The 57,411-nt window shown below is 59.9% G+C and carries 49 protein-coding genes and 3 pseudogenes (1 of these 52 only partly in view); 21 read left to right on the forward strand and 31 right to left on the reverse strand.

Annotated elements, in window-relative coordinates:
• Nucleotides 1-44: 44 nt before the first annotated feature.
• Genes BSK43_RS26150 through BSK43_RS26160 form a run of 3 tightly spaced genes read left to right on the forward strand, consistent with a single transcriptional unit; the run spans nt 45 to nt 3,244 of the window.
• On the forward strand, nt 45-1,199 hold the full coding sequence (locus BSK43_RS26150; RefSeq protein ID WP_077467709.1) for a Gfo/Idh/MocA family oxidoreductase: 1,155 nt from the start codon (nt 45-47) through the stop codon (nt 1,197-1,199).
• A gap of 15 nt (nt 1,200-1,214) precedes the next feature.
• A complete protein-coding gene (locus BSK43_RS26155; RefSeq protein ID WP_077467710.1) occupies nt 1,215-2,390 on the forward strand; it encodes a dihydrodipicolinate synthase family protein in 1,176 nt (391 codons plus the stop codon).
• A gap of 29 nt (nt 2,391-2,419) precedes the next feature.
• Nucleotides 2,420-3,244 (forward strand): sugar phosphate isomerase/epimerase family protein, encoded by an 825-nt coding sequence (locus BSK43_RS26160; RefSeq protein ID WP_077467711.1) that lies wholly within the window; start codon nt 2,420-2,422, stop codon nt 3,242-3,244.
• An 89-nt stretch (nt 3,245-3,333) separates the two neighbouring features.
• On the opposite strand, the gene BSK43_RS26165 is transcribed toward BSK43_RS26160, so the two are convergent.
• The 8 genes and pseudogenes from BSK43_RS26165 to BSK43_RS26200 form a co-directional block, all read right to left on the reverse strand.
• Complete coding sequence (locus BSK43_RS26165) at nt 3,334-4,440, reverse strand: branched-chain amino acid ABC transporter substrate-binding protein (protein WP_068393895.1); 1,107 nt, start codon at nt 4,438-4,440, stop codon at nt 3,334-3,336.
• 337 nt (nt 4,441-4,777) lie between these two features.
• Nucleotides 4,778-6,157 (reverse strand): FGGY-family carbohydrate kinase, encoded by a 1,380-nt coding sequence (locus BSK43_RS26170; protein ID WP_077467712.1) that lies wholly within the window; start codon nt 6,155-6,157, stop codon nt 4,778-4,780.
• A complete protein-coding gene (rhaM, locus tag BSK43_RS26175) occupies nt 6,154-6,480 on the reverse strand; it encodes an L-rhamnose mutarotase (protein WP_077467713.1) in 327 nt (108 codons plus the stop codon). The genes BSK43_RS26170 and rhaM overlap by 4 nt, the downstream gene beginning before the upstream one ends.
• Entirely contained in the window at nt 6,477-7,490 is a 1,014-nt protein-coding gene (locus BSK43_RS26180) for an ABC transporter permease (protein ID WP_077467714.1), read from the reverse strand. Before BSK43_RS26180 ends, rhaM begins: the two co-directional genes overlap by 4 nt.
• Nucleotides 7,487-8,490: pseudogene (locus tag BSK43_RS26185) on the reverse strand (ABC transporter permease). The gene BSK43_RS26180 and the pseudogene BSK43_RS26185 overlap by 4 nt, the downstream one beginning before the upstream one ends.
• Nucleotides 8,491-8,500: 10 nt before the next feature.
• On the reverse strand, nt 8,501-10,036 hold the full coding sequence (locus tag BSK43_RS26190) for a sugar ABC transporter ATP-binding protein (protein WP_077468250.1): 1,536 nt from the start codon (nt 10,034-10,036) through the stop codon (nt 8,501-8,503).
• Nucleotides 10,037-10,109: 73 nt separating this feature from the next.
• Nucleotides 10,110-11,105 carry a rhamnose ABC transporter substrate-binding protein gene (gene rhaS / locus BSK43_RS26195; protein WP_068393885.1) on the reverse strand — a complete coding sequence of 332 codons (996 nt, stop codon included), beginning with the start codon at nt 11,103-11,105 and terminating at the stop codon, nt 10,110-10,112.
• A 53-nt stretch (nt 11,106-11,158) separates the two neighbouring features.
• Nucleotides 11,159-11,971, reverse strand: a complete 813-nt coding sequence (locus BSK43_RS26200) for a DeoR/GlpR family DNA-binding transcription regulator (protein ID WP_077467715.1) — start codon at nt 11,969-11,971, stop codon at nt 11,159-11,161.
• A 209-nt stretch (nt 11,972-12,180) separates the two neighbouring features.
• Between BSK43_RS26200 and BSK43_RS26205 the strand changes: the two genes are divergently transcribed.
• Both BSK43_RS26205 and rhaI read left to right on the forward strand, forming a co-directional pair.
• Nucleotides 12,181-14,277 (forward strand): bifunctional rhamnulose-1-phosphate aldolase/short-chain dehydrogenase, encoded by a 2,097-nt coding sequence (locus BSK43_RS26205; protein ID WP_077467716.1) that lies wholly within the window; start codon nt 12,181-12,183, stop codon nt 14,275-14,277.
• Between the two features lie 234 nt (nt 14,278-14,511).
• Nucleotides 14,512-15,804, forward strand: a complete 1,293-nt coding sequence (rhaI, locus tag BSK43_RS26210; RefSeq protein ID WP_077467717.1) for an L-rhamnose catabolism isomerase — start codon at nt 14,512-14,514, stop codon at nt 15,802-15,804.
• A gap of 5 nt (nt 15,805-15,809) precedes the next feature.
• Here rhaI and BSK43_RS26215 read toward each other — a convergent pair whose 3' ends face one another.
• The 3 genes from BSK43_RS26215 to ggt form a co-directional block, all read right to left on the reverse strand.
• Nucleotides 15,810-16,256, reverse strand: a complete 447-nt coding sequence (locus BSK43_RS26215; protein ID WP_077467718.1) for a PIN domain-containing protein — start codon at nt 16,254-16,256, stop codon at nt 15,810-15,812.
• Entirely contained in the window at nt 16,256-16,501 is a 246-nt protein-coding gene (locus tag BSK43_RS26220) for a type II toxin-antitoxin system Phd/YefM family antitoxin (RefSeq protein WP_077467719.1), read from the reverse strand. Before BSK43_RS26220 ends, BSK43_RS26215 begins: the two co-directional genes overlap by 1 nt.
• Nucleotides 16,502-16,567: 66 nt before the next feature.
• The gene (ggt, locus tag BSK43_RS26225; protein ID WP_077468251.1) at nt 16,568-18,157 is read right to left on the reverse strand and encodes a gamma-glutamyltransferase; all 1,590 of its coding nucleotides are present in this window, start codon (nt 18,155-18,157) and stop codon (nt 16,568-16,570) included.
• Nucleotides 18,158-18,552: 395 nt separating this feature from the next.
• On the opposite strand from ggt, the gene BSK43_RS26230 reads away from it, so the two are divergent.
• Nucleotides 18,553-19,341 carry an aldolase/citrate lyase family protein gene (locus BSK43_RS26230; RefSeq protein ID WP_077467720.1) on the forward strand — a complete coding sequence of 263 codons (789 nt, stop codon included), beginning with the start codon at nt 18,553-18,555 and terminating at the stop codon, nt 19,339-19,341.
• 59 nt (nt 19,342-19,400) lie between these two features.
• Here BSK43_RS26230 and BSK43_RS26235 read toward each other — a convergent pair whose 3' ends face one another.
• Nucleotides 19,401-19,733 carry a hypothetical protein gene (locus BSK43_RS26235; RefSeq protein WP_136687282.1) on the reverse strand — a complete coding sequence of 111 codons (333 nt, stop codon included), beginning with the start codon at nt 19,731-19,733 and terminating at the stop codon, nt 19,401-19,403.
• A 66-nt stretch (nt 19,734-19,799) separates the two neighbouring features.
• On the opposite strand from BSK43_RS26235, the gene BSK43_RS26240 reads away from it, so the two are divergent.
• The 7 genes from BSK43_RS26240 (at nt 19,800) to BSK43_RS26270 (ending at nt 27,597) form a co-directional block, all read left to right on the forward strand.
• Nucleotides 19,800-20,834, forward strand: a complete 1,035-nt coding sequence (locus BSK43_RS26240) for a LacI family transcriptional regulator (protein ID WP_205910666.1) — start codon at nt 19,800-19,802, stop codon at nt 20,832-20,834.
• A gap of 235 nt (nt 20,835-21,069) precedes the next feature.
• Nucleotides 21,070-21,999 carry a sugar phosphate isomerase/epimerase family protein gene (locus tag BSK43_RS26245; RefSeq protein ID WP_169055464.1) on the forward strand — a complete coding sequence of 310 codons (930 nt, stop codon included), beginning with the start codon at nt 21,070-21,072 and terminating at the stop codon, nt 21,997-21,999.
• 11 nt (nt 22,000-22,010) lie between these two features.
• Nucleotides 22,011-23,132 carry a Gfo/Idh/MocA family oxidoreductase gene (locus BSK43_RS26250; RefSeq protein ID WP_077467724.1) on the forward strand — a complete coding sequence of 374 codons (1,122 nt, stop codon included), beginning with the start codon at nt 22,011-22,013 and terminating at the stop codon, nt 23,130-23,132.
• A 210-nt stretch (nt 23,133-23,342) separates the two neighbouring features.
• Complete coding sequence (locus BSK43_RS26255; protein ID WP_077467725.1) at nt 23,343-24,590, forward strand: ABC transporter substrate-binding protein; 1,248 nt, start codon at nt 23,343-23,345, stop codon at nt 24,588-24,590.
• Nucleotides 24,591-24,661: 71 nt separating this feature from the next.
• Nucleotides 24,662-25,600, forward strand: a complete 939-nt coding sequence (locus BSK43_RS26260; RefSeq protein WP_077467726.1) for a sugar ABC transporter permease — start codon at nt 24,662-24,664, stop codon at nt 25,598-25,600.
• On the forward strand, nt 25,600-26,508 hold the full coding sequence (locus BSK43_RS26265; protein ID WP_077467727.1) for a carbohydrate ABC transporter permease: 909 nt from the start codon (nt 25,600-25,602) through the stop codon (nt 26,506-26,508). Before BSK43_RS26260 ends, BSK43_RS26265 begins: the two co-directional genes overlap by 1 nt.
• A 3-nt stretch (nt 26,509-26,511) precedes the next feature.
• Nucleotides 26,512-27,597 (forward strand): ATP-binding cassette domain-containing protein, encoded by a 1,086-nt coding sequence (locus BSK43_RS26270; RefSeq protein ID WP_068393868.1) that lies wholly within the window; start codon nt 26,512-26,514, stop codon nt 27,595-27,597.
• 34 nt (nt 27,598-27,631) lie between these two features.
• Here the strand turns inward: BSK43_RS26270 and BSK43_RS26275 are convergent, their stop codons facing one another.
• The 10 genes and pseudogenes from BSK43_RS26275 to BSK43_RS26320 all read right to left on the reverse strand — a co-directional run bounded on the left by BSK43_RS26275 (nt 27,632) and on the right by BSK43_RS26320 (nt 39,723).
• On the reverse strand, nt 27,632-28,180 hold the full coding sequence (locus tag BSK43_RS26275; RefSeq protein ID WP_077467728.1) for a hypothetical protein: 549 nt from the start codon (nt 28,178-28,180) through the stop codon (nt 27,632-27,634).
• Nucleotides 28,181-28,259: 79 nt separating this feature from the next.
• Nucleotides 28,260-30,110, reverse strand: a complete 1,851-nt coding sequence (locus tag BSK43_RS26280; RefSeq protein WP_077467729.1) for an ABC transporter ATP-binding protein — start codon at nt 30,108-30,110, stop codon at nt 28,260-28,262.
• A 52-nt stretch (nt 30,111-30,162) separates the two neighbouring features.
• Nucleotides 30,163-30,909, reverse strand: a complete 747-nt coding sequence (locus BSK43_RS26285) for a DUF1028 domain-containing protein (protein ID WP_077467730.1) — start codon at nt 30,907-30,909, stop codon at nt 30,163-30,165.
• Nucleotides 30,910-30,914: 5 nt separating this feature from the next.
• Nucleotides 30,915-32,701 (reverse strand): annotated as a pseudogene (locus tag BSK43_RS26290) (gamma-glutamyltransferase family protein).
• Nucleotides 32,702-32,724: 23 nt separating this feature from the next.
• A complete protein-coding gene (locus tag BSK43_RS26295; RefSeq protein ID WP_077467732.1) occupies nt 32,725-33,603 on the reverse strand; it encodes an ABC transporter permease in 879 nt (292 codons plus the stop codon).
• Entirely contained in the window at nt 33,600-34,547 is a 948-nt protein-coding gene (locus BSK43_RS26300) for an ABC transporter permease (protein ID WP_077467733.1), read from the reverse strand. Before BSK43_RS26300 ends, BSK43_RS26295 begins: the two co-directional genes overlap by 4 nt.
• Nucleotides 34,548-34,617: 70 nt before the next feature.
• Nucleotides 34,618-36,125: pseudogene (locus tag BSK43_RS26305) on the reverse strand (ABC transporter substrate-binding protein).
• An 84-nt stretch (nt 36,126-36,209) separates the two neighbouring features.
• Entirely contained in the window at nt 36,210-36,947 is a 738-nt protein-coding gene (locus BSK43_RS26310) for a FadR/GntR family transcriptional regulator (RefSeq protein ID WP_077467735.1), read from the reverse strand.
• 192 nt (nt 36,948-37,139) lie between these two features.
• Complete coding sequence (locus BSK43_RS26315) at nt 37,140-38,582, reverse strand: M81 family metallopeptidase (RefSeq protein WP_077467736.1); 1,443 nt, start codon at nt 38,580-38,582, stop codon at nt 37,140-37,142.
• A 7-nt stretch (nt 38,583-38,589) separates the two neighbouring features.
• The gene (locus BSK43_RS26320) at nt 38,590-39,723 is read right to left on the reverse strand and encodes an ROK family transcriptional regulator (protein ID WP_077467737.1); all 1,134 of its coding nucleotides are present in this window, start codon (nt 39,721-39,723) and stop codon (nt 38,590-38,592) included.
• A 322-nt stretch (nt 39,724-40,045) separates the two neighbouring features.
• Between BSK43_RS26320 and BSK43_RS26325 the strand changes: the two genes are divergently transcribed.
• Nucleotides 40,046-41,542, forward strand: a complete 1,497-nt coding sequence (locus tag BSK43_RS26325) for an MDR family MFS transporter (RefSeq protein ID WP_077467738.1) — start codon at nt 40,046-40,048, stop codon at nt 41,540-41,542.
• Between the two features lie 60 nt (nt 41,543-41,602).
• On the opposite strand, the gene BSK43_RS26330 is transcribed toward BSK43_RS26325, so the two are convergent.
• On the reverse strand, nt 41,603-42,397 hold the full coding sequence (locus BSK43_RS26330) for a FadR/GntR family transcriptional regulator (protein ID WP_077467739.1): 795 nt from the start codon (nt 42,395-42,397) through the stop codon (nt 41,603-41,605).
• A gap of 416 nt (nt 42,398-42,813) precedes the next feature.
• Here BSK43_RS26330 and BSK43_RS26335 point away from each other — a divergent pair, with 416 nt between their 5' ends.
• The gene (locus BSK43_RS26335; protein ID WP_077467740.1) at nt 42,814-44,280 is read left to right on the forward strand and encodes a DHA2 family efflux MFS transporter permease subunit; all 1,467 of its coding nucleotides are present in this window, start codon (nt 42,814-42,816) and stop codon (nt 44,278-44,280) included.
• 21 nt (nt 44,281-44,301) lie between these two features.
• Here BSK43_RS26335 and BSK43_RS35215 read toward each other — a convergent pair whose 3' ends face one another.
• Nucleotides 44,302-44,442, reverse strand: coding sequence for a hypothetical protein (locus BSK43_RS35215; protein ID WP_158008762.1), 141 nt, complete (start codon nt 44,440-44,442; stop codon nt 44,302-44,304).
• 257 nt (nt 44,443-44,699) lie between these two features.
• Between BSK43_RS35215 and BSK43_RS26340 the strand changes: the two genes are divergently transcribed.
• Together BSK43_RS26340 and BSK43_RS26345 are read left to right on the forward strand one after the other, a co-directional pair.
• Nucleotides 44,700-45,746 (forward strand): NAD(P)-dependent alcohol dehydrogenase, encoded by a 1,047-nt coding sequence (locus tag BSK43_RS26340; protein WP_077467741.1) that lies wholly within the window; start codon nt 44,700-44,702, stop codon nt 45,744-45,746.
• Between the two features lie 145 nt (nt 45,747-45,891).
• On the forward strand, nt 45,892-47,634 hold the full coding sequence (locus BSK43_RS26345; protein ID WP_077467742.1) for a cation:proton antiporter: 1,743 nt from the start codon (nt 45,892-45,894) through the stop codon (nt 47,632-47,634).
• Between the two features lie 3 nt (nt 47,635-47,637).
• On the opposite strand, the gene BSK43_RS26350 is transcribed toward BSK43_RS26345, so the two are convergent.
• The 3 genes from BSK43_RS26350 to BSK43_RS26360 form a co-directional block, all read right to left on the reverse strand.
• Nucleotides 47,638-48,549 (reverse strand): acetamidase/formamidase family protein, encoded by a 912-nt coding sequence (locus BSK43_RS26350; RefSeq protein ID WP_077467743.1) that lies wholly within the window; start codon nt 48,547-48,549, stop codon nt 47,638-47,640.
• A 101-nt stretch (nt 48,550-48,650) separates the two neighbouring features.
• Entirely contained in the window at nt 48,651-49,706 is a 1,056-nt protein-coding gene (locus BSK43_RS26355) for an alginate lyase family protein (protein ID WP_077467744.1), read from the reverse strand.
• A gap of 97 nt (nt 49,707-49,803) precedes the next feature.
• Entirely contained in the window at nt 49,804-50,754 is a 951-nt protein-coding gene (locus tag BSK43_RS26360) for a helix-turn-helix domain-containing protein (protein WP_077468252.1), read from the reverse strand.
• Between the two features lie 85 nt (nt 50,755-50,839).
• Here BSK43_RS26360 and BSK43_RS26365 point away from each other — a divergent pair, with 85 nt between their 5' ends.
• The 4 genes from BSK43_RS26365 to BSK43_RS26380 all read left to right on the forward strand — a co-directional run bounded on the left by BSK43_RS26365 (nt 50,840) and on the right by BSK43_RS26380 (nt 54,418).
• Nucleotides 50,840-51,526, forward strand: coding sequence for a DJ-1/PfpI family protein (locus tag BSK43_RS26365; RefSeq protein ID WP_077467745.1), 687 nt, complete (start codon nt 50,840-50,842; stop codon nt 51,524-51,526).
• A 104-nt stretch (nt 51,527-51,630) separates the two neighbouring features.
• Nucleotides 51,631-52,047 (forward strand): hypothetical protein, encoded by a 417-nt coding sequence (locus tag BSK43_RS26370; protein ID WP_077467746.1) that lies wholly within the window; start codon nt 51,631-51,633, stop codon nt 52,045-52,047.
• Between the two features lie 177 nt (nt 52,048-52,224).
• A complete protein-coding gene (locus tag BSK43_RS26375; protein WP_077468253.1) occupies nt 52,225-53,229 on the forward strand; it encodes an alpha/beta hydrolase in 1,005 nt (334 codons plus the stop codon).
• 355 nt (nt 53,230-53,584) lie between these two features.
• The gene (locus BSK43_RS26380; protein WP_136687288.1) at nt 53,585-54,418 is read left to right on the forward strand and encodes an alpha/beta hydrolase; all 834 of its coding nucleotides are present in this window, start codon (nt 53,585-53,587) and stop codon (nt 54,416-54,418) included.
• Between the two features lie 77 nt (nt 54,419-54,495).
• Here the strand turns inward: BSK43_RS26380 and BSK43_RS35220 are convergent, their stop codons facing one another.
• From BSK43_RS35220 to BSK43_RS26395, 4 genes are all read right to left on the reverse strand, one after another.
• Complete coding sequence (locus BSK43_RS35220; protein ID WP_169055465.1) at nt 54,496-54,669, reverse strand: hypothetical protein; 174 nt, start codon at nt 54,667-54,669, stop codon at nt 54,496-54,498.
• A 915-nt stretch (nt 54,670-55,584) separates the two neighbouring features.
• Nucleotides 55,585-55,815, reverse strand: coding sequence for a hypothetical protein (locus BSK43_RS26385; protein WP_077467748.1), 231 nt, complete (start codon nt 55,813-55,815; stop codon nt 55,585-55,587).
• Between the two features lie 729 nt (nt 55,816-56,544).
• The gene (locus BSK43_RS26390; RefSeq protein WP_068393822.1) at nt 56,545-56,754 is read right to left on the reverse strand and encodes a cold-shock protein; all 210 of its coding nucleotides are present in this window, start codon (nt 56,752-56,754) and stop codon (nt 56,545-56,547) included.
• Nucleotides 56,755-57,032: 278 nt separating this feature from the next.
• On the reverse strand, nt 57,033-57,411 hold the 3' portion of the coding sequence (locus BSK43_RS26395) for a hypothetical protein (protein ID WP_077468254.1). It continues 128 nt past the right edge of the window; the window shows 379 of its 507 coding nt (coding positions 129-507); its start codon lies off the right edge, out of view; it ends in the stop codon at nt 57,033-57,035.

Consider the following 57,411-nt stretch of genomic DNA (forward strand, 5'->3'; position numbering starts at 1 on the left):
TGTCAGTTATGTAACTATATGGTTATTTACGGGAGGAATGGCTTATGGCGACAAGGCCAATCGGGATCATCATGCACGGCATCACCGGACGCATGGGCTACAATCAGCACCTGCTGCGCTCCATCCTGGCGATCCGCGAGCAGGGCGGGGTGCTTTTGTCGAATGGCGACAGGCTGATGCCAGAGCCGGTGCTTGTCGGCCGCAATGCCGAGAAGATCGAGGCGATTGCCCGCAAGCACGGCCTGGCGAAGACGACGACCGATCTCGATGCCGCTCTGGCCGATCCCTCCAATGCGATCTTCTTCGATGCCGGCTCGACGCAGATGCGTGTCGAGTTGCTGGAGAAGGCGATTGCCGCCGGCAAGCATGTCTATTGTGAAAAGCCGATCTCAGAGACGCTGGAAGAAGCGCTGTCAGTGGCAGCGTCCGCCGAACGACGCGGCGTCAAGAATGGCGTCGTGCAGGACAAGCTGTTCCTGCCGGGCCTGCGCAAGATCGCCATGCTGCGCGACAGCGGCTTCTTCGGAAAAATCCTGTCGGTGCGCGGCGAGTTCGGCTACTGGGTGTTCGAGGGTGATTGGGGCGTGCAGGCGCAGCGTCCGTCGTGGAACTACCGCAAGGCCGACGGTGGCGGCATGATCCTCGATATGCTGCCGCATTGGCGCTATGTGCTCGACAATCTGTTCGGCGAGGTCAGGTCGGTGAGCTGCCTTGGCGCCACCCATATTCCAAGCCGTGTCGATGAGAGCGGCAAGACCTATGCCGCCGATGCCGACGATGCGGCCTATGCCACGTTCGAGCTCGAGGGCGGCATCATCGCCCATATCAATTCCTCCTGGGCGGTTCGCGTCCGTCGTGACGATCTCGTCACCTTCCAGGTCGACGGCACGCACGGGTCGGCGGTCTGCGGGCTGATGCGCTGCTGGACGCAGCATCGGGTGAACACGCCGAAGCCGGTATGGAACCCGGACCAGCCGCAGCCGATCAACTTCTTCGAGACGTGGGACGAGGTTCCGGACACGCAGGCGTTCGACAATGGCTTCAAGGTGCAGTGGGAGGGCTTCCTGCGCCATGTCGCCGAGGATGCACCATGGAAGTTCAGCCTGCGCGAGGGCGCCAAGGGCGTGCAGCTTGCAGAACTTGCCCAACAGAGCTGGCAAGAACGCCGCTGGGTCGATGTGCCGAAGCTGAGCCAGTGATAGGGAGATAGGATCATGACAAGAAGCCTTCGCCTGCCAACCGTCGGTGGCACGCTTGCCGACTTCACGATCAGCAATGCGCCTCTGAGCGCTCCGGAAAAGCCGGCCGGCGGCCACAAGTTCAATCGCGTGGCGTATGCCGCCGCTCATATTGTCGTCGACCCGCTGGCAGATAACGATCCCTGGCTCGATCGCAATATCGACTGGGAGCGCACCATCGCCTTCCGCGAATATCTCTGGGATCTCGGTCTCGGCGTGGCGGAGGCCATGGACACAGCGCAGCGCGGCATGGGGCTGGACTGGGCCGGCGCGAAGGAATTGATCGCCCATGCGCAATCGGCTGCCCGCAACAGGTCGGATTCGCTGATCGCCTATGGCGCCGGCACCGATCATCTGCAACCCGGGCCAGATGTGACCATCGATGATGTCATCCGTGCCTATGAAGAGCAGATTGCTTATGTGGAAGGGCAGGGCGGCCGGATCATCCTGATGGCGAGCCGTGCGCTTGCCGCAGCAGCCAAGAGCCCGGACGATTATATCCGCGTCTATGACCGTATCCTCGGACAGGTGAAGGAGCCTGTCATGATCCACTGGCTCGGCTCGATGTTCGATCCGGCTTTGGCGGGGTATTGGGGATCGGCTGACGATCAGCGGGCGATGGACACAGCCGTCGCGATCATCAACCAGAACGCTGCCAAGGTCGATGGCGTGAAGATTTCGCTGCTCTCGGCCGAGAAGGAAATTATCATGCGCCGCCGGCTCGATCCGGCCGTGAAGATGTATACGGGCGATGACTTCAACTATGCAGAACTGATCGCCGGCGATGAGCAGGGTTATTCGCACGCACTGCTCGGCATCTTCGATGCCATTGCACCGGCAGCAAGCGCCGCCCTGGCGAAGCTTGCCCAGAACGATCTCGATGCCTTCCATCAGATCCTGGCGCCAACCGTTCCGCTGTCACGCCATATCTTCAAGGCGCCGACGCGCTTCTACAAGACCGGCGTCGTTTTCCTAGCCTATCTCAACGGCTTTCAGGATCACTTCCAGATGCTTGGCGGCCAGCAGAGCACGCGTTCGATCCAGCATCTCTCGGAGCTCTTCCGGCTTTCCGATGCAGCCCGCGTCCTGCGTGACCCGGACCTGGCGGTGCGCCGGATGAAGACGATCCTTGCCACGGTCGGCATCGATTAACGGACGAGGGATCGGGGAGGATCATCATAATGGCCGTAGAAGGTCTATCCATCAATCTGGCGACGGTGCGCCAGCAATTTGACATGCGCCAGGCGGTGGAAGCCTGCTTGAAGCAGGATATCGTCGCGATCGCGCCATGGCGCGATCAGGTGCACAAGATCGGGCTTTCGGAAGCCGCAAAAATCGTCGCCGATAACAAGCTCAAGGTCACCGGCCTTTGCCGCGGCGGCATGTTTCCTGCCGCAAGCGTTGAAGGCACGGCGACCGCGATCGACGACAATAAGCGCGCGATCGATGAGGCGGCGGCGCTCAATGCGGATTGCCTCGTGCTCGTCGTTGGTGGTTTGCCTGAAGGATCGAGAGATATCCTGCATGCCCGCGAGATGGTGGCCGACGGTATCGCGGCGATATTGCCGTATGCCCGCAGCGCCGGCATTCCGCTGGCGATCGAGCCGCTGCACCCGATGTATGCTGCCGACCGCGCCTGCGTGAACACGCTGGAACAGGCGCTCGACATCTGTGACCTGCTTGGTGACGGCATCGGCGTTGCCATCGACGTCTATCATGTCTGGTGGGACCCGAAGCTCTATGAGCAGATCGCGCGCGCCGGCGCCGGCGGTCGAATTCTCGCGCATCACATCTGCGACTGGCTGGTCCCGACCACCGATCTGCTGCTTGATCGCGGCATGATGGGCGATGGCGTCATCGATTTGAAAGCCATCCGTGCCGAGATCGAGAAGGCAGGCTTCTTCGGTCTGCAGGAAGTGGAAATCTTCTCTCAGAATAATTGGTGGAAGCGGCCGGGCGAGGAGGTTTTGTCCACCTGCGTCGAGCGGTTCCATACCGTTTGCTAGGCGAAAGCAATTGACACCGATCAGGCACAAAAAAGCCGGGCCATTATCTGGCCCGGCTGAATTTTCTAAAGCGCGTTAGACGCTGCGGCTTATTCGGCCGAAACGATCTTGCCGCCTTCCCACTTGTAGAGCGAGAAGCTTTGCGAGGTGAGGTCGCCGGTTTCGCCGTAGGTGACCTTGCCGATTGCGGTATCGACAGGCTCGCCCTTCTTCAGCGCAGCGCCGACGGCTTCGGCGTCATCCGCCTTGCCAGCCTTTTCGATGCCGGCCTTGAGGACCTGAACGGCGGCATAGGCGTTGAGCGTGAAGGCTTCGGCCGGAATGTTGCGGGCCTTCAGGGCTGCAACGGCGCTCTGCGAAGCCGGGTTCTTCAGTGCGTCTGCGGCATTGGTGAAGATCGTGCCGGCAGCGGCGTCGTTGGCGATTGCCCAGTATTCGGTGTTGGACAGGCCGTCGCCGCCGATGATCTGAGCCTTGACGGAGATGTCATGCAGCTGGCGAGCCAGCAGACCTGCTTCCGGGTGGTAGCCACCGAAATAAATCACTTCGGCTCCGGCCTGCTTCAGCTTTGCCGTCAGCGAGCTGTAGTCCTTTTCGCCCGGGGTCAGGGAGTCGTTGAGGACTTCGGTCACGCCGCCCTTGTTGAGGGCTGCCTTGAAGGCGTCCGCCAGGCCCTTGCCGTAGGCGCCCTTGTCGTTGAGGATGGCGATCTTCTTGTCCTTGAAGTTCTTCACCACGTATTCGCCGGCAACGACAGCCTGCTGGTCGTCACGGCCGCAGGTGCGGAAGACATTCGTCAGGCCGCGATTGGTCAGGTCCGGAGCGGTCGCCGTTGGCGTGACCATCAGGATGCCGTTTTCGGCAAGCGCGTCGGAAACCGGAATGGCAACGCCCGAGGTGACCGGGCCGACGACGTAGCGGATGCTGTCACCAACGAAGCCGTTGGCTACCGATACGCCCTGCTTCGGATCGCCGGCATCGTCGCCGAGCTTCAGAACCAGCTTCTGGCCGAGAACGCCGCCGCTCTTGTTGATTTCCTCGATGGCGGTCTGCGCGCCGTTCTTGACCTGCTCGCCATAGGCGGCGACCGGACCGGTCAGCGGTGCGATAAGGCCGATCGTGATGTCGGCATGCGCGAGAGGTGCAAAGGCCAGCGAAGCGACGAAGGTCGCGGCCGTCAATGTCTTCAGACTCATATTATCTCTCCTTGGATGGGCGCGGCAGCGCCCTTTGAACCCGCCCAATCGCCTGTCTCGACGCGCAAACTGCCGTAAGGCGCTTCTCCTAAAGAAGACAGAACTGACATCGAAGCCGATGACCCGCTTTCGGACATTTTTGACCTCGAAAGCGTTCATAAGGGTATTTTCTGTAGGAATATTGCGACGATTCCGCAAGAAAATAACCGTCGCGAAGACAATTTTGACGATTTTTCGCGATTTTTCGTCGAGGGATGGTTGCTATAATATTACAGGCATGGGTTGCGAACCGGGCTTGCTACTCGCAAAATCTCGAAACGGCAGCCGAAGCTCACCCCTACACTCCATCGCGCCATGCCTGCCGATAGCGAATCAATCCGGCCAGCTCGGAACGGACCGGCTTATTCCCTGCAGCAATCGGCGGGCGGATGCCGGTCAGCAGGGCGGCGCCCTGGCTGGTTCCCGTCGAGCCCGCCAGAGCGATGACGTCGGTATTCATCAATGCGGACAATACCACGAGATAGGGGCGATTGAGCGCAAAGGGCCCTTCGACGAAGATCGGTCCCTTGGCGCCGATCAGGCCGAGGCAGGCTTCCGTCATCAAGGCAAGATAGAGGTTCACGGCGGCGAGACGCTCGGCACCCGTCGCCGAGGCATCGCCGATCCAGCGCATTTTTTTGCCTGGGAAGGGGCCGGAGCCCTCTACGACGTTGGGCAACAGCATGATGCCCTTCTCGATCGTGGCTTGAAGCGCGGCCTCGATTGCCTCCGGAGTTGCGGTGCTGATTTGGGCGGCCAGGATCTCGAATTCGCGGCCACCCATGAAGCGGGAGGAAGGCACGGCGCGGCCGTAGGCATCGACATTGGCAAGGGCATCGCGTTGCGGATCTAGATGCAAGAGATCGCCGCCGACAGCGAAGTTGATCACCCATGTTCCCGTCGACACAACGGCGAAGGGCGCTTCATTCTCGACCAGATGCGGCAGCAGCGAGGCATTGGAATCATGGATGCCGCAATAGACCGGGACCGGCGCCGCAAGCCCGATATTGGCGGAAAGCGCCGGCAGCACCGGCCCGAGCGTATCGAAAGCGGAGCGAACCGGCGCCATCAGAGTGCGAATGCCTAGAGTGTCCACGAGAGAGGAATAGGTTCCGGTGGTCGGATTCCAGAGATCCGTGTGGCAGCCGAGCGAAGTCACCTCGTTGGCGGCGACGCCGGTCAGGCGCAAGGCCCAATATTGCGGATAGGTCAGGATCGCCGCGACGCGGGTGAATTCTTCGGGAAAGGTGCTCTTCTGATAGTGGATCTGCGCGCCGACATTCAGCCCGCCGGATAGCCGTGGTGAAAAGGTTTCGGCAAAGGCCGGGCGCAACTGCCTATAGGCATCCTGTATGGCTTGCGGATAGAGATGCTCGTAATCGAGCACCGGCAGGGCAAGGTGCCCGTCTGCATCGAGCAGCACCGCCGAAGCGCCATGCGTGGTGATCGATATGGCGTCGAAGCCGGGTGCTGTTGCAAAGCCCTTCAGAGCGCCGAGGATGAAATCCCAAAGCCTGTCGACATCGTAGTGTGGATAGGGGCTGGTCTTCAGCACGCCATTGCTCGTCTTGACGACGGCGATTTCGCCACCGGTTTCGGCATCGAGTACCACGACCTTGGCGTTGGTCTTGCCGATGTCAATGACGGCAATGCGGCGATAGGCTGATACGGCGGTCATGGCAGATGGAAGACCGTGACGAGATCGCTCTGCACCGGCGAATTGTCGGGATTGGTGGCCATGATGTCTGACATGTGCGCCCACCATCTCTTCATGACGGGATGGTCTGGCAGGCTCGCCAGTCTATGATCCCTCGGGCGCGTCAGAACGCCGAAGAGCGTATTCGTCTCGCGGTCGAGATGGATGGAATAGTCGCTGGCGCCGGCCTCATGCAGCAGGTCCACCAGATCGGGCCAGATCTCGTCGTGGCGTTTCCGGTATTCCGCCTCCATGCCGGGATTGAGCTTCATCTTGAAGGCGTGGCGCTCGAGGGTTGGGGTCATTTGGAACTCATGGTCCTGATGCGCCTTGCGACGATCGGCAGGGCGATGGTGATGATGAGGAGGAGGCCGATGAAGATCGACATGACGATGCCGGGAACATTGAGCAGGCCGAGGCCGAAGGTGACGAGGCCCATGACGAAGGCGGCGATGACCACGCCGCCGATCGTGCCTGAACCACCGAGGATCGAGACGCCGCCAAGCACCACCATGGTCACCACTTCGAGTTCCCAGCCGAGTGCGATCGACGGACGGGTGGAGCCGAGCCGCGAGGTCAGGCAGACGGCGGCAATGCCGCTCATCAGGCCGGTCAGGAGAAACAGGATGAATTTGACCCGCTCCACAGGAATGCCGGAGAAGCGCGCGGCGAAGTCATTATTGCCGATCGTATAGACCTGCCGGCCGAAATTCGTCGCATGCAGCAGGATCGCGAAGACGATCGCCAGCACGATGAAGAGAACGAATTCGAAGGAGAAGACCCAGAAGACATAGCCCTGGCCGAAATAGGCAAAACTATCCGGATAATTGCCGTAGGCCTGATCGCCGAGCACGATGTAGGAGATGCCGCGAAAGAGGCTCATCGTGCCGATGGTGACGACGATCGACGGCAGCTTCATGCCGGAGACGAGGAAGCCGTTGAAGAGGCCGCAGAGCAGCCCGACCCCAAGGCCGATCGCAACGAGGCCGACGATGTCGACGCCGACCTGCGCCGCAGCGCCCATCGCTGTCGAGGCGAGCGCGATGATGGCTGCGACCGAGAGGTCGATTTCACCAGCGATGACCAGCAGCGCCATGGCAAAGGCGATCATCGCCTTTTCGGTGAAATTGAAGGTGGCATCGGAGAGATTGAAGGGATCGAGGAAATAGGGCGAGGCCAGCGAATTGAAGATGAAGATCGCGACTGCGACGCCAAGCAGCAGCGTCTCCCAGCTTGCGAGGATGCGCTTGAAAGGTGTTCCCAAACGGTCGGGAATGGCGCGCTTTTCCGTCGGTGCTTGCGAAACGGTGCTCATGCGCTTGCTCCATGGCTGGCGGTGTCCTTCGCCGCCTGATCCCTGAGAATGATGCGGCCGCGGTTGCGCTCGCGCCGGGCATTGAAGACGACGGCAAGGATGATGACGGTGCCCGAGATCGCCATCTGCGTGAACGGTGAGATGCCGATGACCGGAAGGGCGTTCTTGATAACGCCGAGGAAGAGTGCCCCGAGCACGGCGCCCGCCACCGAGCCGACGCCGCCGGCAATCGAAATGCCGCCGATGACGCAGGCCGCAACACTATCCAGTTCGAAGCCGTTGGCGATATCGACATAGGCGACGGCATAGCGCGATACCCAGAGATAGCCGCTGAGGCCGGCAAGCGCGCCCGAGAGGACGAAGGCGAGGAAGCGCGTCCAGCCGACATCGATGCCGGCATAGACGGCCGCGACCGGATTGCCGCCGCTGGCATAGGTGGAGCGGCGAACCGCGTGTAGCGCAGCACGAAATACATGATCAGCACGATGGCGATGCCGATCCAGGCGAGCACCGGCAGGCCAAGCAGCGGCGTGCGGGGCACGCTGAGGAAATTCGGGGTGAACTGATGCGCATTGACCCAGGCGCCGCCGGAGAGCACGAAAGCCATGCCGCGGTAAATGGTGAGCGTGCCGAGAGTGACGACAATCGGCGGGATTTCCAACGCCCAGACGAGATAGCCGTTGATGGCGCCGAGCACCGCGCCCATGGCGATCGCCGTCAAGACGAGAACGATCAGCGGCAGGTCGGGATAGGCGGCGTTCAGCATAGCCACGGCCATGCCGGTGAAGGCGAGATTGGCTGCGACCGAAAGATCGATTGACTTTGTCAGGATCACGGTCATCTGCGCCAAGGCGAGGATGATGAGGATCGAGGTGTCGTTGAAGATATTGGCGAGATTGCCGGGCTCGGCAAAGCCGGCGGCACGCGTTGCAAAGCCCGCGATCATCACGACGATGATGACGAAGAGCAATGTTTCTCGTCTTTTGAGGATGCGTGGCATCCGGCTCTCCCTATGCATTTCCTGTGGCGGCACGCACCAGCGTTTCCGGTGTCAGTTCCTCACGGTCGAACAGACCGGCCGAAAGCCCCTCTTTCATCACAAGCACGCGGTCCGCCATGCCGATGATCTCCGGCAGCTCTGAGGAGATCATGATGATGCTGAGGCCTTCCGCCGCCAGCTCGCTGATGAAGCCGTGGACGGCAGCTTTCGAGCCGATGTCGATGCCCTTGGTGGGCTCGTCGAGGATGATGATCTTCGGCTGCGTTGCCAGCCATTTGCCGATGACCACCTTCTGCTGGTTGCCGCCCGAGAGCGTGCCGACCGGTACGGAAAGGGCGGCGGCGCGAAGATCGAGACGTTCGGCATATTTGCGTGCCAGCGCGAATTCATTGGCCGCCTTCAGGAAACCCTTGCGCGAGGTGCGGCCGAGCGAGGGCAGCGACATGTTCTGATAGATCGGCATCGGCAGTGCCAGGCCATGACGGCCGCGCTCTTCCGGCACGTAGACTATGCCGGCGCGAATGGCGTCCTGCGGCGAGCGTACCTGGATTTCACGACCATCAAGCATCAGGCGCCCGGAAATTGGACTAGTGATGCCGAAGAGTGATTGGCAAAGCTCCGAACGCCCAGCCCCGATCAGGCCGTAAACACCGAGAATCTCGCCGCGCCTGAGCTTGAAGGAGATATCGCGGAACTCCGTGCGATGACAGTATTTGTCGACTTCGAGAACAGTTTCTCCGAGCACTACGGCAACCTTGGGAAATGCGTTGCCGACATCGCGACCGACCATCATGCGGACGATCTCGTCCTGCGGCGTTTCCTTGAGCTTGCCCTGGCCGACGGCGCGGCCGTCACGGAAGACGGCGAAATTGTCGGCGATCTCATAAAGCTCGTCGAACTTATGGCTGATGAACAGGATAGCTTTGCCCTTGGCCTTCAAGCCCTCGACGATGCGGAAGAGATCGTCGATCTCCTTGCGTGAGAGGGCGGCGGTGGGCTCGTCCATGATGACGATGCGGGCATCGATCGACAGCGCACGGGCGATCGCGACGAGATGGCGCTGCGCGATGGAAAGGTCTTTCAGCCGGGTCGAGGGATCGATGGCGCTTTCCAGCGATTCCAGCAGCTCCCTCGAGCGGCTGTTCATCGTCTTCCAGTCGATAGTGCGCCAGGACGTGCGCGGCGCGTGCCCGAGGAAGATGTTCTCGGCAACCGTCAACTCGTCGAAGAGCACGGTCTCCTGATGAATGGCGGTAACGCCAGCATCGATGGCGGCCTGCGCATTGGCAAAGGTCGTCGGCTTGCCGTCGATCAGGATCTCGCCTTCGTTCGGGCGGTAGATGCCTGTGAGAATCTTGACCAGCGTCGATTTGCCGGCGCCATTTTCACCGATGAGAGCGGTGACCTTGCCAGGGTAGAGAGAAATGCTGACGCCATCCAGCGCCTTGACGCCGGGAAAGATCTGCGAAATGCCGCGCATTTCCAGAATGGCCGTGTCACTTGCGGCTGCTGCGTTCGTGACGGGTCGTTGAAGGACAGTGGTCATCAGCAATATACCGGATCAATGAAACCAGGTCCGGCGGCTGACGCCGCCGGAGAGCTGTGGATACGATTTTCGATCAGAAAACCTTGGAGAACTGATCGATATTCGTGGCGTTGTAGACGAAGGGATCGGCCATGGCGGCTTCGCCGTTTTCGCCAACCTTGATCTTGCCCATGCGGCCGGCATTGATCTCGCTGCCCGGCTTGCCGTCGGTCTCACCCTTCACGAGGCGATAGGCGATCTGCGTTGCGGAATAGCCGAGGTCGATCGGGTTCCAGATCGCGAATTCCTTCGTCGCGCCGGACTTGATGGCGCCGGCCATTTCAGACGGCAGTCCGAGGCCTGTCACGTAGACCTTGCCGATCTTGCCGGCATCCTTGACGGCCTGCGAAGCGGCGAGCACGCCGACGGTGGTCGGAGCGACGATGACCTTGACTTCCGGATGTGAGGTCAGGAGGCCCTGTGCCTCGCGATAGCTCTTGTCCGAAAGGTCGTCGCCATAGACTGTCGTGACCAGATTGAGGCCTGGGAAGTCCTTAAGCTGCTTCTTCATCTCGCCGATCCAGATGTTCTGGTTGGTCGAGGTGGTGGTGGCCGACAGGATGGCGAAATCGCCCTTGCCGCCGTCGAGATGATCCTTGGCGAGCGTCAGGCACATCTTGCCGATCAGCTCGTTGGAGGAGGGGTTCAGCTGCAGGATGCGGCCAGCCTTTGCAACGCCGGAATCCCAGGAGATGACCTTGATGCCGCGCTGGGTCGCCTTCTTGAGTGCGGGGACGACTGCATCGGGATCGTTGGCGGAAATGGCGATGGCATCGACACCCTGCGCGATCAGCGAGTTGATCACTTCGATCTGGCCTTCGGCCGTCGTCGAGGTCGGGCCGGTGTAGATCACCTGCACGCCGCCGAGATCCTTGGCGGCTTCCTGCGCGCCCTTGTTGGCGGCTTCGAAGAAGCCGTTGCCCAGTGACTTCACCACGAGGCCAATCTTGATGTCTTTGGCACTGGCGGTCCCGGCCATCAGTGTCGCGGCGAGCGCGACGCCGATCGCCAATTTCTTTGCTATATTCATGTCTCTTCCTCCCAAGTTGATAGGCTCTGCTCACCCCATCTGAGCCGCGTCCCTTATGCGACCGACGGGGAATCTTCCTCCTCGGCCTCAGCCGAAACATTTGCGATAATCAGCGACACGCCGGCTCCCTCGATCATCCGCACCGTGTCTGCCGAAATGCCGTCATCTGTGATGATCGTCGTCACCTGTTCGAGCGGGCAAAGGATCAGGCTCGAGCGCTGACGGAACTTGCTGGAGTCGACCATCAGGACGAGTTCGTCCGCCTGCCGCATCAGCTTCTGCTCGCTCTGGATCAGCAGTCCATCCGCTTCCATGATGCCGAGCGGGCCGACACCCTGCGCGCCGAGGAACATGCGGCGCGCATAGAAATTGCGGGTCGTATCGTTGTCGAAGGGCGAAAGGATCAGGCTCTGCTCGCGATAGATCGCGCCGCCCGGCACCGTCACCGTATTTTTCGAATGCTTGACCAGATGCTCGGCGATCGCGAAGGAATTGGTCATGACCTGCAGCCGGAAGGCCGAGATGTAATGGACGAGCTGGAACGTCGTCGTGCCGCCATTGATGATGATGGCATCGCCGGGGCTGCAGAGTTCCGCCGCCTTGCGCGCAATTGCGCGTTTCTTGTTGATATTGACGGATTCTGAGACGCGGAACGGTCGGCCGACGAGATTGCCGAGCTGTGGGGGGTGGATCGACTCCGCCCCACCGCGCACGCGCCGGATCTTTCCCTGCACATGTAGGGCTGCGATGTCACGGCGTATCGTCGCCTCCGAAGCCTCCGTCAGCTCGGAAATATCCTGAATCGTCACGACAGGCTTTTCCTGTACGGCGCTCAGAATAATGCGGTGGCGTTCACGTTCGTGCATCGGTTCCTCCTTGGTGGCGGTTATTTCGTAAATATGACAAGGTGTCAATCATAAACGATCATAAACTTTCATATTGCATCGCAACATTGTCAAATATGATCGTTTTCGATTGACAAGGTGAGTATACGTGAGCGATACCCTGCTCACAAAGGGCGGTTCCACTCATGATCCGATCCGTCCGCAAGACTTGATTTTCAAGGGAGGATGACATGGCGGCTGACGTTCAGCTTCTGAAGAACCGTTGGGATGATGCATATGCTGCTGGCCTCGATGAGCCGGGCAAACTGCTTTACCGGTCGAATCTGCTGGGTGCCGACAAGCGTATCACCAACTACGGTGGCGGCAATACGTCGGCCAAGGTCATGGAAACCGATCCGCTGACCGGAGGGAAGGTCAAGATTTTGTGGGTCAAGGGTTCCGGCGGCGATGTCGGCACCATCAAGCTCGACGGCTTCGCCACGCTCTACCAGGATAAGCTCGACAGCCTGAAGAGCATCTACCAGGGCGTCGCCGACGAAGACCGCATGGTTGGCTTCCTGCCGCATTGTACCTTCAATCTGAATGCCCGCGCTGCCTCGATCGACACGCCGCTGCATGGCTTCGTGCCGTTCACCCATGTCGACCACATGCACCCTGATGCCATCATCGCCATTGCCGCCTCGAAGAATTCGCGCGAACTGACGCGGGAGATCTTCGGCGACGACATCGGCTGGCTGCCCTGGCGCCGCCCCGGCTTCCAGCTCGGCCTCGATCTCGAAGCCTTCGTCAAGGCGCATCCGAATGCCAAGGGCGTCGTGCTCGAAAGCCATGGCCTGTTCACCTGGGACAATGATGCCAAGGCCTGCTACGAGCTGACGCTTGCCATCATCAACAAGGCGATTGAATGGTTTGCCGCCAAGACCGAAGGCAAGACCATCTTCGGTGGTGCCGCCGTTCAGAGCCTGTCACAGGCGGAGCGCCGTGCGATCGCAGCGCGGCTGATGCCCGAGATCCGCGGCCGCATCGGCAAGGCAGAGCGCAAACTCGGCGATTTCGACGATCAGGATGCAGTTCTGGAGTTCGTAAATTCGAACAATCTTCGTCCGCTCGGCGCACTCGGCACCAGCTGCCCGGACCATTTTCTGCGCACCAAGATCCGCCCGCTGATTGTCGATTTCGATCCGGCAAAGCCCGATGTCGATGGCGTTATCGCTGGCCTCGACAAAGCGTTGGAAGACTATCGCGCCGACTACGCGCGTTACTATAATGATTGCAAGCACGACAATTCGCCTGCCATGCGCGACCCGAACCCGGTGATCTTCTTGGTGCCGGGCGTTGGCCTGCTGTCCTTTGCCCGTGACAAGGCGACCGCCCGCATCGCCGGCGAATTCTACGTCAATGCCATCAATGTCATGCGCGGCGCGTCCACCGTGTCCGAATATCAGGGCCTGCCGGAGCAGGAAGCCTTCGATATCGAATATTGGCTGCTGGAAGAGGCAAAGCTGCAGCGTATGCCGAAGCCGAAGAGCCTTGCAGGCAAGGTCGCCTTCGTCACCGGCGGCGCCGGCGGTATCGGTCGCGCCACGGCGGCGCGCCTGGTGGGCGAGGGTGCCTGCGTAGTGCTGGCGGATATCGACGAAACGGCGCTCAAGGGCACGCATGAGGATTTCAGTAAGAAATTCGGTGCCGATGCGGTGCGCAGCGTCAAGCTTGACGTCACCAAGGAAGACGCCGTCATCTCCACCTTCGCCGAGGCCTGTGTCGAATTCGGCGGCATCGATATTCTGGTGTCCAACGCCGGCATCGCCTCGTCGGCGCCGATCGAGACCACCGAACTTTCGATGTGGAACCGCAATATCGACATTCTTGCGACCGGCTATTTCCTCGTCTCGCGCGAAGCCTTCCGCCTGTTCCGTCGTCAGAACCTCGGCGGCAACGTTGTCTTCGTCGCCTCGAAGAACGGCCTTGCTTCATCGCCGAATGCTGCGGCCTATTGCACGGCCAAGGCCGCCGAAATCCATCTCGCCCGCTGCCTGGCGCTGGAAGGCGCTGAAGCCGGCATCCGCGTGAATACGGTCAATCCGGATGCCGTCCTGCGTGGCTCGAAGATCTGGAACGGCGAGTGGCGCGAGCAGAGGGCCGCCTCCTCGAAGATCGAGGTGGACGAGCTGGAAGAGCATTACCGCAAGCGCTCGATGCTGAAGCTCAACGTCTTCCCCGAGGACATTGCCGAGGCGATCTATTTCCTGGCTTCGGACCTCTCCGCCAAGTCGACGGGCAATATCATCAACGTCGATGCCGGCAACGCGCAAAGCTTTACGCGGTAACGGATGGGGAAGTGGCAGCCTCAGGGCCACCCTCGTGGTTCGAGGCTTTGCCGCCATCGCTCCGCTCTCGCGGCAGCGCACCTCACCATGAGGGTGGGGTAGCGATTGCGCCAACTGATGGGAAGGTCAGCCCTCACCCTGAGGCGGCCCGCAGGCCTTCGAAGGGCGAGGGCGGGTCATGGCTTGCAGGTGATCGTACTATAAGATTTCGAATGACGTATTTGGGAGGAAAGAATGGCCGAGTTTAGAATTGCGACCGATCTGGTCGCCGCCGAAAACGACAAGCGCGCCGCCGCGCTGAAATCCGACTATGAGGCGCTTGGCGCCACGCTTTCCCGCCGTGGCGTCGATATCGAAGCCATCACGAAGAAGGTCTCCGAATTTTTTGTTGCCGTCCCGTCCTGGGGTGTCGGCACCGGTGGCACGCGCTTTGCCCGCTTCCCCGGCACCGGCGAGCCGCGCGGCATTTTCGACAAGCTCGACGATTGCGCCGTCATTCAGCAGTTGACGCGAGCGACGCCGAAAGTCTCGCTGCATATCCCTTGGGACAAGGCAGACGTGAAGGAGTTGAAGGCCAAGGGGGAGGCGCTTGGCCTCGGCTTCGATGCCATGAATTCCAACACGTTTTCCGATGCGGCCGGCCAGGCGCATTCCTACAAATTCGGTTCGCTGAGCCACGTCGACGCGGCAACCCGCGCACAGGCCGTGGAGCACAATATCGAGTGTATCGAGATCGGTAAGGCGCTCGGCTCCAAGGCGCTGACGGTGTGGATCGGCGACGGCTCCAACTTCCCCGGCCAAAGCAATTTCACCAAGGCGTTCGAGCGCTACCTCGCCGCCATGGCTGATATCTACAAGGCGCTGCCTGACGACTGGCGGCTGTTTTCCGAGCACAAGATGTACGAGCCGGCATTCTATTCGACGATCGTGCAGGATTGGGGCACCAATTACCTGATCGCGCAGACACTAGGCCCGAAAGCTCACTGCCTCGTCGATCTCGGCCATCACGCGCCGAACACCAATATCGAAATGATTGTCGCCCGCCTCATCCAGTTCGGCAAGCTCGGCGGCTTCCACTTCAACGATTCCAAATATGGCGACGACGATCTCGACGCCGGCGCCATCGAGCCCTACCGCCTGTTTCTCGTCTTCAACGAGTTGGTCGATGCCGAACGGCGCGGCGTCAACGATTTCAATCCGGCGCATATGATCGACCAGTCGCACAATGTTACCGACCCGATCGAAAGCCTGATTTCCAGCGCCAACGAGATCCGGCGTGCCTATGCTCAGGCGCTCATCGTCGACCGCAAGGCGCTGGCCGAATATCAGGACGCCAATGATGCGCTGATGGCCTCGGAAACGCTGAAGCGCGCCTATCGCGCCGATGTCGAGCCGATCCTGGCCGAAGCCCGCCGCCGCGCCGGTGGTGCCATCGATCCGGTCGCGACTTATCGGGCAAGCGGCTATCGCCAGAAGGTTGCCGGCGAACGCCCGGCCTCAGTTGGCGGCAGCGGGGGGATTATCTGAGAGCCTTATAGTTCCGGCGGATTGGCAAACGGATCGAGTGATCGGACGTCCATTAGCTGGAAGTGCCTCAGGTTCCGGGTGAGAACCGTGTAGTCGTGCCGCAGCGCCGCTGCGGCAATGGCTGCATCTTCGAACCCAGGGTCTCCACCGCGCCCGACTGCTTGATCGAACAGGCGGCCGGCAATGCGCGCGGTCGCCGTATCGAGCGTCAGGATACGTTCACCATAGAGATGAAGAGTAAGTTCGAGCCATTCACCAAGCAGACTGGCTTTCTTGCTGGCGCCTGTGCGTTGGGCCTTCGCGATGCCGGCTTCTATTTCAGCAACGGTGACGGCGGACAGAAAAAATTGATCGGCGTGCGCCGAGATCCACGCCCGAACCGCCTGTGACAATAGATCTTGCGCCCGCAACGGCGATGTTGCCGAAATGATATTCGTATCAAGGAGATACATCAGATGTCGGCGTCGCGCAGCGATCGGCCCGGCTTGCGTGCGGGCAGATCGTCGTCTTCCAATGGGGCGTTGGTGAGCAACCAGCCAAAGGACGGAACCTGCTTCAGCTTTTGATACTCGTCATAGGAAATGATGACAGCTGCGCGCTGTCCATGGCGAGTGATGACAGCGCCATTGCCATCGAGAGCATCATCGACAACGGCGGAAAGTGTTGCCTTCACGTCCTTCAACTGAATTTCTCTCACGGGTCACCTATATGACTAGTATGGTCATAATGTAGGCGCCTAGTGAAATCCCGTCAATCTCTGCTCTCAATAACCCAGCGCAATCCCATCCTTGCGGTGGTCGGAACCGCCGAGCAGGATGCCGCGTTCGTGGTCGATCATGATCGCCTGCGCGCCACCGATCGGCTCATCCGCCCATTCGACGATATGGCCGCGGCGTTCGAGATTTCGCTTCGTTTCTTTCGATATCGTCGGCTCGAGCGACAGCTTGCCGCCGAAAGAGAAGCTTCGCGGCTGGTCGCTTGCCTGTTGCGGATCGAGATCGCGGTCGAGGATTTGCGTCAGCATATGGGCATGGCCGGCTGCCTGATATTGCCCGCCCATGACGCCGAAGCTCATGCGCACCTTGCCGTTCTCCATCAGCATGGCCGGGATGATCGTATGGAAGGGAAGCTTGCCGGGGCCGATGGCGTTGGGATGACCCTGCTTGACAACGAAGCCGGCGCCGCGGTTCTGCAGGAGCACGCCCGAGCGCGGCGCATAGATGCCGCTGCCGAAGGCCATAAAGACGGAGTTGATCAGCGAAATGGCATTGCCGTCGCGATCGACGACCGAGACATAGACCGTGTCGCGATGCTCCGGCCCATCCCAGATACTTATGTCAGCGGCGCGCTCAAGACTGATCTTTGCCCGCATGGCCTCGATCGAGCGATCCGACAGCAGGGCGTCGATGTCGAAGGTCACATGGTCCGGATCGCAGATCAGCTGATCGCGCATGGCATAGCCGGCCTTGGTCGCTTCGGCATGCAGGTGGATGCGATCGGCTTCAGACAATTTGGGGTCGCGAAGATCGAAGCCGTCGAGGATGCGGGTGATCAGCAGAGCCGCCAGACCCTGGCCGTTTGGTGGGCATTCCACAAGATTATGGCCGCGAAATTTGCCCGAGATCGGCTTGGTCTCGAATGCCCTGAAGTCGGCGAAATCGCTTTCCTCATGCAGGCCGCCCAGTGATTTGAGCAGCATGGTGATCTCTTCGGCCACCGGACCGCGATAAAAGGCGTCACGGCCGTTTTTGGCCACGGCTTTCAGCGTCGCGGCGAGAGCGGGATTGGTGATGCGTTCGCCGGTTCTTGGTGCTCGGCCATTCGGCAGGAAATAAGCGGCCGCCCCCGGGTATTTGGCAACGCGGTCGCTATAGCGGTGCCAGTCGAGCTCGACGCGGGGCGTGATGCAATAACCCTCCTCGGCGGCAGCGATGGCCGGAGCCAGGACGCGGTCCATGCCGAGCCGGCCATAGGAGCCGATCAGTCGGCACCAGGCATCGATCGCGCCGGGAATAGTGACGGCGTGCGCGCTGTCGTCGGGGATGGCAGTGAAGCCCTGTTCGAGGAAATAATCGAGTTTGGCCTTTTGCGGGGCACGGCCGGAGCCGTTGAGCGCAATAGGCATGCCGCCACCGGCGCTGTAAAGGGCAAAGCAGTCGCCGCCAATGCCGGTCATATGGGGATCGATGACCGATTGTAGCGCGACTGCGGCAACCGCGGCATCAACGGCATTGCCACCGGCGCGCAGGATGTCGACGGCGGCGAGCGTTGCCAGGGGGTGCGAGGTTGCGGCCATGCCCTTGTCCGAAATGGCGACCGAACGGCCGGGCTTGAAAAAATCTCGCTGCTGCATGTCGTCGACGTCCTCTATCTGCCTTGCGCCCATCCGCGCAGGGCGCGGTGTCGATAGTGTTTTAAGGGGTTTTCATCGTCATGGAAGTGCTGAGCCTTGTGGCCTTGCGTTTTTCAGAGGCCTTTCATCTGCGCAGCGTGTGATCGGGTCGCTAAGTAGCGAAGATGTCCGGATATTTGTCATGTTCATCTGCCAAATTCGAGATGAAGCTGGCGTTGTCGTCACGACGATCGTGGCAGCGTCTGCTTTTTTGATGCCTGTGCTCCAAATGGTCACTTTAGGGTGGCCCGACTCTGGGAATTGAGTATTGTCGATGGCAATGGTGGCCATGATTTGAACGTTGATGGCGATCGCGAAAGACAGAGCTTGCGCTCGATCAGGTGAGGAAATTCAATATGACGACTGACATTAACGGCTTTGCCGGGCACCTGAAGCGCCGCGAAAATGGCGGCATGATCTCCGGCTGGGTTGGCACGCCCGACCCGATGTTCGTCAATCACCTTGCCCAGGAAGATTTCGATAGCGTCGTGCTGGATATGCAGCATGGCATGTGGGACATGACATCGGCTGCAAACGGCATTGCCTATGTCAGATTGACCGGCAAGCCGGCCATTGCCCGCATCCCCGTCGGCGATTTTGCCTCCGCGTCGAGGCTCCTGGACGCAGGCGCTTCGGGCATCATCGCGCCGATGATTAATTCTGCCGACGACGCCCGCGCCTTGGTGAAGGCAACGAAATATCCGCCGCTTGGCGAGCGCAGCTGGGGGCCTTCGCTCGCCCTCAATCATTTTGGCCTGCCGGCGGAAGATTATCTGCAAAGCGCCAACAGCTTGACCGTTACCATTGCGATGATCGAAACCCGCACGGCTCTGGATGCGATCGACGAGATCCTTGCCGTCGACGGCATCGATGGCATCTTCGTCGGTCCGTCCGATCTTTCCATCGCGCTTTCGAATGGCGCGCGGCTTGCGCCCGATAGCGCTGCGATTGATCAGGCACTCGCCACCGCGCTCGCACGCTGCCGCGCCCACGGCAAGGTCATCTGCGCCTTCGCTGGTGATGGCGAGCGCGCCGGGCAATATCTGAAGCTCGGCCTCGATCTGGTGATCGCCGGCACGGATACGGCGCAACTGCGCGCGGGTGCCCGTGCGGCCATTCAGGCTGCGCGAAAAAGCGCTGATTGATAATCGGCTGGGATAAAAGCTGCCCGGGGTATTCCACGGGCAGCGAGCGATGGGTTGCGCTAGTTCACCAGCTTTACGTAGCAGGGCCGGTAGGTCTCCGTACCGCAGCCGCCACCGACGGCTTGCGCCGGTGTAATTGTGTTTTGGATAGCGATTGCCGCGAGTGCGACGGCGATGATTGTCAAAACAGTTTTGGTATATCTGTCCATGAGCCATTCTTTCAAAAGTGGTGCTGCAATGTTATGCACTTTAAAATTGCTTTTATAAAAGTCAATTACAAAAAGTTGCATCTGGCGGCTTTCTGTTAGCGAGCGCGCCCGCCAAGGAGTTCCCGCCTTTCCCTGGTCAAGGAGTGCCGTACCGCACTTGCGTCGCCAATCAGCTGCGGGCATTCTCGCGTCGACATGGCGGAGCGAAACGATTTGGCGAAAGTGCATGCATTGGCAGTAGGACGTGGCTTGCGCCGCGAAGCGGGCCAGCGGGTGACCTTGCGTACCGTTGCGACGGCGCTCGGCCTCTCGGTCACAACTGTCAGCCGGGCCTTGAAAGAGGGACCGGAGGTCAATCGCGAAACCATTGAGCTGGTCAAGCGTGTTGCGGGTGAACTCGGCTATCGCCCGAACCTCGGCGGCATCAATCTTCGTACCGGCAAGACGCATGCGATTGGAATCGTGCTGCCATTTGGCCGCGAAGGCGAGATGAACATTGTCGTCGCCTCGCTGATCGAGGGCGCATCGCGCTATATGAAGGCTAGGGGTTACCGCACGACCATCGTGCCGCAATTGCAGGCCGATGATCCGCTGGCGACCGTGCGCGATATCGTCGAGGAGGGGTCCGTCGACGGCATCATCATCACGCATACGACACCGCAGGATGATCGGGTGAAGTATCTGCTTGAGGTCGGCATGCCTTTTGTCACCTTCGGCCGTACCGAACTGTTGAGCTTGCATCCGAGCATCGATCTCGATCACGAGGTGATAGGGGCGCAAGCCGCGCGCCTGCTTCTCGATGCCGGTCATCGCAAGCCGCTGCTGATCGCGCCCAGCAACCAGTTCACCTATGGTCTGCAATTCGTCCGGGGCTGGCGAAAAACCTTTGCCGAACGCCATCTCGAAGTCGCAGATGATCTCATCCATTTCACAGGTGCAACACCCGATAGCGGTCGCGAGATGGCGAGGCACGTGGCGGCGCGAAATCCGGATGCAACGGCCGCTTTCGTTGCGAGCGAAGAGGCTGCTCTTGGCTTCCTTGCCGGTCTTCGCGACATCGGGCGCCAAGCCGGACAGAATTTCGCCTTGATCACCTATGGCGGCACGGCACTCCCTGATTTCTTCAATCCGCCGCTCAGCACTTTTTATTACTCCAACCACGCGATCGGTGAGCGACTGGCGGCCTTTCTAAGCCGGGCAATCGCCGGTGACGATCCTGGCGAATTGCGTGAAATCGTCCAGGCCGAATTCGTCGATCACAATAGCCAGAAGTTATCAGTCTGATCTTTGCGGCACTGAGCGGGGATCATGTATCCTGGCAAGCCGTTCGTAACGTTACGATTTTCGTATTTCATCGGTAAGCTGACTGTTTTGTGGCGTAAGCGGCGGCTTGACAGCTGCGTTATTATCTATCATTCGTAACGTTACGAATTGCTGTTTGGAGGGGATAGAGGCTCCGATCGGCAAGAAGATGAAAGCCTTGCCGCAGGCGGGCAATTATATTCCAAGGGAGGATGACGTGAGCCAGGGCTCGCTTTTTTTCGGATCACCAATCTGGACGTTCAATTGGAACCCGCCTTACGCCGCACCATTGCGGCGACTGGCCCGCACCGGCTGTAAAGGCTTCGAGCTGACGGCATGGTCGGTCGACATGCTGGCCTATTATACGCCGGAGACCATTCGCGAGTTGAAGCACATCGCCGATGGCGAGGGGCTGGTGCTCACCAACTTCTTCTTCAATCTGCCCTTCAGCCGCGCCGCGAATGCTCCGGTTTCGACAGTCGATCTCGAGGGCTACAAGCGCGGAATGGATGTGGCGGCCGAGATCGGCACGCCTATCGTTACCAGCATGACGCCCTATCCCTTTCAATCCGACGTCAAGCCGATCCTGCAACGGCCGATTTCACAGGAATGGGGTGCCGTGGTCGAGCCGCAATGGGATTGGACGGGTGAATACGATCTGGTCGTCGACGGTTTTGCCAAGGCCTGCGAGATTGCCGCATCTGCCGATCTGCGCGTGGCGATCGAGCCGCATCCCTATCGCTGGGTCAGCTCCGGCCAGGGCATGATGCGCTTGATCGAGCGTACCGGCGCCCCCAATCTGGGCCTGAATTTCGATCCCAGCCACCTCTTTCCCGCCGGCGACATGCCGCATTACGTCGTGCTGGCGCTCGGCGACCGCATCTACAACACGCATTTCTCGGACAACGAGGGCCACACCAACGCCCATTGGCGACCGGGGCGCGGTAAGATCGACTGGAAGGCCATTTTCGCGGCGCTGCAGGCGATCGGCTATTCCGGCCCGATCACGCTGGAGCTGGAGGATGCGCCGGGTGCGTCGCACTGGACGCATTTCCGCGAGGCGACACCGGAATTCGATGAGGAAATGCGGCGTGGCATGAGCTATCTGCGCGCCGCCGCCGCCGAACTCGATATCACCATTTCCTAGAGGCTGTCCCAATGAGCAACGAACCCATGAAAGTCGGCATTGTCGGCGCCGGCAATATCAGCGCCACCTATGTCGCAACCCTGCACATGTTCGATTTCATCCGCGTGAAGTCGATCTACGATCTCTATGAGTCTTCGGCGCAAAAGCTGGCCGCGCAGTTCGGTATCGAGGCCGTGGCGCTCGACACGATGCTGGCTGATCCGGAAATCGGCCTGATCATCAATCTGACGACGCCGGTGTCGCATTATGCCATCAGCAAGAAGGCGCTGCTTGCCGGCAAGCATGTCTATTCGGAAAAGCCGCTCGGCATCTCAATGGCCGAAGCGGAGGAGCTGATGTTGCTTGCACGGGCAGGCGACCTGCGGCTCGGCTGCGCTCCCGACACTTTCCTTGGCGGCGGCCATCAGCTGACGCGGCGGCTTCTGGACGAAGGCCGCATCGGCAAGACGATCTCGGCTACCGCCATGCTGCTTTTGCCCGGCCATGAGCATTGGCATCCCAACCCCGCCTTCTTCTATGGTCGCGGCGGCGGGCCGATGCTGGATGTCGGTCCCTATTATGTCACCAACCTGATTGCCCTGCTCGGGCCGGTGCGCGAAGTCTTCGGAACGGCAAAGATCACCCGCATCGAGCGGACGGTGAAAACCGATCCGCATCGCGGCGAAACGATCAAGGTGCTGGTGCCGACGCATCTGACCGGCGTGATGGAGTTCCACAGTGGTGCCACGGTGACCATCGCCACCAGCTTCGATGTCATCAAGCACAAGCACAACCAGATCGAGCTTTATGGTTCCGAGGGAACCATGGTGACCCCGGACCCGAACAACTTTAGCGGCAAGGTCGAGATATTCCGCGATGGCGGCGAGGCCTGGGAAGAGATTGCGGTCGACCATCCCTATATTGAAGGCGTGCCCGGTCATCTGGGCTTGCGCGGTTTGGGCGCGGCGGAAATGGTTGATTCCCTTCGCTCCGGGCGCCATCATCGGGTATCGTCCGAACTTGCCTTCCATGCCCTGGAAGTCATGACGGCATTCGAGCGCTCGTCTCAATCACGCAGCGTGGTTGCAATCCATAGTAGCTGCGGCCGTCCGGACCCGATACAACGTACAATTAATGAGGGACGTTTCGTATAGGCTGCGCTATAGCTTAGGAAAATGCAGTCCTTTTGGACTGTGGACTTGACGAAGGGGCAATGCCTGAGGAAGCATTGCCCACTTGCCGCAGGGAACGGAGGCCCGGCGGCATAGCTTTGGAGGATTACAAAATTCGGCGGTCGATGTCCGGGGGGACTACGGTCGCTGAGCACAAGCGTTTGGAGAACGTTTTCAAAGGAGGAGGAACATATGCGTAAATTGATGATGGCATTGGTCGGCGCCACGGCGTTGGTCGCGGCAAGCGTGACCGGCGCTCTGGCCGAAGGCAAGAAAGCCGAAGTCCTGCATTGGTGGACGTCCGGTGGCGAAGCCGCCGCAGTGAAGGAACTGGCCAAGGCCTTCAACGCTGCCGGCGGCGATTGGGTGGATACCGCGATCGCCGGCTCCGGCTCGACGGCTAGACCGATAGGCATCAACCGCATCATCGGCGGCAACCCGCCGACGGCGATGCAGTTCAACACCGGTACGCAGATGAACGATCTCGCCCAGCAAGGCCTGCTGCGGCCGCTTGACGATCTCGCCAAGGAACAGGATTGGAAATCCGTCCTGACCCCAGCCTTCTACCAGGCCATCCAGTTTCAGGGCCATATCTACGGCGCGCCGATCAACGACCACGGTCAGAACTGGCTGTTCTACTCCAAGCCCGTTTTCGCCAAGGCAGGCGTGACCGAAGAGCCGAAAACCTGGGATGAAATGTTTGCCGCGCTCGACAAGATCAAGGCTGCAGGCCTGACTCCGGTCGCCGTCGGTGGCCAGCCCTGGCAGCTACAGCTGATGTTCAACGCCATCCTTCTCGGTGAAGGCGGCAAGGACCTCTATGGCAAGGTCTGGAAGGATCTCGATACCAATGCCGTCAAGTCCGACAAGTTCAAGCATGTCGCTGAAGTCTTCGCCAAGCTGCGCAACTACCAGGATGCGGGCAGCCCGAACCGTGACTGGAACGTCGCGACCGGCATGCTGATCGACGGCAAGGCCGGCATCCAGTTCATGGGTGACTGGGCCAAGGGCGAATTCATCCATGCTGGCCTCGTCGCCGACAAGGATTTCGGCTGCATCCTCGGACCGGGCGAATCCAACTTCATGATGGGTGGCGACATCTTCGTCTTCCCAGTCCTGAAGGACAAGACGGCGGTCGATGCCCAGACGCTGCTGGCAACGGTCATCATGTCCAAGGAAGGTCAGCTCGCCTTCAATTCCAAGAAGGGCTCCGTGCCGGTTCGTCTCGATGTTGATACGTCGAAGCTCGATGCCTGCGCGCAGAAGGGCCTGAACGCGCTCAAGGATCCGACCCGTCAGATCCTGACCTCTGACGTGCTGACGCCGCAGGACATCGTCCAGACCGAGGGCGACTTGATCGCCCAATATTGGACGACCCCCAGCATGACGGCCGATCAGTTCGCCGATCAGTTCGCCAAGGTCATCGACCAGGCGAAGTAAGCTTCAACCGACATCCATGCGGCGGCAGGTTCGCCTGCCGCCGGTTTTCATGAATGCTGAGGAGGAGCGCCATGAGCACACCTGAAACAAGCGCTGCCGTTGTCGGTGCGACCGTCGTAAAGCCGGGCGCAACCCGCAGGAAAATGCGTTTTTCGCCCTATATCGCCCTGTTCCCGGCCTTCGTCATCGTGCTGTTGGCTTATGTCGTGACTGTCGTCTGGAACATCTGGATATCCTTCACGGACAGCAAGGTGCTGCCGGTCAATATCTTTGTCGGAACCAAGCAGTACGAGCGGCTGTTTGACACCGCACGCTGGCAGATATCGCTGCAGAATGTCGTGGTTTTCGGCATTCTCTTCATCGCCGGCTGTCTGATCCTCGGCTTTCTTCTGGCGGTTGCTCTCGACCAGAAGGTTCGCTTCGAAAACACGTTCCGGACGATCTTCCTCTATCCCTTTGCCATGTCCTTCATCGTCACGGGCCTCGTCTGGCAGTGGATCATGAATCCGACGCTTGGCCTGCAGAAGGTCGCCGACAGCATCGGCTTCACCTGGTTCCGCTTCGACTGGATCGTACAGAGCGATCTGGCGCTCTACGTCATCGTGCTGGCCGGCATATGGCAATCGACGGGCCTGGTCATGGCGATCATGCTGGCGGGATTGCGCGGCGTCGACCGCGAACTATGGAAGGCGACGCGCATCGACGGCATTCCGAGCTGGCGAGTCTATCTCCACATCGTCATCCCGATCCTGAGGCCGACCATCATCACCGCCAGCGTGCTTCTGGCGATCGCCGTGGTCAGGGTCTACGAACTCGTGCTGGCGACAACCGGCGGCGGGCCTGGGATTTCGACCGAAGTGCCCGGGAAATTCATCATGGATTACCTGTTCGGCCGCGGCAATATCGGGCTGGCGACCGCGGCATCGACCGTCATGTTCGCGACCGTCGTCGTCGTGGTGACGCCCTGGCTCTACTACGAATATTTCCGTGAAAAACCGAGGGGCAACTGATGACGATACCATCTTCCGTCTCAGCGACCATGCAGGGTCCGACCGGGCGCAAGCCGCAGCATCTGACGCCCGGGCGCATCGGCCTCTATGCCTTTCTGGTCATGGCGGCACTGTTCTTCCTGCTGCCGCTTTATGTAATGCTCGTCACCTCGTTCAAATCCATGCCGGAGATCCGGCAGGGCAATATCTTCGCCTTTCCGCAAGCGTGGTCTGCCGATGCCTGGGTGCAGGCATGGAGCACGGCCTGCACCGGCCTTGAATGCGGCGGTATCAGCGTCGGCTTCTGGAATTCGGTAAAGATCCTGATCCCGAGCATGATCCTGTCAATCTTCATTTCGTCGTTGACTGGCTATGCCCTGTCCTTCTGGCGGGTGAAGGGCGCAAATGTGCTGTTCGCCATCCTCCTGCTCGGGGCATTCATTCCCTATCAGGTGTTCATCTATCCGCTGGTGCTGATCTATCGTGACATCGGCATCTATTCGACGCTGCCCTGCATCATCATCACCCATACGGTCTTCGGCCTGCCCGTGCTGACGCTGCTGTTCCGCAACTACTATTCCAGCCTGCCGATGGAACTGTTCAAGGCTGCCCGCATCGATGGGGCGGGGTTGTGGCAGATCTTCTTCCGGCTGATGATCCCCATGTCGATCCCCATCCTCGTCGTTGCGGGGATCCTGCAGGTGACCGGCATCTGGAACGACTTCCTCTTCGGCGTCGTCTTCGCCGGCAGGGAAAACTTCCCCATGACCGTGCAGCTCAACAACATCGTCAACTCCACCCAGGGCGAGAAGCTTTACAACGTCAACATGGCGGCAACCATTCTGACCGCCCTTATTCCGTTGATCGTCTATTTCGGTTCGGGTCGCTGGTTCGTGCGCGGTATCACCGCGGGCGCAGTCAAGGGATAGTTCATGGCCAATGTTTCCATTCGCGAACTTGCAATCAATTTCGGCGCTGTCAATGTGCTGAAATCGCTCAATCTCGAAGTGAATTCGGGCGAATTCATCGTCCTGCTTGGGCCATCGGGCTGCGGCAAGTCTACCTTGCTCAACGCCATAGCCGGGCTCACCGATATCAGCGACGGCCAGATCTGGATCGGCGACAAGAACGTCACCTGGGAGGAGCCGAAAGATCGCGGCATCGGCATGGTGTTTCAATCCTATGCGCTCTATCCGACGATGACGGTCGAAGGAAATCTCTCCTTCGGGCTGCGCATTGCCGGCATGGCGAAAGAGGAGATCGCCCAGCGCGTCGATCGTGCCGTGCAGATCCTGCAGATAGATCCTTTGCGCAAGCGGCGGCCGGGCGAACTCTCCGGCGGCCAACGCCAGCGCGTCGCAATCGGCCGGGCCCTGGTGCGCGATGTCGATGTCTTCCTGTTTGACGAGCCGCTCTCCAACCTCGACGCCAAGCTTCGAACCGAACTGCGCGTCGAGCTGAAACGACTGCACAGCGGCCTCGGCTCGACCATGATCTATGTCACGCACGACCAGATCGAGGCGCTGACGCTGGCCGACCGCATCGCGGTCATGAGTGGCGGCGTCATCCAGCAGTTTGCCTCGCCGAAGGAGATCTATCGGCGCCCCGTCAATCGCTTCGTTGCGGGCTTCGTCGGCTCGCCCTCGATGAACTTCTTGTCGGGGCAAGTCACGAGCAGTAACGGCGTGCCGGGCTTTCGGCTTGCAGATGGCCGGACGATCGATCTCAACGGCTATGAGTTTTCCGGCACGCCCGGCGAGGGCCGCAAGGCCACGCTTGGTGTGCGGCCGGAGCAGATGCAGTTCAACGCGGCCAGCGATCGCGCCTCAAGCCTGCCGGCGACCTTCACGATCGTCGAGCCGATGGGCTCAGACAATCTGATCTGGGGTCAGGTTGGCAATGAAACTGTGTCGGTGCGTATCGATGCCGATGAAGAGGTCGCACTAAACAGCGAGCAGCCGGTCTATTTCCAGCCGGCTCTCGCATCGTTGTTCGGCGAGGATGGGCAGCGACTCTAAAGTAACTCCAGGAGGTCTTCCGTCTGGAAGCGCTCTATGAGCGGGCCAGTTCCTTGTCGAGAGCCGACAGAAGACGCGGATCATCGGCTGTCACGTCAGGCGCAAAGCGGGCGGCGACCTTGCCGTCGCGGCCGATCAGGAATTTCTCGAAATTCCAGACGATGCCGCCATCTTGCCCGGTCTCGAGGCCGTGCTTTGCCAGGCGCTCGCGCATCGGCCCGTCGCCCGTCGTTTCGATGCCGGAGTTGATGAGGCTATTATAGAGCGGATGCCGCTCTTCGCCCGTGACGGCAATCTTGGAAAACATCGGGAACTGCACGTCATAGGTCAGTGTGCAGAAGCTCAGGATATCTTCGTCCGTACCGGGTTCCTGGCCCTTGAAATCATTGGCGGGAAAGCCGGCGATGACGAGACCTTCATCGCGCTTGTCCTCGTAAAGCTTTTCCAGCCCTTCGTATTGCACCGTCAGCCCGCATTTGGAGGCGACGTTGACGACCATGATCACCTTGCCTCGATAGTCGGCAAGCGTCGTATCGCTGCCGTCGATCCTCTTTACCGGAATATCGAGCACGCTGTCGGTCATTTCATTCACTCCAAGTGAGACGGGAAACAGGATGCAGATATTTGCCTGGATTTGACGGACGTCAAGGTCAGAAACCGTCTCAGGCGGCCTCTTCCATCCTGACCAGATGGCCGGTCGAGACTTCCCGGTAGTGCCGCGTCGGCGGCGTATATCCCACTGGCCGCACCGGGCTCTTCAATTCATCGACAGCCAGATTGCGCTTGATCCCGCGGCGCGACGGATCCGGCACCGGAACCGCCGCCATGAGCTTCTTCGTATAGGCATGCTGCGGGTTCTCGAACACCGAGGCGCGGGGGCCGATTTCGACGATCTCGCCGAGATACATCACCGCTACGCGATGGCTGACACGCTCCACCACGGCCATGTCATGCGAGATGAAGAGATAAGAGAGATTGAGGCTCTGTTGCAGGTCCATCAGCAGATTGCAGACCTGCGCCTTGATCGAAACATCGAGCGCCGAGACACTTTCGTCGGCAACGATCACCTTCGGGTCGAGGGCAAGCGCGCGGGCGATGCAGATGCGCTGGCGCTGGCCGCCCGAGAATTCATGCGGGTAGCGGCTCATCATATCGGCCTTCAGGCCGACACGCTCCAAAAGGTCGGCGGCTTTCTCGCGGGCCTCGGCACGCGAGCCGAGGCGATGCTCGATGAAGGGCTCGGCGACCGCCGCTCCGATGGTCATGCGCGGATTGAGGCTGGCGAAGGGGTCCTGAAAGATCATCTGGATGCTGCGGCGCATGCGGCGTAAGTCCGGTGCGCCGAGTTTCATCACGTCATAACCGTCGAGGCGGACGTCCCCGGACTTGGGATTGATGAGGCGCATGATGGAGCGTCCCGTCGTCGACTTGCCGCAACCGGATTCGCCCACCAATGACAGGGTTTCTCCTTGAGCCAGATCGAAGGAGACGTTTTCGACCGCATGAATGGCGCCTGTGGGCCGGGCGAGCATGCCGCCGCGAAGTTCGAAGCGGGTGACGAGATTCTTGACCTCGAGAACCGGCGTCTTGCCATGGTCGACCGTGTCGGCAAGTGCCTTGGGTTCGCTGCGCTCGCCAGTCTGCGCGTCCACGACGGGAAAACGTAAAGGCTGGGCCTGATCCTTCATCGAGCCGAGCCGCGGTACGGCCGACAGCAAGGCGCGAGTATATGGATGCTGGCCGCGATGGAAGATGTCATCGGTCTTGCCTGTTTCCACCGCTTCGCCGCGATACATGACGATGGTGCGGTCGGAAATCTCGGCGACGACACCCATGTCGTGGGTGATGAAGAGAACGGACATGCCTTCCTCCTCCTGCAGCACCTTGATGAGGTCGAGGATCTGCCCCTGAATGGTGACGTCGAGCGCTGTTGTTGGCTCGTCGGCGATCAGGAGTTTCGGGCGTGAGGCAAGCGCCATGGCGATCATCACGCGCTGGCGCATGCCGCCGGAAAACTGATGCGGATATTCGTCGAAGCGCGAGGATGCGTTGGGGATGCGCACCTTTTCCAGCAGGCGAATGGTTTCCGCTCTGGCCTCTGCTTTGGAGATGTCGCCATGGCAAGTGAGCGCTTCGGAAATCTGCCGGCCGATGGTGAAGATCGGATTGAGAGAAGTCATCGGCTCCTGGAAGATCATGGCGATATCCTTGCCCCTGACCTTGCGCATCTCGCCCTCCGGAAGAGAAAGGATGTCGCGGCCATTGAGCCGGACGGAACCTTCGATACGGCTACTACCCTTGGCGAGTAGCCGCATGATAGAGAGCGAAGTGACGCTCTTGCCGGAGCCGCTTTCGCCTACGATGGCAACCGTTTCTCCCGGCATGACGTCGAAGGAGATGTTCCTGACCACCTGACGCCATTCGCCGTCGACCAGGAACGAGGTCGTCAGATTGGCGACCGAAAGAACGGGCTGCATACTCGGATCGTTCTGTTGCGTTGTAACGGTCGGCATAGAGTTCCCTTTTTATGATCTTACGCGCTGGCCAGATTTCAATCGACGCTGTTCATGATGGTGCCGGTGCGGTGGCGAAGGAGGCCGAACGGCCACCCTCGGCAATCCTTGCGGCGTCGAGAGCAGCAATCTTCTCATCGATCTCGCGGCGGTCGGTCATGCCGCTCGGGTTCTGCCGTGTCGGCATGGTTTCGCCGACATGGAGATAGCGTTCTTGCGCGACGGCATAGAGCCGTTCGAGTTCGGTGAGCGGATCGGCGCTATCGTCGACGCGAATGTTCAGCCAGGCATAGTCCTGATCGCGGTAAATCACGAGCGCTGCCGATTGCTTGCCGCGCTTGTCGCCGCCGGCGCGCATCGCTTCGAGCAGCCGCTCGGCCAGCGGCTTTCCCTCGGTCTTCTTGAAGGTTGCAAGCGTCTCGGCAATCACCTGCGGACCCGCCAGCATATTGCCAGCAACCGAGACATTGTCATCGACCAGATGGCCTGCCCAGTCGACGCACTTGGCACCGGTAAAGGCGGCATTGTTGCCCTTGCCGTCGATCAGGTGGAACTGCCGTTGCTCGCGACCCTCGTCGCGGGCGCTCAGCGTTTCAACAATCTCGCCGGGAGCATGACCGGTGGCCAGCATCGCCAGTCCATCGATGCCGTAAAACGGGTTGGCGAAGGCCTGTGTCGCGACAGCGCCTATGCCGCCGCGAATATGCGGCACGATGCTGCCGACGGCAAAGAAGCGCGTGGCGACGGCGATGGCGAGATTTCCAGTTTCCGGCTCTCGGGCAACGATCGACCAAGTCATCGGCTCTATCTCCCAATGGCGTAGGCTTGCATCAAACGCGGTGTTGCTGCAGCGCGCAAGAGGCCATCTCTATCTCGCCGCGCTGCGGTAAGTCGCCCCACGGTCCATTCCGGCGCGACGGTTAGCTGGTGGCCCTTCTTGCGGAGGGCATCGAGCATTTCGGTGCTGAAGTTCGCCTCCGCCGTCAGGCCGCCGGGCTCGCGGGTGCGCGGATAGAAGGAGCTCGGGAAATGGGTGCTGTGGAACAGCGGCTTGTCGATCGCTTCCTGAAGATTCAGTCCGTGGTGGACATAGCGCAGGAAGAAGGAGAGCTGCCACTGTTCCTGCTGATCGCCGCCCGGCGTGCCGAAGGCGAGCGTCGGCCGGCCCTCGTGCAGCGCAAGCGTTGGCGTCAGCGTCGTGCGCGCCGTTTGCCCGGAGCCAGCGAGGAGGGCAGGCCCGGCTTCAGCCAGAACATTTGCGCACGCGAATTCAGGCAGAAGCCGAGGCCGGGGATGATCGGCGAGGATTGCAGCCAGCCGCCGGAGGGGGTGACGGAGACCATGTTGCCCTCGCGGTCGATCACGTCGATATGCACGGTGTCGCCGCGCTTTTCGGTCAGATGCGACATGGTGGGTTCATAGACCGCGCCGCCCTTGGCTTCGGGAGTTTCGAGCATCTTCATCGTGAGATCGTACTGGCTCTCGAAGCCCGGCAGCCTGCCCGGGCGCAATGCAAGCGAGGCCTCAGGGGAAATGAGCTTGCGACGCTCACCGGCATAGGCATCCGACAGCAGGGTATCGAGCGGCACGGCCGTGAAATTCGGATCGCCGTAATAGACTTCTCGATCGGCAAAGGCGAGCTTCATCGCTTCCGTCACCGTATGGACGAAATCCGCGCCGGCCGGATCCATGCCGCCAATGTCGAAGCCCTTGAGCAGCGACAAGGCCTGCAGGAAGACTGGCCCTTGGCCCCACGGACCGATCTTGGCGACGGTCCAGCCGTGATAGTCGTAGGTCTGCGGCTCTTCGATCGTGGCGTGCCAATTGGCCATATCGTCGGCCGTCAGCACGCCCTTGTGGCGCTCGCCGCTTGCATCCATCACTTCGGCCTTGCTGACATAGCTGTCGATCGCCTCGGCGACGAAACCGCGATAAAAGGCGTTGCGAGCCGCCTCGATCTGGTCTTCGCGATCGCTCTTGCTTTCCGCTTCCGCGACGACACGCTTCCAGGTTTCGGCAAGCACCGGATTCTTGAAGTTGGACCAGGGTTCCGGGGCTGAGCCTCCGGGGAGCCAGGTCTCATAGGAGGTCGGCCACTCCTCGCGATAGAAATCGGCAAGCCCCGCAATGGTGGCAGAAACGCGCGGCAGGATGGGGTGGCCGTTCTCGGCATAATGGATCGCCGGTTCCAGAACGTCGCGGACAGTGAGCCTGCCGTAATCGCGCAGCATCATCATCCAGCCGTCGAAGGCGCCGGGGATGACGGTAGCGAGCAGGCCGTCGCCGGGGATCAGTTTCAGCCCTTCATTCGTATAATGCTCGATCGTCGCTCCGGCCGGTGCCGGCGCCTGGGCGCAGATGACCTCGACTTTGTCCTTTTTCTTCGAATAGAGGATGGCCGGCATATCGCCGCCTGGCCCACAGAGATGCGGCTCGACGATCTGCAGCACGAAGCCGGTCGCGACGGCGGCGTCGAAGGCGTTGCCGCCCTTTTCGAGAATGCTCATGCCGACGGCGGAGGCGATCCAGTGCGTCGACGTGACGACGCCGAAGGTTCCGAGAATTTCAGGGCGTGTGGTGAATGCGGTCATTGGGGGGCACCTTTTCAGTTTATTCATGCTTCGCGCGGGTCGAGCGCATCGCGCAGGCCGTCGCCGAGGAGATTAAAGCCGATCACGACGAGGAAAATGGCGGCACCCGGCCACATAGCCATCCAGGGCGCCTGTTCGAGATAGTTCTTGGCGACATTGAGCATCGAGCCCCAGCTGGGAGCCGGTGGCTGCTGGCCGAGCCCGAGAAAGGAGAGGCTGGCTTCCGCGATGATGGCTGTCGCGATGGTGAGCGTTGCCTGCACGAGAATCGGGGCAAAGACGTTCGGCAGGATATAGCGGGTAATGATGCTGAAATGGCGCAGTCCGATCGATCGGGCGCCTTCGACATATTCTTCCGTCTTCACCGCCAGCACCTGACCGCGCGTCAGCCGCACGAAGACCGGCGTTGCCGAAAGGCCGATGGCGATCATCGCATTGGTGAGGCTTGGCCCGAGAAAGGCGGCAAGCGCAATCGCGGTGATCAGGAACGGCATGGCCAGAAAGGCTTCGGTGATGCGCGAGATGATTTGGTCGATCCAGCCGCCGTAATAGCCGGAGACGAGGCCGAAGGGCACGCCGATGGCGACGGCGATGGCGACCGAGAAGATGCCGGCCATCAAGGATGCCCTTGCGCCCCAGATCATGCGGGAGAGAATATCCCGGCCGAGATCGTCGGTGCCTAGCCAATGGGCGGCCGATGGCGCCTTGCGGATCGCCGACCAGCTGGTTGCGACCGGGTCCGGGATGGGCAGTAGCGGCGCGAACGCGGCGAGCACCGTAAAGAACAGGATGATGCCAAGCCCGATCAAGGCCCCCTTGTTGGCCTTCAGCTTTCGCCAGGCCCGATTGGGAGCGCGCTTGGCCGAAGGGGCCGCCGCGGCCGTCTGAACGATCGTGCTCATAGGGCAGCCCTCATGCGCGGATTGAGGAGGACATAGAGAATGTCGGCGATAAGGTTCATGAGGATGAAACCGATGGCCGTGCAAAGCACGACGCCCTGGACGACTGCGTAATCCCGGTTGAAGACGGCATCGACGATCAGCTTGCCGAAGCCGGGGATGGTGAAAATCTGCTCGGTCAGGACAGCGCCGGCCAGAAGCTCGCCGAAGAGCAGGGCGCTGACGGTGACGATGGGCAGGACGGCATTGCGGAAGCTGTGCTGCAGGACCACGGCCGCCTCCGGCAGACCCTTGGCGCGAGCCGTACGGATATAGTCGGCACTGAGCACGCTCAGCATCGCCGAACGGGTATGACGCATCAACGTTGCCGCCAGTGCATTGCCGAGCACGAAAGCGGGCATCAGCATGGTCTGGATCGAACGCCAGGGGTCCTCGAAGAAGGGCTGATATCCTGAGGCGGGCAGCCAATGAAGCTTCACCGAAACCAGCAGGATCAGCATGATACCGAGCCAGAAATTCGGCACGGAGAGGCCGCACAGCGCGACGATATTGGCGAGGAAATCGATGACGGTGTTCTTCTTCACGGCCGCCAATATGCCCATGGGAACGCCGATGACGAAGGCGAAGATCATCGACATGACGGCAAGCTGGATGGTGACCGGCAGCTTTTCGGCGACCAGCGTCAGCACCGGTTGGTTGGTACGCAGCGAAACGCCAAGATCGCCCTTGGCGACACCCTGCAGCCAGTAGCCATATTGATAGATGACCGGGTCATTGAGCCGATACTTCTCGCGCAGCAGCTCGAGAACCTGCGGATCGCGTTCTTCGCCTGCCATGGCGAGCACTGGATCGCCGGGCAGAAGCTTCTGCAGGGAGAAGACGAAGATCGAAATGATCAGCAGCGTCGGTATCGCGACGAGCAGCCTCTTTCCGATATAGCTATACATGGGCAGATCCTCGCCGCGATGCCGAATGCCGGAAGAGCCATGCGGGAAGAGCCCGCATGGCGTTGATTGCTCAGTTGCTCTTCTTCACGCCGACAAGGCGGATCATCCCGTCCGGGGACGGAGTGAAGCCGGACACCTTCTTGTTGTAGGCCCAGATCCAGGCCTGATGCCCGAGGAAAATGATCGGCAGGTCCTTGTCGAGGATGGCCTCGGCCGCATCGTATTTCTGCTTGCGCACGGCATTGTCCTGCGACTGGCGAGCCTCGAGCAGCAGTTTGTCGACCTCAGCATTGCTGTATTTGGAATCGTTGAGGCCGGCGCCTGTCGTCACGAATTGCTGGAGATTGCCATCAGGATCGGAGCGGCCGGACCAGTCTGAACGGCTGAGCTGGTAGTTGCCGCTCGACTGCGCGTCGAGCAGCGTCGCAAATTCCGTGGTTTTCAGCGTCACGTCGAAACCGGCTTCGGCGACCATCGACTGGATGATCTGCATCATCTGCATCGAGACGGGATTATTCGCGACTGCAAGCTCGACGGGGATCCGGTCGAAGCCCGCCTCCTTGATAAGGGCCTTGGCCTTGTCGACGTCTCGGGCGGGAACCGGCACGTCCTTGTCGAACCACGGGCTGTTGGGTGCGAATGGCTGATTGCCGGCAAGACCGGTGCCGTCAAAGACGATCTGCATCGCGGCTTCGCGGTCGATCGCCAGCGAGAAGGCCTGACGCAGGCGCTTGTCCTTGCCGAGCGGATTATCGGCGCGGGCACCATTGCCGACATTGGCGTAGACGCCGAGCCAGCCGGTGCCGATCGCATCGGCATAGACCAGATTGGGGTCGCTCTTCACCGTACCGACATCGGATGCCGCCACACGCTCGATCATGTCGAGATCGCCGGAGCGCAGATTCGCGAGGCGAACCGTCGTGTCGGGGATCGGCAGGTAGGTGACCTTGTCGATGAAGATATTGTCCTTGTTCCAGTAATCCTGGAACTTCTCAAGCACGATGCGGTCCTGTTGTACGCGTTCGACGAACTTGAACGGCCCGGAGCAGACGGGATGATCGCCGAACTTCGCGCCGGTGGCTTTCGCCGCCGTCGGCGAGACCATCATGCCGGAACGGTCGGAAAGCTGGGCGAGCAGCGTGACGTCAGGTGCCTTTAAGGTGAAGGTGACTTGGTATTCGCCCGATGCCTCGACTTTGGCGACGGAGGAGAGCTCGCTTTTGCGGCGCGATTCCGGCAAGGTCTGGTAGCGCTGGATATTATCGACCACCGCCTGCGCGTTGAACGGCGTCTCGTCCTGGAACTTGACGCCCTGGCGCAGTTCATGATCAGCTGCTTGCCGTCAGCCGACCACTTCCACGAGGTGGCGAGCTGCGGCACGAACTGCAGATCCGGGGTGACATCGACCAGCTTGTCGCAAAGGGCGGTATAGACGATGCGGCCAACGAATGTACGCGATTGGGCCGGGTCCAACGCATCGGCGTCATCCTGCAGGCCGATCTTGAGTTCGACAGCGAAAGCCGGCAATGCAACCAAGGCACCGGCGGCAAGCGATGTCAGGAATTTGGCGGTCTTCATCTTGTTCTCCTGATTATAGTTTTCGTTTTTTGCAGTTTCGGCCGGTTTCCTCTCCGGCGTGGTCTGGTGCGGGCAGGCCTTTGCTCAGCCCACCTTTTCAGTCAGCGGTTCCTGCTGGTGTCGCGCATCGAGCGAGGTGATGCGGATCAGGCTTTCCTGGAGCATCAGCAGATGTTCGCGCATGGCTTCCGCCGCACGCATCGGGTTGCGCGCCGCAATTGCGTCGATGATCGCCATATGCTGCGCATAGGAGACCGGGCGCGTCTTGTTGATGCTGCGGGCCAATTCACGAATGGTTTGCCATGCCTCGTCCTGGCGGACATGGTTGATGACGTCGAAGATGGTCAGAAAGAACTGGTTGCCGGCACTTTCGGCGATCAGCCGATGCAGCGCGCCATCCCAAAGTTCGCGGCTGTCGGCATCATCGCTGGCAGTAATTTTTTTCGTCAATTCATACATGCGATCGATATCGTCGGGCTTGGCGCGCATGGCCGCTAGCTGGGCCAATTGCGGCTCGATGCGCAGGCGCACCTCCATGACTTCCATGAGGTCGGTGCCGGCGACCAGCGAACTGACATGCTCGCTCCAGCCGTCCGGGCGTTGTCCTGCGTAGGTTCCAGAACCCTGGCGTCGCCAGACACGGCCCTCGGCTTCCAATACCTCCAGCGCCCGCCGGATGGCGCGGCGGCTGATGCCGAAGGTTTCCGACAGGGCGCGCTCAGTCGGAAGTTTTCCGTCCGCCGGCAGTCCATCCGAATTCAAAAGGCCCCGGAGCTTTTCCAGGGCGTAGACCGAATTCTCCGGAAGGCTGCTGATCGCCATGTCGAGGGTGTGAACCAATTTCAAATTGGTTCAATAAAAGTTCAACACAACCCTGCCGTCAAGCTCTTTTTTGTGCAATTTCTGCAATGCACAATGTTTGTGCGCAATGCATCGAAGCGGCCTGCGAAATAGGGTCGCCTGAGTGCAATTCTGGATGGATTTTGCCCGGCGTATTGGCGCCGGGCTTGGGGTTCAGCGACCGATGGCCCGCGCCGAGATCGCCGTCTCGGGGGTGAACTCGAAGTCCTTGTCGAAGGGATAGGTCGGCTTCGTCTTGCGCAGACGTGGCAAGCGTTCGACGAACTGGTCGACGACCCCCGGCGAAAGCGCCATCAGGTTCGGATTGGCGATCGGCGCCAGTTCCGGCGAGAGATAGCCTGACTTGACGACGATGATCTTTGCATTGTGCGGATCGAGACCAAGGCGCGTGAAATCGGAAAGATTGTGATAGGGGCGGCGCTTTGCCGATAGCACAAGATCGATGCCGCCGATGGAGACCACCGCCTGCGCTTCGATCGGGTCTGCGGCTTCGAGCAGGAATTTGACGGTGAAGCTGCCTTTCACGGGCTTGCTTCCCTTCGTATCGAGCGATGCGCCGACCGAAAGATCGAGGGTTGCGCCAATACCGGCCGCGTAGCAGGCTTCCGTGGCTGCTTTGTCGGCGATGCCGGCGAAGATGACGCCTTTCGCATTCTTGGCGATAAGCTCAGCGAGCACATCGGCTCGGTCGCCGACGCCGCCGCCTGTGGGATTATCGCCGGATTCGGCCAGAACCACAGGCGCGGTCGGGCTGACGATCGCCTTGGCGACGCATTCCTCGATGGTGCCGGTCTCGCAGCCGAAAACGAAATCCTTGCGCACATCCCAATAGGCCTGCGCGAGACGTTTCGCTTCCCGTTCGAGAACTGCACGATCCGTGCCGGTCATGATGGCGGCGGCTGTGGCGCGCGGCTCGTCGGCCCAGACATAGCCGACCATCAGCGAGGCATCCCAGACCCCGTCGATGGCATCGATCCCGGGGAGCATGTCGTAGAGACTTTTGGCCGGTTCATCGACCGTGCTGGTGCGCTCACCCGGCAACACCACGGGGATCGGCGCCCAGAGCAGGATCGGCTTCACGCCGGTCTTGAGGCTTTCCGTCAGCATCTTGACGGCGCGGCGCATGGTCTCCTCGACGTCGATATGCGGTGCGGTCCGATAGGTGGAATACATGTCGAGCCCATCGATGATGCGCTGGGTGACGTTGCCGTGCAGGTCATAGCTGGCGGAAACCATGCAATCGTCGCCGACAAGGGCGCGTGCGGCGCTGATCCAGTCGCCCTCGGCATCTTCCATGCCTTCGACATACATAGCGCCGTGCATGGCAAGATAGAGCCCGTCGAGCGGCAGCAATGGCTTCAGACGCTCCAGGAACTCCGCCTTGAAGGCTTCATATGTATGACGGGCGACCGGACCGCCGGCGATGGCCCTGGCATGGATGGTCGGCAGGAATTCGCCGTCATAATCCCGAAGGAAGGCGAAGTAGGGCGCGGCTGTCAGTTCTTCGCCGCGAAGGACGCGAAAATCCTTCTCCTCGTTCAGGACGGGATTATAGGTGCTGCATTCGATGTGAATGCCTCCGACGGCAATGCGCATGGGAACCTCAATTCGGGGTGGGGCCAATCAGAAAATTATGGGCGGCAATGCTTGCGGCGCCGCGCGCCCAGACATCGCCATCGACGCGCTGTGTGCGGATCGGCGTCTGGCCGGCATAGCGCGGCAATACGTTCGCCTCGGCCGCCTGGCGCATGACGGTGCCGAAGAGACCGTCGAAGCGGCCCTCGACATGGGTGATCAGGATCATGCCGGGATCGTTGAACTGGATCAGATGGGCAATTGCCAGGCCAAGCGCATTGCCGGCGCGATGCAGGATGCGGATGGCGGCTGCATTGCCGAGCGAAGCCTCGGCTTCCAGATCGTCGAGAGAATTGCAGGCGAGACCTTCGGCCTTCGCCATTTCCTTGATCGCCTTCATCGAGGCGACTGTGTCGAGGCAGCCGCGCTTGCCGCAACGGCAGGGCGAGCCATTGGGTTCGATGGTGCAATGGGCAATCTCGCCGGCACCGCCGTGATTGCCGCGATAGAGATTGCCGCCGATGAAATGCGCGCAGCCGATGCCTTCATCGAATGAGACGACGCTGAAGTTCTGCACATCGCGCGTGCTGCCAAACAGCTTTTCGCTGACGGCGACGGCCTTGGCATCGTTCTCGATGAAAGTGTCGACACCAGTCTTCTGTCTGACGATGCTCGCGAACGGCACGTCCTTCCAGCCGAGCAATGTTGATTGAACGCAGTTTGCCTGTTTCTCGTCAACAAAGCCTGAGAGCGCAATGCCGATGCCGTAAAGCTTGTGGAGAGCATCCTCGCGCTCCGCCAGCAGTCTCGGCAGCATCTCGGCTATCGATTCGGCGATAACCTCCGGATCGCGCGATCGCGGCATGGTCTGGCGTGCGACGATATTGCCGTTGAAATCGCTGAGCACCATCGGCGCGGGGTCTTCGAGCAATGAAATACCGACGAAGAAGGCGCCCTCCGGGTGCAGATCCAGCAGGATCGACGGGCGGCCCTGGCCATAGATTGTCTCCGTCTCGTGCAGGACGCCAAGGGAGATCAGGTCGCGGGCAATTCCGCTCATGGCAGCTTTGCTCAAACCCATGGATGCTGCGAGAACAGTGCGGCTCAAAGGGCCTGATTGGCTGATCACGCGCAGAAGCTGCTGCTGGGAAGAGGTGAGCAATTCGACGTTCCGCCTCAGATTTTAATCTGTTTTTCCGACAATAAGTTCAGAAAATAAACAAATCAACGGAAATAAATTTAGCGGAGAGCTTATTTGCGGACATCGCAATCGATGGATTCAGTCAATCCACGCGATCTGCAGTTGCGTTTAAACAGTTGACACCGCCCCATATCAGTATGCAATGCTTATCATAACAATTTAGGCAAAATCCCCTCAGTCGCCTCGTCTTCCGGCGCCGATTCCAAAAATCAAACGCTCAACCATGCCGCGTCGACGGTCTGTGCGTATTCGATGCCGGGTGCAGCAGTCAGAAAGGAAATCCATGTCCAGCACGGTCGATCGCTCGAGACGCCCGTTGGTCATCGTCTCGATCATGCTTGCGACCTTCATGGTTGCCGTCGAAGCGACAATTGTCGCGACCGCCATGCCGCGTATCGTCGGTCAGCTCGGCGGGTTCACCTATTACAGTTGGGTCTTCTCGGCCTTTCTGCTGGCGCAGTCCACCACGACGGTTATCTATGGCAAGCTTTCCGATATTTTCGGCCGCAAGCCCATGCTGATCGGCGGCATACTGATCTTTCTCGTCGGCTCGACGCTTGCGGGCTTTGCCTGGTCGATGGCATCGCTGATCGCTTTCAGGCTGTTGCAGGGCCTGGGCGCCGGCGCCATCCAGCCCGTGACGATGACGGTGGTCGGCGATCTCTACAAGCTGGAAGAGCGCGCCAAGGTGCAGGGCGCGCTTGCCAGCGTCTGGGCGGTGTCGGCCGTCATCGGTCCGCTCGCCGGCGGCATCATCGTCGATAATCTCTCCTGGGCGTGGATCTTCTGGATCAACCTGCCGGTTGGCGTCCTTTCCATCGCCGGCTTCATATTCTTCCTGCATGAGCGCATCACGCCGCGTGAAGCGAAGATCGATTACCTTGGCACGATCCTGTTTTCGATCTCCATCGTCTCGCTGCTGGTCATTCTGACGGAGACCGATTCCGGCTTTGCCGTTCTTGGTCCCCTAGCGATCGTCTTTATTGTCAGCGGCATCCTGTTCATCTGGCAGGAGAGGCGGGCGCCTGAGCCGATCATCTCGATCGCGCTCTGGAGCCAGCGATTGATCGCAACCAGCAATGCCGCGACCCTGCTTGCCGGCATGGCCTTGATCGGCCTGACGACGGTTTTGCCGATCTATGTTCAAGGTGTTCTCGGCCGGTCGCCTCTTGAGGCCGGCTTCACCCTGACCATGCTGATCGTCGGCTGGCCGCTGGCGGTGATGTTAGCCAGCCGGTTCTTCCGCATGTTCGGCATCCGCAGGACATTGCGCGCCGGCAGCTTCATGTTTCCGTTCGGCGCTCTCTTTCTCCTCTTCCTCACCCCGGAGAGCAGCCCGATCATCGCCGGCGTCGGCTCGTTTCTGATGGGCTTCGGCATGGGCCTCATCAGCCTCACCAGTGTCGTGCTGGTGCAGGAGAGCGTCGAGTGGTCGATGCGCGGCAGCGCGACCGCGTCGATCATCTTCTCGCGCAGCCTCGGCAATACGCTTGGCGCCACGGCGCTGGGTGCGATCATGAATGTCGGCATCGCGCATTACGGCAGCGGTGAACTGGCTACCAGGCTACACGACCTTCTGAACCAGCCAACCGGGCTTTCCGATCTCGGCGGCGATCCGGCCATCAGGGGTGTTTTTGACGCCGCTCTGCATTGGAGCTTCTGGGCAGTCGTCGTTGTCGCCGTCACGACCTTCGCAACCATCTGGCTCATTCCGGTGGCTCACGACGCCGGTCGTCGGGCGGCAATCAAGACGGATGCGCAGGATGCTATGACGCATTGATGGAACGATACCGGCACTTGCTTCGGGCGCCGGTATCTGTTCTGCGTCGGGGCAAGCGGATCAGGTGTCGTCGTAGGTCATAAGCCAGGATTCCAGCAGGCGCCGAGAGGCCTGAAGCGCCGCCTCGGAATCGCGCGCGGCGATCGCATCGAGAATGGCCTTGTGAAAGGGCAGGGCGCGCTTCTGGCCCTCCGCGATATCCTCGAGACCTGAAAGCGTGCGATTGGCATAGATCCCGACTGCGATCAGGTCGATCAACTGCGAATAGATCATGTTGTGGGTGGCGGCGAAAATCGCGGTATGAAAGCGCAGGTCGGCATCGGCATTGGTGTTGATGTCACCGATGCTGGAAGCCATGTCTTCGTAAGCGGAGCGAATGGCGGCAATGTCCTGCTCGGTGCAGCGCGCAGCCGCGCGGGCCGTTGCTTCCGGCTCCAGTGCAAGCCGGAGATCCTTGATCGCGCGCATGATTTCCACCGAAGGCCCGGTCTCGTAATACCAGACCATGACATCGGTATCGAGGTGATGCCAGTTGGAGCGTTCCTTGACGCGTGTGCCGACACGGGTCTTGATTTCCACCAGCCCCTTACCGGCAAGGCATTTCATCGCCTCGCGGATGACGGTGCGGCTGATGCCGAATTGTTCGACGAGGTCCGGCTCGTTCGGCAATGTCGTGCCGACCGGATAGTGCCCACCGACGATGCGGCGACCAAGCTCGTGGACGAAGTAGCCGAAAACGCCGCGCCGAGGGATCGTACCGTATTTTCGCACAAAGGCATCGAATGGTGATTGCGTTACGATCAGTTTCGACTCCGGGGTGGCCGGAGTGGGCATTGCGTCAAGGCTTTGTTTCATTATGCGGGGCTCTCATTCCTATTGCTGCGCCATCGAGAGAATAATCATCAGTCTATGCTTGCTTGAGAGGCTTCATGCTGATGTCTCGGCTTGTTTGAGGCTGTTCCATAGTGTTCCGATATCGATCCTGTCGTTCTTCATGCGGCATGTTTCGACGAAAAACCCTACCATGTCTTGTGCGTGAATGCCTACTGGCCCGCTGTGACCACTCCGTTTACCGATGCAATGCTTGGGCGCACGACGCTCCGCACTTGTCCGCACCGTGAGGCTGAGTGGAACAGCGATCAAATTGCGCCCCCTTCAATAGGTGAAACGTGATCGGCAGAGCGATTGATGGGACGATTTCGATCTATCGTAAACGTTGCCGAAGCGTTTAAATGCGGTGAAGTGCCGGGAGGATTCGGAGTGGCTGACGAATGAATGACATGTCCACGCGCGGACAACGGGAGGAAAAGCAGACAGTGGCGAGCTCGCGGCCGCTGTTGATCGCCTTGCTCGTGGCCGGTGCTTTTTTCATGGAAAATCTGGATGGCACGGTCATCGCGACGGCGCTGCCACAGATGGCGGTGTCCTTCGGTGCCCGTCCGGTCGATCTCAATATCGGCATGAGCGCCTATCTTCTGACGCTTGGGGTCTTCATTCCGATCAGCGGCTGGATCAGCGATCGCTTCGGCGCGCGGCTGGTGTTCACCACGGCTGTCGTCATCTTTACGCTCGCCTCGGTCCTGTGCGGCTTTGCCAACGGCATCGGCTCGTTTGTCGCCATGCGTATCCTGCAGGGTATTGGCGGGGCGATGATGGTGCCGGTGGGCCGGCTCGTCGTCCTGAACAACACTCCGAAGGACAAGTTGATTTCGGCAATTGCGACTATCACCTGGCCGGCGCTGGTCGCGCCGGTGCTGGGACCACCGCTCGGCGGCTTCATTACCGACCATGCGAGCTGGCGCTGGATTTTCTTCCTCAATCTGCCGCTCGGTATTTTGGCATTCGTTTTTTCGCTCATGCTCATTCCCGAAACCAAGAGCACGGCACGGCCACCCTTCGACTGGATGGGGTTCATCGTCAGCGGCGTTGGGTTGGCAAGCCTGATGTATGGACTGGAATTGATCGGTCGCCCCGATCCTGTCTGGCTGGAAGCTGGAGCCTATGTGGCGGTCGGACTGGTCCTTCTGATCCTATCCGTTTTTCATTTCCGAAGGACAGAGCATCCGCTCATCGATCTCTCCGGATTGAAGCTGCCGACCTTCGCAGTCACCATCTCCGGTGGGTCGCTGTTTCGCACCGCCATCGGCGCGGTGCCGTTCCTGCTACCGCTCATGTTTCAGGTCGGCTTCGGGCTCAGCGCCTTTCATGCCGGCATGCTGACACTGGCGGTCTTTGCCGGCAATCTGGCGATGAAGCCGGCAACGACGCCGATCCTGCGGCGCTTCGGCTTCAAGTCGGTGCTGATCGTCAATGGCATCCTGAATGCCGTCTTCATTGCCGCCTGCGCTTTGTTTTCGCCCGATACGCCACTTTGGTTCATCGTGCCGGTGCTGTTCATCGGCGGCATGTGCCGCTCGATGCATTTCACGGCATTGAACACAATTGCCTTCGCCGACATTCCGCCGCGACAGATGACGGGCGCCAATACGCTGTTCAGCACTGTTTTTCAGCTGACGATGGGTATGGGTATCGCTGTGGGCGCGATCGGTATCCGTATCGGTCAGGCCGTGAGCGCGCCGCTTGGCATGGGCGGCATCGTCGCCATCGAGTTTCGCCTCGCCTTTGTCCTGCTCGGGATTATTGCGCTGCTCGCCGTGCTGGACTGCCTGCCGCTTGATCGCGAGGCTGGCGATAATGTGTCACGCAAACCGAAGGCTGGCGTGAAGAAGGCGGCGTGACGGTCTGTATTGCAGGTTCGTTCAATGTGGGTATTGGATGAGATTATAGTGCAGCAATATTGCCGGTATGGCCATCAAGATGATCAAGAGCATCGCAAAGCTTGCGGTGCGCAGCACTTTCATCCGGCGGACGCGGTGTCCGCTCCAATCGTATACTGCCATAATGAGCCCTCCCTTTTTTCCTCGATTATTAGAAAGGCAAGAAATGGAACTCCAGTCAATATTGGCAATAGGATGTTAAATAATTAGATTTTTCTAATAATCTCAGGTGTTGGATTGTTTTGCTACATTCGTTGAGTGAGTGAGCTTGCATCCGTGCAAAGGTTATTCTGCGGTACCCACCCTGGCGATATAACGGGTGAAACATTCGTTTCCGCGGCGGCGGAACTATTGGTTGCTTTGAAAAGAGGAAGAACGAGATGAGCAAGGTGCGTGCCCTGGTGTTGGAGCGTCAGCATGAGCTGGCGATCCGCGATATCGATCTGCCGCAGGAGGTCGGGCCGAGCGAGGTGAAGATCAAGATCCATACGGTCGGTGTCTGCGGCTCCGACGTGCATTATTACACGCACGGCAAGATTGGCCCCTTCATCGTCAACGAGCCGATGGTGCTCGGGCATGAAGCCGCGGGTACGGTGGTCGAACTCGGCGCGGGTGTCACGCATCTGAAGGTCGGCGATCGTGTCTGCATGGAGCCGGGTATTCCCGATGCGAATTCCAAGGCCAGCCGCCTCGGCCTGTACAATGTCGATCCCGCCGTCACCTTCTGGGCCACGCCGCCGATCCATGGTGTGCTGACGCCCTTCGTCGTTCATCCGGCCAACTATACCTTCAAGCTGCCTGACAATGTCAGCTTTGCAGAAGGGGCGATGATTGAGCCCTTTGCTGTCGGCATGCAGGCGGCGACCAAGGCGCGCATCACCCCAGGCGACACGGCTGTCGTCCTCGGCGCCGGCCCGATCGGCATCATGGTGGCGATCGCAGCGCTTGCCGGTGGCTGCGCGCGGGCGGTCGTTGCCGACCTTGCCCAGCCGAAGCTCGATATCGCCGCCCAATATCAGGGCGTCATCCCGGTCAATATTCGCGAGAAGAACTTGGTCGAGGAGATCAATCGCCTGACGGATGGCTGGGGTGCAGATGTCGTCTTTGAATGCTCGGGCTCGCCCAAGGCCTGGGAAACTCTCATGGCGCTGCCGCGCCCGGGTGGCGCCGTCGTTGCCGTCGGCCTGCCGGTCAATCCGGTCGGTTTCGATGTTTCGACGGCATCGACCAAGGAAATCCGCATCGAGACGGTGTTCCGCTATGCCCACCAGTATGAACGCTCCATCGCGCTGATTGCCTCCGGTCGCGTCGATCTGAAGCCGTTGATCTCGGAGACCTTTGCTTTCGAAGAGTCCATCAAGGCATTCGATCGCGCCGTCGAAGCCCGGCCGACCGATGTAAAGCTGCAGATCGTTCTCGATCAGTAAAGGCGCTTACCAGCGTCGCCTTGCGAAAGTGAGGCGACGTTTCCTTCGCTTTCGCACGATCCCGTAGACGGCCCGGCAGAAGCGATGCTAGGTAGCCAGAAACAAAGAGAAACGGGCTTAACGCCGTGAAACGGGAAGGACTGCCGTGCCGCACGACGTTGCATTGATCGCATTGATTGCCGCTGGATTCGTATTTGCGGCTGTTTTCGGCTATCTGGCCGACAGGCTGCACCTGCCGCCATTGGTTGGCTATCTAGTTGCAGGCGTGATCATCGGCTCGTCGACGCCAGGCTTTGTCGCCGATGTTTCGCTCGCATCGCAATTGGCCGAGATCGGCGTCATCCTGCTGATGTTCGGGGTTGGCTTGCATTTTTCGGCGGCTGATCTGCTCGCGGTGCGCGGTGTCGCCATTCCAGGCGCCATCGGCCAGATCCTGATAGCCACCCTGTTGGGCATCGGCTTGGCCTCCCTCTGGGGCTGGGGCGTCGGTGCCGGCGTAGTGCTGGGACTGAGCCTTGCCGTCGCCAGTACGGTCGTGCTGCTGAAAGCGCTGGAGGAGCGCAATCTGGTGAGTTCGACGAATGGCCGCGTCGCCGTCGGCTGGCTCATTGTCGAAGATCTCGTCATGGTGCTGGCGCTTGTGCTGCTGCCGGCCTTTGCCGGTGTCATGGGCGGCCACACGGATGCCGGCGAGCATGCGGCATCCGGTTCGATCTGGCTGACGATCGGCATGACATTGGTCAAGGTGGCAGCCTTTGCTCTTGTCGCGATCTTCATTGGTCCGCGCATCGTCCCCTGGCTGCTGACATCCGTTGCCCGAACGGGCTCGCGTGAGCTCTTCACGCTGTCGGTTTTGGCGATCGCGCTTGGCATCGCCTTCGGGGCGGCGGAAATATTCGGCGTTTCCTTCGCGCTCGGGGCTTTCTTTGCCGGGCTCGTGATGAGTGAATCGCATCTCAGCCATAGGGCGGCGGCCGATTCCCTGCCGTTACAGAACGCTTTTTCCGTGCTGTTTTTCGTCTCTGTCGGCATGCTGTTCGATCCCTCGGTGCTGGTGCGCGAACCGTTGATGGTTGGGGGCGTGCTCGCGCTCATCATGCTCGGCAAGTCGTTGATCGCTTTCGGCGTGGTGCTGCTGCTGCGCTATCCGGCGAGCATGGGATTTGCCGTTGCGGCCGGTCTGGCGCAGATCGGCGAATTTTCCTTCATCCTGGCCGGGCTTGGTGTTTCGCTCGGCCTGTTATCCCGTGAGGGGCAGGATCTCATTCTCGCAGGCGCGATCCTGTCGATCACACTCAATCCGCTGGCCTTCTTCGCGGTCGAGAAAATCGAGAATTGGACCTTTGCCCGGTGGCCATCGCTGGCCAACAAATATGGCATGGCAAAGCAGGATGGGCTGCGCCGCGAGCTGACCATTATCAGCAAGCAGCGTGAAGAACGGGATCAGCAGCATCATCTTGAGATCGAGCAGCTGATCGAAACTTTTCCGATGTTTGCCGAGCTGGATGACAATGCGCATGAAGAGCTTCTGCTGCTCTTCCGGCCGCGATCAGCGTCTCCGGGCGACCGTGTCATTCGCACCGGTGACCGTGGCGACAGCATGTTCTTCATCGCCTCCGGCGCCGTGGAAGTGCAGCTCGAGGAGGACGAGATCCCGCTTGGCGCGGGTGCCTTCTTCGGTGAAATGGCTTTGTTGACGGGCGCACGCCGCACCGCCGATGTCGTCGCCGTCGATTTCTGTCAGCTCTTCGTGCTGGAGCGCCGCGATTTTAACCTGTTCATGTCACGGCATCCACAATTGCGCGCCGCCGTCAGCCGCATGGCGCGGGAACGGCAGGAAAGCAACGTGTCGCGCCAACGGCGCGACGAGGCGCAGGATGCGGGCTGAGGGTTAGCGCCGCTTCAACCAGGATTTCGAAACGCGGCAGGCCATGGTGTAGGCCGGGTCGAAGACATTGCCGACATCGTAACGCACGACCTGACCGAGCAGGTGGCTGGCAGCGGTCTTGTCGAGACCATAATCAGAGTCGAGCCAGCGCAGCATCTCGCTCGTGGCGTGCTGTAGCGCCTGGTCGAGTGGCCGGGCATTGCCGATGGTGAAGATGTCGTCGGCCGTTTCGCCGCGCGGCCAGATTATGGTCTTCCTCTTCTCCACGCTCAGCCGCACCGTCACCTCGAAGGTGGTCTCGATCCCCGTGCCGACGATCTCGCCGTCTCCCTGCACCGCATGGCAATCGCCAAGGAAGAAAAGGGCGCCCGGCGCCGATACCGGGAACCAGACGGTCGTGCCCGGTCCGAGCAGCCGATAGTCCATGTTGCCGCCGAACTCGCCGCTGGTGGCGGTCGAGATCGCCTGGCCGAGCGAAGGCGCCACCCCAAAGCAGCCGATCATCGGCGCGAGTGGCAGCATGAGTGCCTCAAGGCCGGCGACCGGCTCTGCAAGCCTGGTCGTCAGGGCCTGACGATCTATTTGCCAGATCACCTTCTTGCTCTCCGGCAGGGCTCTCACATCGCGCGGATCGACGACATTGCCGGCAACGACGCTGCGGGTGAATCCCGTATCGCGTGTCGGCACCATGGTCAGGATTTCGACCTTGAGAGAATCGCCCGGTTCCGCCCCTTCGACGAAGATCGGGCCGTTCATCGGATTGGGGCCTGAGATGCGATTGATATCGTGCTTGTCATAACCGGCCGCATCGAGCGTTTCGGTAATGACGGTATCGCCATCGGCGATGTGCAGGGCGGGCGGCAACGAGCCGATGACATTGTGGTAGGTGTTTGGAACGAAGCGGTGTGTTGTCATTGCGTCTGCGGCCCCTTGTGCATTCCTGATTTGCCTGACCTTAGGCGGCTCGCATGACGAGGGAAAGGTCAAACACGGTCGGTGCCGATCGATCATCGCCATTAGTTCGGCGGCAGGCCGCCGAGATAAGGCATGCTGCGTGATGGCAGCTTCTTCAGCAGCGCATCAAGCGCAGGGGCTGGAAAGCGGCGTTCAAAGGGGACTGCCCAGGCGATGTCGTCCGCCTGAAGGTGCATTTTTACTTGCTGAGCTCCGGCTGCAGCGGCAAAGGAGGAAGGGTCGTCAATCCCGGCAACGACCGCCCGAACGAGACGAGGCAAGGCATTGTCATCGGCTGCGTAGAAGTCGATACCATTGGCGGAGGCCAATTCCGCTATTGTCACGAGAGGAGCGGCGGCGAAAATATGATAGTGGAGCGCTCTGGATCGCCGCACCATTTCCAGCGGCAAGGTTCCATTCGGCTGGATCTGGCTCGCGCCGATCTTGAAGCTGCCGACGCCCCAATCGAACAGATCCTTTCGATTTGCCGCAATGCCGGCAGCCGTGGCGGTAAACCCGGCCCAGTAGCGATGATTGTTGCGTCCGTCGCTCTTATCGTCTCGCTGTTGGTAGTAGGTGATGTTGTGCGATGCGACGTCGGCGAGCCATCCCGCTATCCGGGAGCGTTGATCTGACGGGATGTTGGTATCGAAGCGGATCTTGAGCCAGGTGACCGCGAAGGAGCCAAGCACCCAACCCTGCACATAGACTGCCTGGTTCGTCGCCGTGGCGCCGGTCAGCGCGCCGCTGGTGGCAAAGCTGTCGAGGAAATGTGCGGCGCAGGTCGCGCTGGCTTCACCGTCTCCGGCCCGATAGCGGTCGGCCATGGCATTGACGGTTCGCATTGCCGCACGCAGGCTGCCGGTCGCCTCGTCATAGGCTTTCTTGCGCACGGGATCGACGATGGAATGTGCCGCGTCGCTATAATAATCCGCCGCCTTGATAGACGTCGGCAGATTGGGTGGCGTGGGGCACGTGAATGGTTCATTTTTTTGCACGGAGACTGGCGTGTCCCACGGGCTTCGCAGGTCGGCGGCCTGCGCCTGGGCGACATCAGCCAACAGGAGAGACATTGCCACGACGGTGGATTTTCGGAGGATGGCATCGAAGCGAGACATTTGACACCTGACCTGTGATGGGTGTTTGCGGCGGGATCGTCAGATGACTATTGCCGGGTTGATGGCGATTTTGCGTTCATCATCGGCCGGCCGCTGCCTAGCCGAAATGATCGCGAAATGCCTGCGGAGTCGTCCCGAATTTCCGCATGAAATTGCGCCTCATGGTCTCTTCCGATGCGAAACCGCAGCGCGTCCGTGCTTGATGAACTGTTAACCCTTCTTCGAGAAGGCGACGCGCTGCTTCGATGCGAATCTCTTCCACGGCTCTGGCCGGTGTGCGCCCCGTGCCTTTCACGTAATGACGCGAGAAACTGCGCGCACTCATATTCGCCTGCTCAGCAAGGGCAGGCAGGGAAAGGTCAGCGCGCAGATTGTCCATGATCCAGGCATGCAGACGGTCGAAGCGTTCGTCGCTTTGCTGCAGGCGCAGCGCCGAGCTGAATTGTGCCTGGCCACCCGGTCGCTTCAGGAAGACGACGAGTTCTCGCGCCACCGAAAGCGCCAGCTTGCGCCCGAGGTCCGCCTCGACGAGCGCAAGGGCAAGATCGATACCTGCGGTGACACCGGCCGAGCTCCAGATCTGCCCGTCTTGAACGAAGATCGGATCTGGCTCGAGCCTCACTCGAGGGAAGCGCTTCGAAAATTCCTCGATGCGGTTCCAATGGGTTGCCGCCCGTCGCCCGTCGAGAAGTTTGGCTTCGGCAAGCAGAAAGGCGCCGCTGCAGACGGAGGCGGTTCGCCGGGCGCTGGCTGATCGCCGCCGTATCCATTCGACCAGCTCCATGTCTTCACAAGCCTTGTTGACGCCCCAGCCACCGGCGATCAGCAAGGTGTCGAGCGAGCCACTGGTATCGCCGAGCGGCTCCGTCAGCAGCACAAGACCCGCGCTGGTCTTGGTTTGTGTGCCGGCCGCGACGGCGACGGCCTCGTAGGGCTGCGGCAGGCCATTGTTGGACGCGGTTTCATTGGCGCTGGTGAAAACCTGCAGCGGACCGGTGATATCCAGCAGCTGGGCATTCTCAAAGGCGAGTATCTCGATGCGGCGCATGATTGGCAAGAAATGAGGGTTGATTGGCAAATGCGCCAAATTGTTCTCGCATAAGATTGGCAAAGTCAATCACTGGAGACGTATCATGACCATTCGCTTCGGCCTGCTCGCCTTCCCAGGCGTCCAGCAACTCGATCTGACGGCGCCCTATGAGGTATTCGCATCAATGGACGATGCCGAGGTTCATCTTGTCTGGAAGGATCGATCGCCCGTCATTTCGGCAACGAAGCTGGTACTGCAGCCGACGACGACTTTCGCCGACTGCCCGCAGCTCGACGTCATCTGTGTGCCCGGCGGCAGCGGTGTCAACGCGCTGCTGGAGGATGAAACAGTTCTGGCTTTCATCCGCAAGCAGGCGGAGCAAGCACGCTTCGTGACATCGGTATGCACCGGCGCCCTGGTGCTCGGCGCTGCGGGTCTGCTAGAGGGCAAGAAGGCGACGACCCATTGGAACGCCAAGGATTTTCTCGCGGGCTTCGGCGCCATCGCCACGCCGGGGCGCGTCGTGCGGGATGGCAATATCTTCACCGCGGGCGGCGTTACCGCCGGCATCGATTTCGGACTGACGATCGTTGCAGCCTTGCGGGATCGAGAAGAGGCGGAAACAATTCAGCTGTCGCTGGAATATGCGCCTGAGCCGCCGTTTCATTCCGGTCTGCCGGAAGAGGCGAGCGCCGATGTCTTGGCAAAGACGAAGGCACGTCTTGCCGGCTCACGGACGGCGCGTGAGGCGATCATGGCTCGTTTGGCGGCGGCGCGACAGGCCGATTGAGCTTCCGGGGTTTCTCACATCCCGTCTGTCACCTCATTGCAATGGAAGATCGATAATCAGTCGATCATACCGCCGGTCCGATCGGCATTCCCATCGAGGTGATCATGAGCAATCGCGCGACCAAGATCCTGCCCCACCACCGGTTTTCGCACTCGCTGGGCGCGCCGCTGGCGCGCGTCCAGGGCACCATAGCCCATGTGTTCGAGGCCCCGGACAATCACCACGGGGCAAACCATCAGCATTTTACCGTCACAATCAGCGCAGTGCTGAAGTTCGACGGTGGCGACGAGGATATCAATGGGCAGACCGTTTTCGTCGCCGTTCGCTTTGGCGACGATGAGGGGCTGGATCACGAGATTCCCGACCTGAAGGCGGGCGAGCCGATCGAGCTGCAGGGCGAATATATCCCGATCGCTTCTGCTTACCTCACGGACGATAACAGCAATCCGGTGTTGCCTGTTCTTCATTTCACGCATCATCCGGTCGGCTATGTGATGTACAAGGGCGTACATTACAGCTGATGGCCAAGCACGCGCCGCTTGGCCATCAACCGCCAATCAATCCATCTCGTTCTCTGCTCTGCTTGACTCAAAGCGCATTTCTGCGACCGTAGCGTTGCGACATCCTGTTCGGCCTTGAGGGAAAAGGCTTATCTTATGAACGAGTTCCGGTCACTTCGCTGCACAATCCTCTTTGCCATGACGATGGTTGTTGTGACAGTATTTGGCTTTGTGCCGTTCGCATCGGCATTTGCGGCAGAGGCGGTTGATTTGCCGCCGCAGACGAAGGCGTCGAGCGAGCAGATCGAGAAGTTGATCGGTGTCATACGCGAAAACGGCGCCATGTCCGACAAGGACCTGCTACGCCGTCGCGCCGATTTCGAAACATTGATGGCAGCGACGCCGGATGCGACGCGGGTGCAAATTCGCCGTGTCGACGCCAATGGCGTCGATGCCGATCTCATGTGGCCGGCAAGGCTCCATCATCCAATCGGCAGGCGGGCGATCCTCTATCTGCATGGAGGCGGCTTCTACAGCGGCTCGCTCAGGACGCACCGCAACATCGCTTCCTCGCTCGCCAAGGCGGCATCAGCCGACGTGCTGATCATCGATTATCGTCTCGCACCGGACTATGGATTTTCGGCCCAGACAGACGATGCGATCGCTGCCTATCGCTGGCTTTTGATGTCGGGATACAAGGCCGGGAATATCGTGATCGCCGGCGAGTCCGTGGGGGCGACGCTGGCTATCGAGGTCGTCCTGAACCAGCTTCGCCTGAGGGGTGCGCTTCCCGCAGCCGTGATTGCCATGAGCCCTGTCACCGATTTTGCGGCAACGGGAGCGTCGCTGGTTACCAACGCTGCGAGTGATCCGTTCATGGGCAAGGCCGAGCTGACGGTCATCCGAGACGCCTTCGCGCGTGGTCACTCCGCGGTCGATCCCGATATATCACCGCTCTATGCCAATTTCGGCGGATTTCCGCCGCTGCTGATACAAGTTGGCTCGCGGGAAACATTGCTCGACGACAGCACGCGTCTGGCGGACAAGGTGGAGCAGGCGGGCGGCAATGTGAGCCTGGAGATCTGGCCCGGCATGATCCATCAATGGCAGATTTTTCCGTTCTGGCTCGACGATGCCAGGAGGTCGGTCGCGAGAGTGGCCGAGTTTGCGCTTTCGCACTTCGCGGATAAGCCGGCGCAATAATCGACGCGGATGATGTTGGAATGCCCGGTCGTCTGTGGGGCAGGCGGCTTTGAGAGGCGTGGTTTTGGCGGAAACAAGGCCTTCGGCTTCGTTGGTGGAATTATATATCGCGATAAATAATCGCAAAATAAATTTTTATATGGACAAGGGCGAAACGGTTCTCTACAGATATGAATGTCGCGATAATAAATCGCACGATATATTTTTAGTGGAGATTGAAATGAGCCAGTCGATGCATCAAGCTACCCGCCGGGGCGTCATGACAGCCGGGCTCGGCCTTGCCGCCGCCGCCATCACGCCTTTCGCTCAACCTGCGCAAGCCTCTACAAAGCAATCTTCGAAAGGGAAGGACACAATGAGCAGCAGCACGATCACCACCAAGGACGGAACCGAGATTTTCTACAAGGATTGGGGAACAGGGCAGCCGATCGTTTTCCATCACGGATGGCCCTTGAGCGCCGATGACTGGGATGCCCAGATGTTGTTCTTCCTCAATCAAGGCTATCGCGTCATCGCGCATGATCGCCGCGGCCACGGCCGCTCCAGCCAGACAGCGACCGGCAACGAGATGGATACTTACGCCGCTGACGTGGCCGCCCTTGCCGAGCATCTCGATCTGAAAGGTGCCATCCACGTCGGCCATTCCACCGGCGGCGGTGAAGTCGCCCGCTATGTGGGCCAGTATGGCCATCACGGCCGGGTTGCGAAAGCAGTGCTGATCGGTGCCGTGCCGCCAGTCATGGTCAAGTCCGACAAGAATCCGGGCGGCCTGCCGCTGGAAGTATTCGACGGCTTTCGGACTGCTCTTGCCGCCAATCGCGCCCAATTCTACCGCGATATTCCGTCGGGACCGTTCTACGGCTTCAACCGCCCCGGTGCGGCGGTGTCGCAGGGCATCATCGACAATTGGTGGCGCCAGGGCATGATGGGTGGCACCAAGGCGCATTATGATTGCATCAAGGCCTTCTCGGAAACCGATTTCACCGAGGATCTGAAGAAGATCGAAGTGCCGACGCTCGTCATGCATGGCGATGACGACCAGATCGTTCCGATCGCAGATGCGGCCCTGCTCTCCATCAAGCTGCTGAAGAACGGCACGCTTAAGGTCTATAAGGGCTTCCCGCACGGCATGGCCACGACGCATGCAGATGTGATCAATGCCGATCTGCTGGCCTTCTTCAAGGCTTGATGGGATTTAAAGAACAGGGCGCCCGCCGGCAGGCGAGCGCCCACAGCCGGCCGAGTGCTGTTACCACCTCCGCCGCCTCAGCTATCCAGTTTCAATGAAAGCTGAACAGCGCGCGGCAAGGGCGGTAGCGGTCGGCTGATGTCGACGCGGCGTTTCCAATTGGCAAGCCGCTCCTGCTCCCGCTCCCGAAGGGCCTTCGAGACCGCGACAAAGGTCATGGCACGTTCAATGACTTGCTCTGCTTTGCTCATGGATATCTCCATATGTTCACTTTATGTTCTCATATTGAAAACTCAAAGTCAAGCTCATGACGTATAAGCGCCCGTCGCGCTCCTATGCTCACGCGCTGAGCCACCGTGCTGCAATCGGTCTGTACAGTATTCTCATATTGTAACGTCACGAACGGCCTGAAGTTCCGTGCCAATCGCATGCGCCGACCGCGTCGCCGACTATAATCTCCCATGAACTTCGATGCTCAATGAGATCGCGGTAGCTGGGGCTTTTCGATTTTAGAGAAGTGCAGCCTTTGCGGATGACGCCTAGAGCCATCGGCAACAAAAAAGGCCGGAGCGAAACCGCGCCGACCTTCCTGACGTCGCCTCCACACCAATGCCAGTACATCCGTGGTCAGAAGAAGAAAGCGACTAGAACATTGCGAGCGTCATTTCAGCGCTCACCAGCAATGTTGTTAACAGGTAAGTAGTCCATTATTCGTTGAATTCAAGTGGTGGGGAATTTTATTTCCGTTTTTCCGCCGTCTGCCTAGCGTAACGGCAAGTATTTTTCGACGTTGCAAAGGGTCGCCGAGCAATCCATCTTTTCCGACAACCGAATGACTGGTAAAGTACTTGCGATTGATGCGACACGGAAATTGCTCCGCCGCTATCCTTCGCGGTGGCCCATGTCGAAGCTCACATTCAGGTATGCCATTCGCCGGGAATGCGATCGTACCTGGACCGTGTATGATATTTTCACGGGAAGGGCGGCAGAACCCACGCATTGGATCTTGAATGTTCTGACGGAGAAGGAAGCAAAGACCTATTGCGCCATTCTCAACGTCAAGGACATGGAAAGGCGTGAACGACTTGGCTTCTAGAGCCATGTCGCAAGCTGTCCGCTAAACTTGTTGTCCGAATGTATGCGCCACGCCTGGTGAGGCGGCCATGCTATGCCCGGCCGCGTTTGACAGTCTTTTTCTTTTCTTTTACCGGCTTTGCGGCCTTGGGCTCTTCCGTGGCTTCCTGTTGCAGGCGAAGGGCTCGCAGGGCCTCGGTTTTCTTCTCACGGGCGATGTTTTCTGCTGCAACGATGCTCTTTGCTGCATTGTCGGTAATCGTGGCTTTATCACTGCCGAGAGATGCGGTTTTCTTGAAAAACTGTTCTTTGGTAGCTGACATGATCGCTCCTTTTTGCGTAAGGACAAATACGGACGAATGTCCGAAGACTAACGATTTTGAGTCCGGCTTCGGTCGCTCTGGGGTAGCAAGCCATATCTCTGTGGTTCTTATCAAGCTGTGCTATCGTGGACTGGCTCATGCATCATCTTTAACGCACAGCTTTAACTGTTTTGTACGGGCTCTACGCATTTTTGTCTCTTGGGATATACCCTTTCGGGTCATATCTTTATTGAATGCGCACCATGCTTGATCAATATCATTGCTGGCTGCGAGAACTGCCAGCGAAACATTTTTCGCTTTTCAACGCGCCGCGCTACGGCCTATCGGGAGACTTGCTTTTTGGCTCCCTTGGCGAGAGGCTTTAACCAAGGTTCCGATCGCTGAGAGGGAGATCCTTCTCCGTCGGCATGTGGATCTTCGCAGAGCGTTTCGATTTCCGTTGCTGCGATCCGCCGCTCGAAATTCTCGTGCGTGAAGCGAACCTGGTAGTAGGCCTCGACGGTGTCGGAAGGCAGCATACTGATGATGCGACACATCCTCGGAGCTGCCTTCAGCCGAGTGAGATCCGCTTTCAAGACCACCAAGTCTCCAGTCGAATACGTCATTCTGCTCATGGCATCCCCTTATCGGTGGGTCGCAGAAATACAAAAGGCCGGGCTTTAACCCGACCTTCCCCGTCACTCAGTTCATCGCTGCCAGTACATCCGTGGTCAGCATGACGAATGACAATTAGATTGCTCGCAGATTGTCAGCAGAGCTTTTGCCGGTCTTGCGATCGCGCACCAGCTCGTAGCTCAGCTTCTGACCTTCGGCGAGAGAGTTCATTCCAGCGCGCTCGACAGCAGAAATGTGAACGAACACATCCGTAGCGCCGTCTTCAGGCTGAATGAAGCCAAAACCCTTGGCACTGTTAAACCACTTTACGGTCCCTGAAGTCATAGGGAATTCCTTTCAATTAGACATAGAATTTCGTTCTGTGGAAAAGAATTTCCGCAGTATTACAAAACCGAAATTGAAAGAAAATTCGCGCCACGCTTCCGGGCAAACAAAGATCATCAAGCAAGATCGACAGTTTATAATATAGGGATGAAATAGGGCAAAGGCAAGGCTGCATTTTTTGGCGCGGCGGGCTTGCCGCGGGCGACGACGATCATGGAAGTGGTGTCAGTTAGGCGGTTCATTCAAAATGGCCTGACAGCATCGGCTTGCCCTAACCATCATTGGCGACGCAGGTTGATATCGCTGGTAACGACAGATTTGCCTGATGACAGGTCCTTGTCGATTGTCTGGATTGTCAGTTGGTTGCTGCCTTGTTTGCGGATGGCCATATTGGCATTCCGGTCGCCATTGACCAAGCGTGCCCAGCGCACAGCCAGACTGATCACATCACCCCGTCTGCTCCCGGATAGTTGCGACGACGCACCGGACGGGCCGGTGTACGTGCCCGAATAGCGGGTTCCCCGCGCCGTAAGGTTCGCCGAAATTGCTCGGTTGATGACCAGAAGCCCGCGGCAATTGCCCTTCATCGCAATAGAAGATCCGGGTGCGCTGATAGTGAATTTGCAGGAGACGTTGATCGGCGAGCCTCCGATCTTG

Source organism: Rhizobium sp. P44RR-XXIV (assembly GCF_001999485.2).
Taxonomy (GTDB): Bacteria; Pseudomonadota; Alphaproteobacteria; order Rhizobiales; family Rhizobiaceae; genus Rhizobium.

What these genes read in the sequence shown, in the direction of transcription:
- BSK43_RS26150 (WP_077467709.1), top strand. Translation starts at nt 45, where the DNA reads ATGGCGACAAGGCCAATCGGGATCATCATGCACGGCATCACCGGACGC.
- BSK43_RS26155 (WP_077467710.1), top strand. Translation starts at nt 1,215, where the DNA reads ATGACAAGAAGCCTTCGCCTGCCAACCGTCGGTGGCACGCTTGCCGAC.
- BSK43_RS26160 (WP_077467711.1), top strand. Translation starts at nt 2,420, where the DNA reads ATGGCCGTAGAAGGTCTATCCATCAATCTGGCGACGGTGCGCCAGCAA.
- BSK43_RS26165 (WP_068393895.1), bottom strand. Translation starts at nt 4,440, where the DNA reads ATGAGTCTGAAGACATTGACGGCCGCGACCTTCGTCGCTTCGCTGGCC.
- BSK43_RS26170 (WP_077467712.1), bottom strand. Translation starts at nt 6,157, where the DNA reads ATGACCGCCGTATCAGCCTATCGCCGCATTGCCGTCATTGACATCGGC.
- rhaM (WP_077467713.1), bottom strand. Translation starts at nt 6,480, where the DNA reads ATGACCCCAACCCTCGAGCGCCACGCCTTCAAGATGAAGCTCAATCCC.
- BSK43_RS26180 (WP_077467714.1), bottom strand. Translation starts at nt 7,490, where the DNA reads ATGAGCACCGTTTCGCAAGCACCGACGGAAAAGCGCGCCATTCCCGAC.
- BSK43_RS26190 (WP_077468250.1), bottom strand. Translation starts at nt 10,036, where the DNA reads ATGACCACTGTCCTTCAACGACCCGTCACGAACGCAGCAGCCGCAAGT.
- rhaS (WP_068393885.1), bottom strand. Translation starts at nt 11,105, where the DNA reads ATGAATATAGCAAAGAAATTGGCGATCGGCGTCGCGCTCGCCGCGACA.
- BSK43_RS26200 (WP_077467715.1), bottom strand. Translation starts at nt 11,971, where the DNA reads ATGCACGAACGTGAACGCCACCGCATTATTCTGAGCGCCGTACAGGAA.
- BSK43_RS26205 (WP_077467716.1), top strand. Translation starts at nt 12,181, where the DNA reads ATGGCGGCTGACGTTCAGCTTCTGAAGAACCGTTGGGATGATGCATAT.
- rhaI (WP_077467717.1), top strand. Translation starts at nt 14,512, where the DNA reads ATGGCCGAGTTTAGAATTGCGACCGATCTGGTCGCCGCCGAAAACGAC.
- BSK43_RS26215 (WP_077467718.1), bottom strand. Translation starts at nt 16,256, where the DNA reads ATGTATCTCCTTGATACGAATATCATTTCGGCAACATCGCCGTTGCGG.
- ggt (WP_077468251.1), bottom strand. Translation starts at nt 18,157, where the DNA reads ATGCAGCAGCGAGATTTTTTCAAGCCCGGCCGTTCGGTCGCCATTTCG.
- BSK43_RS26230 (WP_077467720.1), top strand. Translation starts at nt 18,553, where the DNA reads ATGACGACTGACATTAACGGCTTTGCCGGGCACCTGAAGCGCCGCGAA.
- BSK43_RS26235 (WP_136687282.1), bottom strand. Translation starts at nt 19,733, where the DNA reads ATGCCCGCAGCTGATTGGCGACGCAAGTGCGGTACGGCACTCCTTGAC.
- BSK43_RS26250 (WP_077467724.1), top strand. Translation starts at nt 22,011, where the DNA reads ATGAGCAACGAACCCATGAAAGTCGGCATTGTCGGCGCCGGCAATATC.
- BSK43_RS26255 (WP_077467725.1), top strand. Translation starts at nt 23,343, where the DNA reads ATGCGTAAATTGATGATGGCATTGGTCGGCGCCACGGCGTTGGTCGCG.
- BSK43_RS26260 (WP_077467726.1), top strand. Translation starts at nt 24,662, where the DNA reads ATGAGCACACCTGAAACAAGCGCTGCCGTTGTCGGTGCGACCGTCGTA.
- BSK43_RS26265 (WP_077467727.1), top strand. Translation starts at nt 25,600, where the DNA reads ATGACGATACCATCTTCCGTCTCAGCGACCATGCAGGGTCCGACCGGG.
- BSK43_RS26270 (WP_068393868.1), top strand. Translation starts at nt 26,512, where the DNA reads ATGGCCAATGTTTCCATTCGCGAACTTGCAATCAATTTCGGCGCTGTC.
- BSK43_RS26275 (WP_077467728.1), bottom strand. Translation starts at nt 28,180, where the DNA reads ATGACCGACAGCGTGCTCGATATTCCGGTAAAGAGGATCGACGGCAGC.
- BSK43_RS26280 (WP_077467729.1), bottom strand. Translation starts at nt 30,110, where the DNA reads ATGCCGACCGTTACAACGCAACAGAACGATCCGAGTATGCAGCCCGTT.
- BSK43_RS26285 (WP_077467730.1), bottom strand. Translation starts at nt 30,909, where the DNA reads ATGACTTGGTCGATCGTTGCCCGAGAGCCGGAAACTGGAAATCTCGCC.
- BSK43_RS26295 (WP_077467732.1), bottom strand. Translation starts at nt 33,603, where the DNA reads ATGAGCACGATCGTTCAGACGGCCGCGGCGGCCCCTTCGGCCAAGCGC.
- BSK43_RS26300 (WP_077467733.1), bottom strand. Translation starts at nt 34,547, where the DNA reads ATGTATAGCTATATCGGAAAGAGGCTGCTCGTCGCGATACCGACGCTG.
- BSK43_RS26310 (WP_077467735.1), bottom strand. Translation starts at nt 36,947, where the DNA reads ATGGCGATCAGCAGCCTTCCGGAGAATTCGGTCTACGCCCTGGAAAAG.
- BSK43_RS26315 (WP_077467736.1), bottom strand. Translation starts at nt 38,582, where the DNA reads ATGCGCATTGCCGTCGGAGGCATTCACATCGAATGCAGCACCTATAAT.
- BSK43_RS26325 (WP_077467738.1), top strand. Translation starts at nt 40,046, where the DNA reads ATGTCCAGCACGGTCGATCGCTCGAGACGCCCGTTGGTCATCGTCTCG.
- BSK43_RS26330 (WP_077467739.1), bottom strand. Translation starts at nt 42,397, where the DNA reads ATGAAACAAAGCCTTGACGCAATGCCCACTCCGGCCACCCCGGAGTCG.
- BSK43_RS26335 (WP_077467740.1), top strand. Translation starts at nt 42,814, where the DNA reads ATGAATGACATGTCCACGCGCGGACAACGGGAGGAAAAGCAGACAGTG.
- BSK43_RS35215 (WP_158008762.1), bottom strand. Translation starts at nt 44,442, where the DNA reads ATGGCAGTATACGATTGGAGCGGACACCGCGTCCGCCGGATGAAAGTG.
- BSK43_RS26340 (WP_077467741.1), top strand. Translation starts at nt 44,700, where the DNA reads ATGAGCAAGGTGCGTGCCCTGGTGTTGGAGCGTCAGCATGAGCTGGCG.
- BSK43_RS26350 (WP_077467743.1), bottom strand. Translation starts at nt 48,549, where the DNA reads ATGACAACACACCGCTTCGTTCCAAACACCTACCACAATGTCATCGGC.
- BSK43_RS26355 (WP_077467744.1), bottom strand. Translation starts at nt 49,706, where the DNA reads ATGTCTCGCTTCGATGCCATCCTCCGAAAATCCACCGTCGTGGCAATG.
- BSK43_RS26360 (WP_077468252.1), bottom strand. Translation starts at nt 50,754, where the DNA reads ATGCGCCGCATCGAGATACTCGCCTTTGAGAATGCCCAGCTGCTGGAT.
- BSK43_RS26365 (WP_077467745.1), top strand. Translation starts at nt 50,840, where the DNA reads ATGACCATTCGCTTCGGCCTGCTCGCCTTCCCAGGCGTCCAGCAACTC.
- BSK43_RS26370 (WP_077467746.1), top strand. Translation starts at nt 51,631, where the DNA reads ATGAGCAATCGCGCGACCAAGATCCTGCCCCACCACCGGTTTTCGCAC.
- BSK43_RS26375 (WP_077468253.1), top strand. Translation starts at nt 52,225, where the DNA reads ATGACGATGGTTGTTGTGACAGTATTTGGCTTTGTGCCGTTCGCATCG.
- BSK43_RS26380 (WP_136687288.1), top strand. Translation starts at nt 53,585, where the DNA reads ATGAGCAGCAGCACGATCACCACCAAGGACGGAACCGAGATTTTCTAC.
- BSK43_RS35220 (WP_169055465.1), bottom strand. Translation starts at nt 54,669, where the DNA reads ATGAGCAAAGCAGAGCAAGTCATTGAACGTGCCATGACCTTTGTCGCG.
- BSK43_RS26385 (WP_077467748.1), bottom strand. Translation starts at nt 55,815, where the DNA reads ATGTCAGCTACCAAAGAACAGTTTTTCAAGAAAACCGCATCTCTCGGC.
- BSK43_RS26390 (WP_068393822.1), bottom strand. Translation starts at nt 56,754, where the DNA reads ATGACTTCAGGGACCGTAAAGTGGTTTAACAGTGCCAAGGGTTTTGGC.